Here is a 57,671-nt window from a genome sequence, read left to right as displayed (position 1 = left end):
AAAATATGAAATGATTTATTTGTTTTTGTTTTATGCGTATAATCGTTCTATAGTACTTGACGAAGAAACCGTTTTTCAACTAAAATTTAATTTATGGCTATTGTTTAATTGCTCAATAGCTATTTTTTTATTTCTCTAAATGAGGATGTTTTTAATTGCGGGTATCATCCCGATGCACGTATATATGCAGCTTCGCCAGCAGGCGGATTTTTTATTAAACATGGACTCAAAGTAGTGGTATTACATACACTAGGTGAACGTACCCATATTTGTATGATTAAGCGAGGAAATCGAAGGTGAACCAGTTGGAACATTTATTAGGTCAGGAGTGGGATATATCCCCTGCTGGAGGAGCTACGGGAGAAGCCTTTATTGCCGAGAAAGAAGGGCAGAAGCTCTTCCTTAAACGAAATTCATCGCCATTTTTAGCTGTTCTTTCAGCTGAGGGCATTGTTCCAAAGTTAATGTGGACAAAACGCCTGGAAAATGGGGATGTAATTACGGCCCAGCATTGGATGGAAGGCAGGGAGCTATCTCAGCAGGAAATGAACAATATAAGAGTCGCAAAGCTGCTTCAAAAAATTCATCAATCCAATCCTTTGTTAAGCATGCTCAAAAGGCTTGGGAAATCCCCTTTACGACCTGAAAGTATACTTACAGACATAGAAACCGGGTTAACTTCGGATGTTACGGATATTCCGATTATCAAGGAAGCCATCCATTTTTTACAGAACAATCTTCTGTTGATTGAATGCGACGAAAAAGTCGTCTGTCATTGTGATGTGAACCATAATAATTGGCTCATGACCGAAACCGACGGATTGTTCCTGATTGATTGGGACGGAGCGGTCATTGGCGATCCGGCCATTGACCTCGGCATACTCCTGTATTCATATGTCCCAAGGGAAGAATGGAATCAATGGCTTGCCCGCTATGGCAAGAAGCTTGACGCAGGCCTGGAGATGAGGATGAAATGGCACACGGTTTCACAACTTGTGCTTTCCATCCAATGGCATCATCGTAGAAAGCGGTACGAGGAAAGAAATGAACTACTGCAAAAACTTGAAGCATTATTGATGGTTGACTGATCAGAATTGATCTATATCATCCACCCACTGGGACAAGTCGTTCTGGTGGGTTGATATATGTGCATCCAAATCGGCGGTACCGATGCCTGTCTGACTGTATTCGTAAATCTCTGTCAGTATCGTTTTCACATTGCTGTCAATATCCATGTTGATCATTAAGGATTTGACGAGCCTTTCAACCTGTTCACATTCAGCAACGGATCCGCAGCAGTCTTTTTGATGATTGGTTAATATATCTTTTAATAGTGACATTTGATGTTCATGGGAAATCGGCATTTAATACCTCTCCTTTCTTAAATATGGATTCTAGGGATTTCCAGGTGGTTCTCGCCTGCCCTTCACTTATTTATGGTGTGTTTTGCGGAAAGTTTTATACATGAAAACTACAGAGACTGTCGCCTGGATGGCCGGCAGTTTTTTTATTTGTTCAGTGGGTGCATGCAGGCTTTTCCTGAAAAAATCAACTTGCAGGAATCCATCCACTCGTGTTATGGTTTGAACGATTATATTATAAATAGGGGTGTCATCATGCGTTTAAGAAATAAACCTTGGGCTGAAGACCGTTTGAATGATTTTCCACAATATGTAATTCATCAGCCAGTGAGCCATAAAGGTAAATGGCATGAAGTTTTTGGTAACGATAATCCGTTATATATTGAAGTGGGTACGGGGAAAGGCCGTTTCATTACAGAAATGGCAAAAGCCCATCCTGATGTGAATTTCATTGGAATTGAAGTATATAGAAGCGTCATTGTAGCTGCACTGGACTTGCTGATTGAAGCAGAAGTTCCGAATTTAAAGCTGTTGAATGTTGACGCAGCGAACTTAGGTGAATATTTTGCAAAAGGTGACGTGGATCGCGTCTACTTGAATTTCTCTGATCCATGGCCAAAATCACGCCATGCAAAACGTCGGTTAACGTATAAGACATTCCTCGAAGTATATGAAGGAATCCTGCCAGACAACGGCGAGATTCATTTCAAGACGGATAACCAAGGGTTATTCGAATCTTCCTTGAAGAGCATTTCCGAATACGGCATGCTCTTGAAATATGTAAGCCTTGATCTGCATAACAGCAGTTTTGAAGGGAATATCATGACTGAATATGAAGAAAAGTTCTCGAGTAAAGGCAACCGGATATACCGATTGGAAGCAATGTTCCAATAATCATCGTTCAGAAACCAGGTGCACAGCATCTGGTTTTTAGTTTGTTAAAATCAAAAAATGTTCATATCTCTCTTATGTAAAAGACAGGATTAATGCTGTTAATCATCAAGGATGTCAAGGAAACTCAAGAGAGATTATATTGAAATGTATCCACCATTATCGTCCTACTATGGATTTCCTGGATTTACGAGAACGAGATGGATTGTTATCAATTTCAATATCTGGAAGCGGGTGTTAAACTAAAGGAAGAGGAGGGGTAAAATGGAAACGATGCAAATAGGGGAAATTAAATTAACATGGTTGAATGGCGGTGTAACTCACTTGGATGGTGGCGCGATGTTCGGTGTTGTACCGAAACCGCTTTGGGCCAAGAAGTATCCTGTTAACGAAAATAACCAAATCGAGTTACGTACTGATCCGATTTTAGTGCAGGCAAATGGATTGAACATGCTTATAGATTCCGGTATTGGTAATGGAAAGATGAATGACAAGCAAAGACGGAATTTTGGGGTGACGGAGGAATCCAATCTTGTTGAAGATCTTGGCAGACTTGGGATTCAGCCAAATGATATCGATTACATTTTAATGACGCATCTACATTTCGACCATGCCTGCGGTTTAACGAAACGTAAAGGTGAAACTTGGGTTCCTGTTTTCGAGCGTGCAGAAATTATTACGACCCAAACTGAATGGAAAGAAATGCAAAACCCGAATATTCGTTCAAAAAGTACATATTGGGCAGAAAACTGGGAGGCGGTCGCTTCTCTTGTTCGTCCTTTTGAAGGGGAGCAAGAAATTACGGACGGCATTAAAATGGTCCATACTGGGGGTCATAGTGATGGACATGCAATCATCATCATTGAAGATGGCGGGGATAGATTGATCCACATGGCAGATATCATGCCGACGCACGCGCATGCGAATGTCCTCTGGGTCCTCGCTTATGACGACTATCCTATGACTTCCATCGAGGCGAAGGAAAAATGGATGAAATCCGGACTCGAAAATGGGTCCTGGTACAGCTTTTACCATGATGCCCACTATTGTGCCATCAAGTGGGATGTAACGGGTAAGGATATAATAGCCGAATTGAAACGGAAACGGTAAGCGGGAAAGCAAAAGGAGGACGTCATTTTGACTGCCCTCCTTTTTGTATCAATCATTTTGTGCATTAAGTTCCAATATCGTTCCTGTAGAGGCATCTGCAATAAATTCGAATTGCTCGCGTTGTCCCTCTGTGTTTCTAGTGATCCCGCCTTTGTACACTTCATAGTCCAAATCATTTTTTGTATAGTTTTCCGGCTTCATCAAGATCCATGAGCCATATATATTTCCATCCTTTTTGACTGTTTCCTTCACTTGGGCCAAGACTTTATCCGGAGAAGGTTTACTTGATTGATCCAATATTTGTTTTGTTGCATAGCCAGCGGCAAACCCGGCTGCAGTACCTAGTAAAAACGTTTTCCAATTCATTTATTTCTCCTCCATTGCATTTTTTAAAACCACTCCCACTAGTATACAGAAGAACACATTATTTGACTAATAATTTGAAATTTTAACCATTAACTGATAAATTAGAACTTTCTAGTGTAACATGAAGCTAAGTTCTGTAAAATAGTAAGTAACAATACAATACATAGGTTAGGGGTAAAAAAATGAATCATGAGACTTTAGAACTATTTAAAACGTTGACGGAATTACCAGGAGCCTCGGGAAATGAACATGCAGTTCGGAGTTTCATGAGGAGTGAGCTGGAAAAGTATTCGGATGAAGTCGTCCAAGACCGCCTTGGCGGAATATTTGGCTTAAAAAGAGGGAATGAAGAAGGGCCGACTGTCCTGGTTGCCGGGCATATGGATGAGGTGGGCTTCATGGTCACTTCCGTAACGGAAAATGGAATGATTCGTTTTCAGACCCTTGGAGGCTGGTGGAGTCAAGTGCTTTTGGCCCAAAGAGTCGAAATCATTACCGATAACGGCCCGGTCATTGGTGTAATCGGTTCGATTCCTCCTCATTTGCTTGATGATTCGCAACGCTCAAAACCGATGGATATCAAAAATATGCTGATTGATATCGGAGCGGATGATAAGGAAGACGTGAAGCGAATCGGTATTAAGCCCGGTCAGCAGATTGTACCGATTTGTCCATTCACGCCGATGGCCAATGAGAAAAAAATCCTTGCAAAAGCGTGGGATAATCGTTACGGGTGCGGACTTGCAATCGAATTGTTAAAAGATTTAAAAGATGAAACATTACCGAATATCTTATATTCCGGAGCAACCGTGCAGGAGGAAGTGGGATTACGGGGTGCGCAGACTGCAGCTCATATGATCAAACCGGATCTTTTCTTCGCTTTAGATGCAAGTCCGGCGAATGATATGTCCGGCAGTAAAAGCGAATTTGGCCAGCTAGGGAAAGGGGCACTACTCCGCATTTTTGATCGTTCGATGGTTACGCATCGCGGCATGAGGGAATTCATCCTTGATACGGCAGAATCGAATGATATTCCGTATCAATATTTCGTTTCCCAAGGAGGCACGGATGCAGGGCAGGTCCATATTGCAAATGAAGGAATTCCAAGCGGGGTGATTGGTATTTGCTCGCGCTATATTCATACACATGCATCCATGATTCATATTGATGATTATGCCGCTGCACGTGAACTGATTGGGAAATTGGTTCGTTCCTGCGATAAATCGACATTTGAGACTTTGATAAATAACGGTTGATGGAGGAAGCTGAAATGGAAAGGGATGCTGTCATGTATCCTTTTCCAGCAGCTTTTTTTTTACATAGAAGGAAGGTAAGTATATTGAAAATAGCAGTAGGCAGTAAAAATCCGGCGAAAGTAAAGGCAGTGCTTGATGTATATGTAGAAGCTGAAATCATTTCGCTTCAAGTGGAAAGCGGGGTCTCGGACCAGCCATTTTCAGATGAGGAAACGTTGGATGGGGCAATGACACGTGCCCGGAATTGCTTAATTCACAGTGATGCTGAAATCGGTATCGGACTTGAAGGCGGTGTCGTGAAAATGGAACAGGGCCTATTTCTGTGTAATTGGGGTGCGATGGCCACGAGAGACGGTAAGGTCTTTGTAGCTGGCGGAGCGAGAATCCCACTACCCAAAATTGTTGCTGAGAAGCTGCTGGGCGGTCAAGAGTTGGGCCCGGTGATGGACGCCTTCACAAAGCAAGAGAATATTAGCAAAAAGGAAGGGGCGATCGGCGTGTTTACAAATGAGCGAATCACCAGGGGGGAAATGTTCCTTCATATCATGAGGATGCTTGCCGGTCAACACGAGTATAAGCTGAAAATGAAAAAAGAGGATTTTTGAATCATGTCATGACCGAATGCATACTTCGGATCGGCGAATGCGGGTTCGAATCATGAAAAAAGAATACTGCCAAAACAGAGCAGGATCTGACAGGATTTTATTGAGCGGGGTTGCTAGTATAAATGACAAGGGGTGAGCGGAATGGGGTGGGTTGAATCAATCCAGAAGGCGATCGAGTATATCGAGGAGCACTTATTGGAGGATCTGACAATCGAGAGCATTTCCAGGCAAGCGAATGCATCAGCTTTTCATTTTCAAAGGACATTCACCATTTTAACGGATATTTCGATTGGTGAATATATCCGGCGTCGAAGATTGACATTAGCGGCCCAGGAGATTTCATCCACAAATGGCAAGGTCATTGATTTAGCCTACAAGTATGGCTATGACACTCCCGAGGCATTCTCAAAAGCTTTTCGAAGGCAGCATGGAGTATCTCCAAGTGAAGCCCGAAAGTATATGGGGAAGCTGAAATTCTATGAACGCCTGGTGATACAGGTGATTTTGAAAGGGGCAAAACCGATGAAATACAATATCCTCGAAAGAGATTCCTTTCAATTGATTGGAATCAAGCAAGAGTTTTCCTTGGTTAATGAAGAAAATTTGGTTGGGATTCCGATATTGTGGGATAAAGTGAATGCGGATGGAACCAGCGATAGGTTAGGGAAGTTGAATAATGGCCAAATAGATGGCTTGATTGGTGTATGTGTCGATAAGCGGGCAGTGGAAAAAAATGAAACAATGGATTATTGGATAGGTGCAGAGTATGCCGGAAAAGTGCCTGAAGAGTTTTCAACACTTACGATACCGGCTTCCAAATGGGTTGTATTTGAAGTTCACGGGCCAATGCCGGATGCCATTCAAAAAGCTTGGAAGCAAATTTTTTCCGAATGGTTCCCTACCAGCGGTTATGAACATGCCGGGACACCTGAATTGGAAGTATATGCGGATGATGACGCATCAAATCCTGATTATTACTCGGAAATTTGGATTCCCATTAGAAAGGGATAAGTTTTAACTCATAAAATATTGTTTTTCGCTTGTAGGGAGATTAGGTTCATCTCACTTTCCCTACAAGCTTTTTATTTGGGTATAGACCTTTCTCGTTATCAATCAATCCACATAGGGGGTCAAGCTCTTGGCCAGGAAGAATTACCGCCCATCTTCAAAAATATAAGAGAGCACCTTCATGGCTTGGTTCACGGATTCGACCGTGACACTCGCCTTTTCCGATAATTCCTTTAAGGCATGATGATGGGATTCTGAGCGAATCAAAATAAGCGGTTTACCCAGGGAAACGGCGGTGGTAGCGTCCATGGCAGTATTCCACTGTTTATATTTCTCGCCAAACAGTGCGACGACAAGATCAGCTTTTTTCATCATAAGACCTGTCCGTAAATTATTGATTTGGGAAGCGGCGGCATCCTTCAGAATAGGGTTCGGCTGTTCTCCGAGAATATCTTCACCAACATTATCGGAGCGTTCATGGTTTTCCATCGGACCGACAAATTCTAAGGGAAGCTTCAAGGCAGCGGCCTTATCTCTCAACTCACTTCTCCAATTCGAATGAATCTCCCCGGCAAGATACACGGTTAATTTCATAGTTTTCCTCCTCGGTATTTAAATTGCTTTCATTGTATCATGTTTTTTAGAAAATGGATGAATTCCATAAATAAGGATAATAGTATCCATAAGTGAGTACAAGAGAAGGCTGGAGGAATGACGATGGCTTTATCGAATGAAAAATTTCTTGTTTTCGTGTTAATTAGCAGTTTGCTTGTTGGTTGCTCAGGCATCGAGAGACAAACCGAAAAGGCGATGAAGGCTGCTGAAGTGGCTTTTCGTGACGATGAAAAACAGCCCAATATCGAGGCAGGGCTTATTCAGGTCTATCTGCCAAAGGATTTTAATGTAGTAGAAGAACATGAAAATAATTTGATTTTACAAAAAGGTGATAAGGCATATATATTATTTGTCAATCCAAATGAAAAGGAAGACAGCTCCGTATTATTTTTGGCAACAAAGTTGCAGGGGGATCAATATTTAGTGCTGCATTCTTTTCAAAATGATGAAAAATTCGGCTTTATCTCGATAAAAGAGGCATCGAAGGAAAAGTATGAGCTTGCGGTGGGGATTGGTGCGGTCAAGCTGACAACCGAAACGGATAAAGACCACTTAAAAACCGATGCGAAACAAATGATGCAAGTCGTTTCATCTGTGCCCCAAAAATAAAATGCACCCCGAAATTTCCGGCCATTCAACCGATCCATATTAATGGTTGATTAGGGGAGAGTCTGGTATGATGGGATTATATAAACTGTCATTTAGAGCAGGAGGAATATTCAAATGGAAAATTTACAAACTATTGAGCAATTTGATGCATTAAAAAATGAAGGCAAACATATTTTTCTTTTTTCAGCAGCATGGTGTGGAGATTGTCGTGTAATCGAACCGATAATCCCGGAGATTGAAACGAAATTTCCTGATTTTACGTTCATTCATGTGGACCGTGATGAATTCATCGATGTGTGTGCAGCTAATGATGTATTCGGTATACCAAGTTTCATCGCTTATGATAATGGCAAAGAGCTAGGTAGATTCGTGAGCAGGGACCGAAAAACAAAAGAACAAATTGAGGAATTCATTCAATCACTATAATCAATTTCCCCTTCTCGCAGGGGATTTTTCAATGAAGAGGAGGGTCAATCATGAAAATGGACAGCACGAAGCTGAAAAATATCTTGAAGGAACGTTTAAAAGATGTTAATCGCACTTTCAAATTCGATAGCAAGCAAGATACGTTACGTGTGGAAAATGTGAAGACCGGGAAGGGGATCACCATCGAGTTGCCTCCTGTACTTGCTAACTATGAAAACGTACAGGAAAAAGCCATCGATGAAATTACCTATTATGTGGAAGAGGCCCTGAATGTAATGGGGGAAGATCACAGCATGGAAGGCAAGGAGAAGTCCATTTTCCCAGTCATCCGCTCAACCTCCTTTCCTATGGAATCGGAAGACGGAAATCCATTTTTATTCGATGAGCATACGGCTGAAACCCGGATTTTCTATGCCCTTGATTTAGGGAAGACCTACCGCCTTATAGATGAAAAGATGCTTCAACGGGAAAATTGGCAGGGTGACAGGATCCGTGAAATTGCCCTTTTCAATGCCCGTTCCCTCTCAACTGAAATGAAGTCGGATATCGTTGCAGGTAATGCATTTTATTTTTTGAACACGAATGACGGATATGATGCCAGCAGAATCCTAAATGAATCCTGGCTCCGGGAAATGAAGGATAAGGTCGAGGGAACCATGGCCGTGGCCATTCCGCATCAGGATGTCATCATCATTGCCGATGTGAAGAATGATACGGGTTATGATATTCTTGCGCAAATGGCCATGAGCTTCTTTGCCAGCGGTCATGTACCGATAACGGCTCTATCTTTCCTTTATGAAGAAAATGAGCTGGAGCCCATCTTCATTTTGGGTAAAAACAAAAAGCGTGAACTATAATATCTTGCAAAACATAAGGACCGTGTCAGCATGGAGAACTCCAGCTTGGCAGCGGTCCTGTTTTTTATGGAGAAGTATATACAAGTTTAATAGAGTTGAACTAAAAGAAAGTGAAGCATTTTCCAACAAGGACCCTGAACTGAATGGTTTCGTGAAAAATAGCCTGGAAAGCATGAATGACAAAGATCTTAAGAAGGTTAGGAATTTCCGATTTTCTCAGGTTCAGAAGATTTTTCGTATTATGCAGAAAAGATTCCAGGCTGCTTCTTTTACATCGGCTGTAAACCGAAAGGGATGGAGAAGGCATAATTCAATCACCATCCTAAATTCGATATTGATGATGATGCCCTTTGATCGCTTCCAAATCAGTGGCGCAGGTTGTAAGCAGCTTTTATGAATGGGAATAGTACCATTGGTCTTTTTTTGCAAAAAAACGTTGGAACCCACAAAACACCGTTCAGTATTAACGAACGGTGTTTTATAGGCTTCGGCAGTTTGGATGCCACCGGAGGTTCCATGAAGGATAATGCAATGATTTGACCAGTCTCCACCCGGTTTGCATGTAAACTTAATCTCATTGTAAACGTGATTTAACAGCGGTGTTTTATTTTAATAGTAGACTAGAGGCTGAGGGTATTTCATAATGGATAGGTTTAAACTCATTCCACAAGGGGTTTAATAGGATAGGAGTTCTGCGGAATAGGTAGAGTTAGTAAAGAATACGATAAAAAAGCAGATACAAATCCCAATTTAGCTTAAATTTTCTCGATATTTTAAAAATAACTGGTAGAATTAGTTACATAACTACAGATGTAGAAAGAGTGATACGTTTGAAATGGCTAAATAAGATGAAAAAATGGTTCCAAGCAGAGGAAATTATTGAAATCGAAGAAATTATTATAGATGAACCGCTTGATGAAGAGACATTAAGAAATATGGATTTTTCGAAGCTACCGAAGTCAAAGAAAGAAGAAATAAAAGTTTACAATCAAACAGTGGAAAAAATGTCACAGACTCCAGATCCGGATACGAAAATCCTGTTTCAATATCCCAAAGGACAGTTCAAGTTTCCGCTCATTCCTGACCGGGAGCAGAAAAAAAGAAAGCCTAGGGAAAGAAACAGGGAAAATCACGAACCAGAGCAGGGGAATGTGACCAAAGAAACGAGAAGGCCTGTTAGGGATCCCGAAACAAAACGGAGAAGCTTAGATCGGGAGCAAAACTCGAAAATAGTCCCTTCAAATACTCCATTCCGCCCAACGGAAATCCCTTCACCCATTTATGGGTTCCGTCGTCCGGAAAAAAAGATAGTCCCTTCTGAAGGAATTGTCGAATATGAATTAGAAAGCAAATTGCCCGTCCTTAATAAAGAAGAACACGATATTGAGATTCCAGGATCCATCCCTGAAACCCCAAAAGCCTTTGAGGAATTGACGATAAAACCATCTGTTCTTGTACAAGAGCAAGCGGAAAAAAAAAGGGAAGGGGCGGAGATACCCGCTTTCTTTCGTAAGAAGTCCATTGAGGCACGACCTGAAGAAGCAGTAAGCGAGCCTGTTATAGATGAGCATGCGGAAGAAAAAGAGTCTTATGAACAGGACCCAATTGATTTTGGACGCGAAGTCGCTGTATCCATCATGGACAAGCCGGCTGAAGCTATATCGGTCCCGGTACAATCGACTCAACCACCTGTAAGTCACGGGATCCATCCAGAAAGTGATCCATCAGAGGCAAAACCGGAAAAACAGCCTAATCGTCCGAAAAAACATATCCCATTTAATGTGATGATGCTTAAGCAAGACCGGGAAAAAAATGAGTTCATGAATAAAATGCTGCCGGAAAAAAAAAGCCCTAATGCCGAAAGGGTAATCGTTTCACCTGATAAGCGATCTCTGATCAATGCTGATGAAACGGAGGCAGGACAAGCGAAACCATCCTCCATTCCTGAACGGAAACCGGAGGATGGCAAAGTTATGTCGAAGGAGGAGACTCCGGTCATTCAAGAACCCTCAACCTTAGTGGATACTGAATATGGCAACGTAACGGTCGCAGTACCTGACAAAACAGCTGAATCCAATATCGGTTCGACTCCTGTCTTTAAGCCTACATTTGAACAGGGACATCACATTTCTGAAAATAGGAATCAAGAAGCTGATAATATAGAGGCTTCAGCAGAAGGTTGGCAGAGCGATACCCCGGAAGTGTTTGGTTCCGTTGAAGCCGATGATAATCCATACTATGTGTTTCCGGATATCGAGTTGCTGACACCTCCCACTTATGCTGTGCATGATGATGAGTGGCTCGAAGAACAGACTTTATTACTTGATGAGACCTTGAAAAACTTCAATGTCCGTGCTAAGGTCGTCAATGTCACTCAAGGACCGGCAGTAACCCGATTCGAGGTGCATCCGGAACCCGGTGTGAAGGTGAATAAAGTGACGAACCTGATGGATGACATCAAATTAAGCCTTGCCGCTCAGGATATGCGGATGGAAGCGCCTATACCGGGTAAACATACAATTGGGATCGAGATTCCGAACAGGAAAAGCAAGCCGGTATTTTTGCGGGAGGTTTTGGAAAGTAATGAGTTTCAAGAGCATGAATCACCGCTTGCTGTGGCTTTGGGTCTAGATATATCCGGTCAGCCGATAATCACGGATTTGAGGAAGATGCCGCATGGATTGATAGCCGGGCAAACGGGATCGGGGAAAAGTGTCTGTATCAACACCATGCTGGTAAGCTTGCTGTATAAAGCGACGCCGCAGGAGTTGAAATTGCTGTTGATCGATCCCAAAATGGTCGAACTTGCCCCATATAATCGAATCCCGCATTTGGTCAGTCCAGTCATAACCGATGTAAAAGCGGCTACGGCCGCGCTTAAATGGGCGGTAGAGGAAATGGAACGGCGTTATGAATTGTTTGTACATGCCGGTGTACGTGATATCACCCGCTTTAATGACCAAGCGGAAAAAGCCGGTCAATTTTCAAGCAAGCTGCCTTATATCCTAGTGATCATCGATGAGCTTGCGGATCTAATGATGATGTCCCCGGCTGATGTAGAGGAAGCGATTTGCCGGATTGCTCAAAAGGCCCGGGCCTGTGGCATTCATTTGATTGTAGCCACTCAGAGACCGTCTGTCGATGTCATAACTGGATTGATCAAGGCAAATATCCCGACAAGGATCGCTTTTTCGGTTTCTTCACAAGTCGACTCCCGTACGATCATCGATAGCGGAGGTGCGGAAAAACTGTTGGGAAGAGGCGATATGTTATTTGCTGAAAACGGCTCTTCAAAAACGGTTCGCCTGCAAGGGACTTTTGTAAGTGATGAAGAAATCGATCAAGTTGTCAACCATGTCAAACTGGAGCAGCAGCCTAAATATCTGTTTGAACAGGAAGACTTGTTGAACAGGGCCCAGGTCACGGAAGAAGCGGATGAACTATTTTTCGAGGCATGTGAATTTGTCGTGAGCCAACAGGCTGCATCTGCATCGAGTGTCCAAAGGCGCTTCCGTGTCGGTTACAACCGTGCAGCGCGTTTAATAGAAATGATGGAGCAGCAAGGAGTCGTTTCTGAATCCAGGGGCTCAAGGCCCAGGGATGTTTTGATTACGGAAGAAGAACTGGAATTTTTACATGTTAATTAAGAGAACCTATTAAAAGGAAATTGTATATAATGTAAAAGGGTGAAAACCTTGTTATTATCACGTTAATTGAGGCAAAAGCCAATGATTTTATAAATTGGAACCTCCCTGACATGGATGAATGAATAAAAAAGTGATATAATAGTTTTTTGTTGATGAATGATTGAAAATATAAGCATGAAAAACTATGAAGAAATTGCGTTTCTAACAAGTCTCGTAATGAAAAAACAAATAAAAGATGACGTCATATACTGTCATACAGGTAGACGATTGGTGGAGGTTCGCTTTATGACTGCTTACCATTTTGTGGGAATTAAAGGGTCGGGTATGAGTGCTCTTGCACAAATACTGCATGATATGAATATTGAAGTGCAGGGTTCCGACTACGAAAAAGAATTTTTTACACAATTGGCATTAGAAAAAGCCGGGATTAAAATCCTTCCTTTTAACGAGGAAAATATTCAACCTGGAATGACCATCATTGCAGGAAATGCGTTTCCGGATAGTCATCCGGAAATCATGAAGGCAAAGGAACTTGGTTTGCCGATCATCCGTTATCACCGTTTCCTAGGTGATTTCATGAAAAACTTTATCAGCGTGGCGGTTACGGGAGCGCATGGTAAAACATCGACGACCGGCTTACTGGCCCATGTAATGGGCGGGCCTAAACCGACATCCTTTTTGATTGGGGATGGAACGGGTAAAGGAATCGTGAATTCTGATTACTTCGTGTTCGAAGCATGTGAATATCGCCGTCATTTCCTTTCATATTATCCGGATTATGCAATCATGACGAATATCGATTTTGACCATCCTGATTATTACGCCAATGTCGAAGACGTGTTCGAGGCTTTCCAAACGATGGCCCTTCAAGTCAACAAAGGCATTTTTGCGTGCGGGGATGATGAGCATTTACCACATATTCAGGCTAAAGTACCAGTTATTTTTTACGGATTTGCAGAAGGAAATGATTTCCAAGCGAAAAATGTTTCCGTCACTCCGGATGGCACCACTTTTGATGTGCACGTAAGGAACAATTACTATGATACATTCACTATTCCTACATTTGGAAAGCATAATGTGTTGAACGCACTTGGTGTCATTGCACTTTGTAAATATGAAAACTTGGATAAAGAAGCTGTGAAAGCCCAATTGCGGACTTTTGGCGGAGTTAAACGCAGGTTCTCCGAAAAGGAAATCGGAAGCCAGATCATCATTGATGATTATGCGCATCATCCGACTGAAATTTCGGCAACTGTTGACTCTGCTCGTCAAAAATATCCAGAGCGTGAGGTTGTTGCGGTATTCCAACCGCATACTTTCTCGAGAACGCAGGCATTCCTGGATGAATTTGCCGACAGTTTGAATTTGGCCGACAAAGTATACTTATGTGAAATTTTTGGATCTGCCCGTGAACATCAAGGGAAGTTGTCGATTGAGGACCTTCAAGATAAAATTCCAGGTGCCGAGCTGATAACGGAGAACACAACTGCAATATTGCAAAATCATGAAAACAGTGTCGTGTTATTCATGGGTGCGGGGGACATTCAGAAGTTCCAAGCAGCCTACGAGCATTCACTGCAGGTAAAATAAAAAAACGACCGATCCGTTAGCACGGGTCGGTCGTTTTTTTATTGGAATTTTTGTTATTTTAAATTTTCTGGATTTAAATTTTCCAGTTCGGGTAAAACGAAGCGCCCGTCCTTACGTATCAAGACGTCATCAAAATGTATTTCCCCGCCGCCATATTCAGGCCGCTGGATATTGACCAGGTCCCAGTGAATGTCTGAATGGTTTCCGTTAAAGGCATCATCATAGCATTGTCCGGGAGTGAAATGAAAACTTCCACCAATTTTTTCATCAAAGAGGATATCTTGCATCGGGTGTAGAATATAAGGATTTACACCAATTGCAAATTCACCGACATATCGTGCGCCTTCATCAGTATCAAAAATTTTGTTGATGCGATCCGTATCATTCGCAGCCGCTTCAACGATTTTTCCATCCTTGAATGTTAACTTCACGTTTTCAAAAGTAAAGCCCTGATAAGGGGACGGAGTATTATACGAAATCACTCCATTGATGGAATCTTTAACAGGAGCCGTATATACTTCACCGTCAGGAATGTTTAGCTCACCCGCACATTTGATGGCTTTAATGTCTTTGATGGAAAAGGTTAGATCCGTTCCGGGCCCGGTTAAGCGGACCTTATCCGTTTTATCCATCAATTCGACAAGACTGTCCATTGCTGCGCTCATTTTGCCATAGTCGAGGTTGCAGACTTCGAAATAAAAGTCTTCAAATGCTTCAGTGCTCATTTTGGCTAATTGGGCCATGGAATTTGTCGGGTAGCGAAGTACGACCCATTTTGTTTTTGGCACGCGGATATTTCTATGTACTTTACCGACTGTCTGTCCATGAATCGCCATCTTCTCTGGAGGGACATCGGATTGTTCATTGATATTATCCCCGGCACGAAGCCCGATATAGGCATCCATCTGTTTCATTACGTTTGCTTCAAACTCACCCATCATCTTGTACTGTTCTTCTTTGGCACCCATCAACAAGGCACGATCGACTTGGTGATCCTTTAAAAGGACGAATGGGTAACCACCAGCTGCATAGGCTTCATTCACAAGGGCGTTAACAAGCTCACGCTGCAATCCAAAGTTTTCGATCAAGATTCTTTCACCTTTTTGAAGCTTCACGGAATAATTGATTAAATTTTTAGCCAATGTTTCAATTCTGGGATCTTTCATAAAAATACCTCCATTGTTTAAATTCGACTTATCTTTCTATCATACCCGATTTCCAGCCATAAGTGTCACCCCATGAATTTCATGGAGGAACTGGATGCAGGCAACAATATTTCCAGATTAGGGTTTGATGGGGTATATTGAAAAAATAAATACGTTTATAATAATAGGGAAGGGGTAATTAATATCTAACAGCTACTAAATAAGTCGATTTTTTCGGAGGTGTTCCAATGGAGATTATTTTATACGTAAGTGCTGCTGTTGCAGCGATAGCCTTTTTGGTCCTTGTTATTTTCCTGACAAAGGTACTGACATCGCTTCAAACAACCCTGGACAGTGTGGCCCGGACGCTGACAGGACTAGAGAGCCAAATGCAGGGCATAACGCTCGAAACTACCCAGTTATTACATAAAACGAATACGTTGGCTGAAGATTTGCAGCAAAAGTCAGAAAACCTGAACACGGTGGTGGATGCTGTGAAGGATGTAGGTACATCCATCTCAAGCTTTAATTCTTCCATCCAAAAGGTTTCCCATAAAGTGCAGGCTGAGATTGATAATAATCAAGAACGAATCTCACAGATTGTACAATGGAGTAATGTAGCTTTAGAGATTAGGGATAAATGGAAGACTAGAAGCAAACAGGCTGCCCCAACCCCAACTGAAAGTGCGGAATTAGAAAGGGAAGCACTGGAAACCGATAACCTGCCTAAAAAAAGGTTTTTACGTTCTAGATCATAAAATCTAGTTATATAAAAAATGAACTGAAAATTGAAAGGGGAATGTATTATGACTCAAAAAGAATTTCAGACAAAGGACTATCAGAAATCATATGAGGACGAACGCGACTCGATCAATTCTAAGGACTTTATGATTGGCGCCTTGATCGGCGGGATGATCGGAGCGGCCACTGCTTTGTTCATGGCTCCCAAAACAGGCAAGGAACTAAGGAACGATTTCAATGAACAAGCTAAAAACATTTCAGAGAAAACGGAAAGATTAAGACAAACGGCGATGGAAAAAGGTACGGTTCTTGCTGATACTGCAAAAGAAAAAACAAGCTCCGTAACGGAAATCGTTTCAAATAAATCTTCAAATATCGTTAATAAAGTGAAAAGCCTAAAAACGGGAAAAGAAAACGGCGACTCTGCTGATGATACGACAAATTCGAGCAATAAGGATATAGATGTGACGGGAACTTCCGATTCTCCTATCGTATCTGTAGAAACGAATTTTGCTAACGGCAGCAACTCGGAAACTGATCCTGCCGATCCTACAAGCGGAAACAAGAATACGGCAAAATTAAAACTTGATGAAGCGAAAAAGGCATTTGATGAAACAGAGAATAAACTAACGAAATAAATTCTTGACCCTCCATTCTTTTAAAAGGGATGAAGTGACATAAAGTTACGTAGAATAAGGCGGTGAAGCGCTTCGATGGCTTCACCGCCTTTTTGATGGTAAAATTTATATGTACAAGGAAAGGAGATGCATTATGAAGATTACCAAAATTGAAACAGAAGAACAATTCAATCAGCTTTTAAAAGAGGATACTTTCCTACTTTTCAAGCATAGCGTAACATGCCCGGTCAGTGCTGAAGCATATGAACAATATGAAAAGTACATCTCAGAGAACGAACAACTTAAAACGGCCTATTTAGCCGTTCAGGAAGCTCGTCCACTATCCAATTATGTGGCAGAAACATTTGATATCAAACATCAATCACCTCAGGCCATCCTTTTTAAAAGTGGAAAACCGGCCTGGAATGAATCTCATTGGCGGATTACATATGATTCATTGAGCAAAGCCATTACAGAATGAATGGAAGGCCGGATCCCAGATAGGGGATCCGGCCTTTTATTATTCCATTGATTGGCGGGCCTAAGGATGTTAATCCTGGGGAAACCTATTCTAGGGAAGGCCCTTTCGTAAAGACTCTTTAAATATTTCTCCTTCGGACAAGTGGCAGAAGATTTAAACTTTTCTATGTTCTTGTGAAAAATGATCAATTAAATGATAGCTTTCCTGTTCTATTTCCAATATAATTCCTACAACGGATCGTGTTTCAATATTCTGTGTAATCGTTTTTCTGGCATGAGCGGCACCTAGTTTTAAGTATTTATAACTTTAATGCTTAAAAGCGTTTAATTATTAAAGAAAAATATAGTGACATTTATGGACACTTCATTTATAATTGATTTAATCATACATGAAATATTCTAAATTTTTCATTGATAAAACAATCGGGGTGGATGTTCGAGGGTCCGGATGGGATTTTTTAGTTTGAATCCGCTGAACCGATTTCTATTTTAAAAAACGAAGGGATGGATTTGTAATGAGCAACAAAGAGCTTGATGGACTTCGTAATCAACTGGATGATGTGAACCTTCAGTTATTACATCTTATTAATCAACGTGCTGAACTTGTACAGGAAATTGGTCGCGTTAAAGAAAAACAAGGTGTAAACCGTTACGATCCGGTCCGTGAAAGAACAATGCTGGATCTTATCGAAGCTAATCATCAAGGACCGCTTGATCTTGGTTCGATTAAACATATTTTCAAAGAAATCTTCAAATTGGGCTTGGAGCTTCAAAAAGACGATCAGAAGAAAACGCTTCTTGTATCTAGAAAACAAAAGGCTGAAGACACTATCATCGACATTAAGGGTGAATTGGTCGGTAATGGAATCCCGAGCTTCGTTTTCGGACCATGTGCCGTTGAATCTTATGAACAAACTGCTGCGGTGGCGGAAGTCATTAAAGCTAAAGGTTTGAAATTGATGCGCGGAGGTGCATTTAAGCCACGTACATCCCCATACGACTTCCAAGGACTTGGTTTGGAGGGCTTACAAATACTTAAACGTGTTGCTGACGAATACGGCTTGGCCGTCATCAGTGAAATCGTGAGCGCTAACGATATCGAAGCGGCGATCGATCATATTGATGTCATCCAAATCGGTGCACGCAACATGCAAAACTTCGACTTGCTAAAAGCGGCTGGTGCCGTGAATAAACCAGTTCTATTAAAACGCGGACTGGCTGCAACGATTGAAGAGTTCATTCATGCAGCGGAATATATCATGTCGCAGGGCAATGGCAACATAATCCTTTGTGAACGCGGTATCCGTACTTACGAAAAAGCAACAAGAAACACACTTGATATCTCTGCCGTACCGATTTTAAAACAAGAAACCCATTTACCGGTCATGGTTGATGTGACGCATTCCACTGGACGTCGCGACCTCTTGCTTCCGACGGCTAAAGCGGCGCTTGCAATCGGTGCTGACGGTGTAATGGCAGAAGTGCATCCAGACCCATCTGTTGCTTTATCGGATTCTGCACAGCAAATGGACTTCAAACAATTTGATGAATTCTACGATGAAATTAAACGTTTGAATTGGGTAACTGTATAAGCTGGAAAGTCTTTAAAATATCTACTTACGGCCCTTACCTCCTTGGCAAGGGCTATTTTTAATGGTAAAATACTTGTTTTTACAGAAAAAGCATCGAAATAGGCACTATTGGATTGCAGGAAAGATTCGACTATCGTATGATAAATAACAAGAATAAGAACTGTTCGGAAGATTGAGTCATACATAAAGTGATATCTATGTGAATTTTATACTTGAAAAGGGTATTGAATCTTTGACTGAGAAGAGAGTAGGACTGCATTTTTTGTTAGGCAGATCGTTCCTAAAATAATCTTCCTTATAGAGGAAAACGCATAAAAGAATTTTTCCCGAAATAATTCGGGTCTTTTATGGGGAAAATGAAAGAAATGGAGGAATGGATGAATGAATAATATAACCATTTATGATGTGGCGCGTGAGGCGAATGTTTCCATGGCCACCGTTTCCCGTGTAGTTAACGGGAATCCGAATGTAAAGCCTGCAACAAGGAAGAAAGTTTCGGATGTGATTGAGAAGTTAGGGTACCGTCCCAATGCAGTGGCAAGGGGTCTTGCCAGCAAGAAAACGACAACAGTCGGGGTCATAATTCCGGATATCTCGAGCATCTTTTTTGCCGAATTGGCACGAGGCATAGAAGATATAGCCACCATGTATAAATACAATATCATTCTAAGCAGTTCCGATGAGAATATAGATAAGGAATTCCATTTGTTGAATACGATGCTTGGAAAACAAGTGGATGGTATTGTATTCATGGGCGGTAACATTTCTGATGAGCATGTCAAAGAGTTTAAGAATTCACCCGTTCCAATCGTTCTGGCAGGTTCGGTGGATGAAAGCGGACAAGTTCCATCGGTTAATATTGATTATGAGGCGGCGGCATTCGACGCAGTGACCTTCTTTGCTAAAAAAGGCCACAAGCATATCGCTTTTGTAAGCGGAAATCCTTCCGCGCTGATTGATGAAAAGAAATTGACTGGTTATAAACGAGGGTTGAAAGAAGCTGGGCTTACTTTCGATGAAAGCTATATTGTTGAAGGCGATTATACATATGATTCAGGAATCGAATCTTTTGAAAAGTCACTGGAAGCTGAAGAGAAACCGACGGCATTCATCGCCAGTGCTGATGAAATGGCGCTTGGAATTGTCCATGCGGCACAGGACAAAGGGTATAATGTACCGGAAGACTTTGAAGTGATCAGCTTCGACAACACGAGATTGACATTGATGGTGCGACCGCAAATCACGACGATCGTTCAACCTTTATATGATATTGGTGCCGTTGCGATGAGGCTTCTGACAAAGTTGATGAATAAAGAAGAAGTGGAGGAAGGTCATGAAAAAGTGATCCTGCCACATCGGATTGAAAATCGTCAATCAACGAAATAAGCTGGTTTGGAGAGTGTCCTGGGGGCACTCTCTTTTGTTTCTTAAAAAAAAGATCGTTTTTCAACGATCTTTTGGTTGACTGTGGTCCTTGCCTGCTGATGTTTGCTTGGAAGACCGAATGGGATATAGAACCTTTTCAAGTGTCAGGGCATTTTTCTCGGTAATTTCAGGCTTCCTCGGAATGGGTTCGTATATATCCTCCATATCATCCCATTCTTTCGGTAGCGAAACTGGGGACTCAGGCTGCCAGCAATCAAGCCATTCTTTTGATAAGGGACCTGATATATCATTATCCGTCATTTCAAGCCAGACCCTCGACCAAGCCCTCGGGACGACGCGCCATATATCATATCCCCCGCCCCCTACTGCAATCCACCGTCCTTCGCAATACTTATGAGCCATTTCGTGGGCTAACTTTGGTATTTCTCTATAAATCTTCATGGTGGCCGATAAATGGGTGAGCGGATCGTAATAATGGGAATCCGCTCCGTTTTGCGTTAAAATGACATCCGGTTTGAAGAATTCAATGACCTCTTTAAAGGAAACTGTATAGCATTCGAGCCAGGAGCCATCTTCCGTGAATGCATCAACCGGGATGTTGAATGAATAGCCGTATCCTGTTCCTTGACCCCGTTCGTTAATATTGCCTGTGCCGGGAAATAAGTAGCGTCCCGTTTCATGAATGGATAGGGTGCATACATCCGGATCATCATAAAATGACCATTGGACTCCGTCGCCATGATGTGCATCAGTATCGACATATAAGACACGTGCCCCATATTTTTTTTGCAGGTATTTAATCGCGACCGAACTATCGTTATAAATGCAGAAGCCCGAGGCTTTCCCTCGGAAACCGTGATGCAGGCCCCCTCCAAGATTAAGTGCATGCAGGGACTGACCGGTCATGACGGCATCAACCGCAGTTAATGTACCGCCTACAAGCAAGGCGCTTGCTTCATGCATCCTGGGGAAGATTGGGGTATCTTCTGTTCCAAGCCCGTAATTCATGGCCTTTTCAGGGGGGAGCTTACCCTGCCCTGCTAATCTGACAGCGTTTACATAATGCGGATCATGGATCAATTCCAATTCTTCATCTGTAGCCATTCTTGGCTTGATAATTTGATCATCACTGATGGCATGGTGTTTTTTTAACAAATCCAACGTGAGTTTAAGCCGTTTTTGATTGAACGGATGTTCATCGTTGAATTTATAGGTAAGGAGTTCATCCGAATAGACAAAAAGGGATGTATCATTCATGGGAAATCCCCGGTAGACTAGGCCATAAAACGGTATAGCCTTCTTTCTTCAAATCCTCCACCACCATAAATGGATTCATCGTCTGCACTCGAATTACAAGAATCTTATAATCGGTCCCATCTTTTTCAGGATAAACAAGAGTGCTCAGGATATTGGAATTGCGCCTTTTGAAAATGCGGGCAATATCATGAAGGGTACCTGCCTTATCAGGGATTTTGATTTCGATTTGGGAACCGGGCTGGTTGACTCCGGTCAACTCAACGTATGAATGAAGCAAATCAGAACCGGTTATGATGCCTACTAATTTCCTTTCTTTTACGATTGGAAGGCAGCTGATATTGTTATCGCAAAAAATAGCCCCGATTTCTTCGACGAAATCTAGCGGGTGCCCTGTGATTATATCCGTTCTCATGATGGTTGATAATGCTTTTTGTAAATCATTTTCGTTTTCTGCGGTGCGGAATATAGAAGGGGCAGCATCCCGTATATCACGGTCGCTGACTAATCCGACAAGTTGAAAGCTGTCATCGACAATGGGTATATGGCGAATTCGTTTCTCCTTAATGATTAAGACAGCGCTATGGATTGTATCCGTTGGAGTAAGAGTGATAATATCCTCATTCATTATTTTTTCAACAATCATATTCCTTCCTCCTCTTATACGCCTCTTTAATACATGAACCGATTCATAAAACGCAATTGGTCGAATTTTTGGATGGATTCCGGCGGCACTCTTTTGCCAATCCGGGCCATCAGGCAGTTGGCCGGGTGGGAACTGATTTCAGGATCATCTGTTGCAAAGTAGACCAAGTCACCGGCACTCATCATTTTTTCCATGACCTTGCGATAGTCCCAAATATTCAGCCCTGTCCCTTTCAAGTCCCAATGCCAATAGTATTCAGTGGTGATGATGATGAAGTCTTCGACCGAATCGTCTTCCATGGAAAGGCTGATTAAGTTCTTCCCGACGGAGGCACCCCGGTATTTAGGGATGACCTCGATTGCACCAAGCTCTATCAGGTCCTCCATCTTGATTTCCGACCAGCGTTCCAAGGGATCGGGATATAAATAAGTTACATAACCAACGATGGTTTCCTTTTCACGGGCGATAAAGATCCTGCCTTCAGGCAAGTCAGCAATCTCTATTAAAGCTTTATGCTGCAAAGCAGGCGGGCGGAAGGCGACCAAGTCTTCGTGAAACTCATAAGCGGACATTTTTCCCCCGTTTAACGGCCCCTCGATGATGAGCGTCCCGCTTAATGTCTGCAGTTCCTTAGTATAAAAGGTCTTATTATATTCCATTCTTTCACCACCCTTGTAAAATAGTAATCTTATAACTCTCGCATTCAAGCATAAGGAGCATTGCTTTTAAAACTGGCCGAATGGAAAGCTTACATAAATTATACATAAAAAAAGTGGCATAATGCAGAAAGTTCAAGGCTTATATGAATCTTTTGTTACAGTGCTTCCCATATATCCGCTATCGATATGAACTCATAATAACTATAAGTGATTTTCAAAATTCATCAAGAAAGATTTTCCCTAATATGGAAGTGTTGAATATTTTAAAAATTGAGATAATTGTGTTTTTATACTATAATGAAAATATAGAGCCGAATAGAGGGGGAGTTTGCCATATGAATGTGAAAGCGTTGCCAGTAGTGGAAGGTAATTTTAATTTAAAGAATTACGATGAAAAATACAAGAAATTTGACTGGTCCGAGACGGAAAAGGAATTTTCCTGGTCTGAAACAGGTAAAGTGAATCTTGCATATGAAGCCATTGACCGCCATGTTGAAACATATAAAAAGAACAAAGTAGCCCTTTATTACAAAGACGATAAAAGAAATGAAAAGTATACTTTCAAGGAAATGAAAGATTATACGAACCAAGCTGCCAATGTGTTCAAGAACATTGCCAATGTGGAAAAAGGCGATCGCGTTTTCATCTTCATGCCACGCTCCCCGGAGCTTTATTTTGCATTGTTGGGTGCGATTAAAACGGGGGCGGTCGTAGGGCCGTTGTTCGAAGCCTTCATGGAAGGCGCGGTAAGGGATCGCCTTGAAGATAGTGAGGCAAGTGTGATAGTGACGACCCCTGAGCTTTTGCCGCGCGTCCCAGTAGATGAATTACCCCATTTAAAACATATTTTCCTAGTGGGGGAAAATATAAAAGAAGAAGGAAAGTATCATCACTTCAATAAAAAATTAAAAGAAGCGGACAAAAAATTCGAAATCGAATGGGTAGATCGGAATGACGGCCTGATTCTTCACTATACCTCAGGTTCCACAGGGAAGCCAAAAGGGGTGCTTCACGTTCATAATGCGATGATCCAGCATTATCAAACGGCAAGGTGGGTCCTTGATTTGCAGGAAGAGGACGTGTATTGGTGCACAGCGGATCCTGGATGGGTGACAGGGACGTCTTACGGTATCTTTGGACCTTGGCTGACAGGAACCTCCAATGTCATTGTAGGTGGGCGATTCAAGCCTGAATCCTGGTATAAAACCTTGGAAGACTTTGGTGTCACGGTTTGGTATAGTGCTCCGACAGCCTTTAGGATGCTGATGGGTGCAGGTGATGAAATCGTTAAACGGTTCGATTTGGGTTCTCTCCGCCATGTTTTAAGTGTCGGTGAACCGTTGAATCCGGAAGTGGTGCGCTGGGGAATGAAGGTATTCAATCACCGTATCCATGATACATGGTGGATGACGGAGACCGGGGCTCAGGTCATATGCAATTATCCTTGCCTGGAAATCAAACCGGGTTCGATGGGTAAACCGATTCCTGGTGTGAAAGCGGCAATAGTGGATGATCAAGGCATCGAGCTTCCACCGCACAGAATGGGGAACCTGGCCATCAAGAAAGGATGGCCTTCGATGATGAAGACTGTCTGGAATAATGAATCAAAATATGAATCTTACTTTATGCCAGGTGATTGGTATGTTTCCGGTGATTCCGCTTATATGGATGAAGATGGTTATTTCTGGTTCCAAGGCCGGGTTGATGATGTCATCATGACGGCAGGGGAAAGAGTCGGACCTTTCGAAGTGGAAAGCAAGTTGGTCGAGCACCCAGCCGTAGCTGAAGCGGGGGTCATCGGTAAGCCCGATCCAGTTCGGGGGGAAATTATCAAAGCATTTATAGCCCTCCGTGACGGATACGATGCAAACGATGAGCTGATTGAAGAAATTCGCCAATTCGTAAAGAATGGTCTCGCAGCACATGCGGCGCCGCGTGAAATTGAATTCAGGGATAAACTTCCTAAAACAAGAAGCGGGAAAATCATGCGCCGTGTCTTGAAAGCTTGGGAACTGGATCTCCCAACTGGTGATTTATCATCGATGGAGGATTGAAACGCTGGGCATTCTGATTTTAGATGAAAATTAAAAGGCATCCATGGTCAATTGCATGGATGCCTTTTTTTGAGTTCGGGAACATTAGTCGAATCAGTGTGGGAGATTATAATGAAACAGGCTGTCGGGAAATCCCCGACAGCCTGTTTAAAAAGAGTGTCATTCTTCCTCTTCTTCAGCTTTATCTGTGTCTTTATCTTTATCATTGACTGTATCTTTATCATTGACTGTATCTTTATCTTTGTCGGTCTCTGTATCTTCTTTGTCTATATTCCCTTTGTCTTGATCTTTGTCTTGATTTTGCTCTTTATCTATAACTTTATCTATATCTTTATCTTTATTTGTGTCTTTATCTTTATCTGGTTTACCGTTCTCTTCTTTTGAGTCTGGTTTTTTAACTTCTTGAGTTATTTTATCATTTCCGCGATCATCTTTATTTTTAGTCGAATCTTCTTTTGAACCTGTCTTTTTAGCGCCGCTTTCAACACGCTGAGAAGGGGCTGATTCTTTACCGACTATGTCTACGGCCGTTACATAATAGGAACCGCCTGAGCCGACTTTGTAAACAAGACTCTCACCAGCATTGATGCTCGCCACTTTTTTGCCGTCTTTATAGACACGATAGCCGACGACATCTCCTTCATGATGCAGGCCCCATGTAATTTTATCGTTACTGATCGTTATGGATAGGGGATCGGGTACTTTGCCATTATCATTCAATTTCGCTTTCGCCCCGACGACATTTCCTGATTTTTCGCCTCCGGGAATAACGGATCCCGGGTCAATCACATATTGCAATCCGATATCTGCGAACGAATCTGGATTGAGCATGAACCCGCCGCTCGTGAATTCGCCAGGCGTTTGCGGAAGGGCTGCGTAGCGTTTGCTGCCGACTGATACATATTGTCCATCTATGAAACTATCATCCGCCTTGGATGGAGCATATTTGGCGATGAATAAATCTGATTTTACAAGCCCTGCCTTTTGGCATGCACTTGAAGGCAGCAGTCCTGAAACGGCACAGAAGGAACGGCTGACAATTCCGCCAGGCATTTCAAACCGCTTATCGGGATCGACGAGTTTCGGGTCGACTTTATATGCGGCATTGATCAGATCTGCCCAATAATATATATTCCGTTTATTATATTCAAGACCATTGTAGGTCCCTTGCAAGGATTTCGGTGTATCATAACCCAGCCATGTACCGAATGATACATTCGGGTTGGTTGCGACGAACCATGCGTCCCAGTAGTTTTGGGAAGTTCCGGTCTTACCTGCCCAATCGCTTGAGAAAGCAAGTCGGTTCCTGACCGAAGCGGCCGTCCCGCTGTTTACGACATCGCGCATCATATCAAGCGTCAGGTAAGCGGCTTGTGGTGAGAAAACATCCACTGGTTTCACTTTATGCTGATAGATGACCTTGCCATCTTTCGAAACGATTTTATCGATCATATAAGCATCGATGAATTCCCCTGAATTGGCAAATGTGCCAAACGCATTGACGTTTTCTTCAACGGTTACACCTCTGTTCATGGCACCTAATGACATGGCAAGATTGGAGTAATCCCCTTTCGTCACGGTGGAGAATCCCATTTTCTCCAAATAGGAAGCGGGGCTCAGGTTGATTATTTTCTTGTAAAAGAGCGCTGCCGGAATATTATAGGAATTCTTTAGGGCCTCGCGGGCAGTCGATACTCCCGTATAGCTGCCGCCGCCATAGTTTCCTGGACTCCACGCTTTGCTGCCTGCCGGAATGGAAATGGGCACGTTGGCCGATATGCTTCCAGGTGAGATTTTGCCCAGATCGATGCCTGGACCATATATGAGCAAAGGCTTCATCGTTGATCCGTTTGATCGAAGTGATGCGGTTGCATGGTTCGTCTGTTCCCGCTTGAAATCACGGCCACCTACGAAACTGATGATTTTTCCTGTTTTATTTTCGATTAGAATAGCTCCGGCTTCAACGGGCTCGCCCGCTTTATCGTATCCGAAATTCGGATAGTTTTTCGTAACTTCCTGCATTTTATCATATATCTTTTTATTGACCGTCGTATAGATCTGATAGCCGTTTTGACGCAGCTTGCGATCGGCAAGTGCTACATATTGTTTTTTTAAATCTTTATCCTTTAAATCTTTCTCTTCATATCCATCTTCTTTTGCCAGACTGACAGAAAGGATTTCGATGGAGCGTTTTTCAATTTCATGGGTGAGCCAAGGATATTTCTCCGATGGCAACGCCTTTTTACCGATAAAGTCTTTTGTTATGTCGTATGCGCTTGCTTTATCATACTCTTCTTTTGTTATGTATCCATTACTATACATCCGTTTTAAAACGGTTTTCATCCGGTTGATGCCGGGTTCTTGATTTTCTTTCAGTTTTCCTTGCTGGGTATACGGTGTATAACCGAAAGGACTTTGCGGCAATCCAGCAATAAAGGCAGATTGGGGCAGTGTCAGATCTTTGGCCTCCACGCCGAAAATACCTTCAGCAGCGGACTCGACACCAGCGATGTTCCGACCGGAAGAATTTCGCCCCAGAGTGGAGACATTTAAGTATGTTTCCAAAATCTCTTCTTTTTCAAAGAACTTTTCGACCCGGAGTGCAAGCAGGATTTCTTTTGCTTTCCGATCAAATGATACTTCGTTGGTCAGGATTTGGTTTTTAATGAGCTGCTGTGTTAAAGTGCTTCCTCCCGATTGGACGGATGCATTCGTAAATTCCTGGTAAATGGCACGCAGGATAGCTTTCGGGACAACCCCGTCATGTTCATAAAAATACTCATCTTCTGTAGCGATGACTGCATTTTTAAGATACTCCGATACTTTATCGATGGACACTTCTTCACGCTCAAGGTCACTCTTAAGCTTGCCTAAGTATACGTCATCAGCAAAGTATACCTCAGAGGTCTCTTCGTAATTGTAGATGTCTTTTTTTAAATCTTCCTTTGAGCGTACCGGCTCATCTTTGACGAGGGCAGCAAAATAGCCAGCTCCAACGCCGCCGGCGAATGAGAATCCTAGAACCCCAACAATAATGAGGATCAACGTTAGGTTCCAAATGACTTGGTATGTAACCCTTGCATTTTTTTGTGTTTTTTCATTTTTAAAAAAACGGGTTATCTGTTTCCATGCTGTTTGAAATCTATCTTTTTGATTATTATTCATCGTATCATACCCCCTGAAATCACATATATTATAGCATATAACACGGAAAGGAAAGGCGAACTTTCATATTTTTCTAGAATCTGTAAGGGTGATGTTGACAATGAATCTTATGTATGATAAAAATTTATTAATAATAAAATTTATTAAAAAAGCGCGATGATAGGACCCAGTAGTCAAACTATCCCTGTTTTAGAGAGCCGGTGGTCAGTGGAAATCGGTACACATGGTGAGATGAATTACTTCCTGGAGCATTTACTGTGAAATGATTAGTAGCAGGAAACGGTTGACGACCGTTATTCGTCTCGAGCGGAGGGCGCATTATGTCCTCAAGTTGGGTGGTACCGCGAATTTATTCGTCCCTTCATATTATATGAAGGGGCGTTTTTGTATGCTTTTTGCGGGATTTTTTCGGATTGAAGGAGGAATTGTAAAATGGAATTGCTAAAGGAACTCGAGTGGAGAGGGATTATTTATCAACAAACGGATGAAGAGGGTTTTAAGGACCTTTTAGAAAAAGAGAAAATTTCTTTATACTGTGGTGTAGATCCAACCGCGGATAGTATGCACATCGGACATTTACTGCCATTCTTGACAATGCGCCGTTTCCAGCAGCACGGTCACCGTCCCCTTGTGCTTGTAGGAGGAGCGACTGGACTTATCGGTGATCCAAGCGGTAAAAAAGAGGAACGCCAGCTGCAAACGCTGGAAAAAGTCCTCTATAATGCCGACTGCCTTAAAGGACAGCTATCCCACATCTTTGAATTCGACGGTGAAAATGGTGCTGTCATGGTCAATAACTATGACTGGATAGGTAAAATCGACATGGTTACGTTCTTGCGTGATTACGGGAAATACATCGGCATTAACTACATGCTGGCAAAAGACACGGTTGCTTCCCGTTTGGAAACAGGGATTTCTTTTACGGAATTCGCGTATACAATTTTACAAGGGATCGACTTTAGCCATTTATACGATAATCATGACTGTAAGTTGCAAATTGGCGGAAGTGATCAGTGGGGCAATATTACGACCGGTCTTGAAATGATTCGTAAATCGCATGACGAGGAAGCAAAAGCGTTCGGCATGACGATTCCGCTTGTGACGAAAGCGGACGGAACGAAATTCGGTAAAACGGAAGGCGGGGCGATTTGGCTTGACCCGGAAAAGACGACTCCGTATGAATTTTACCAATTCTGGATCAATACAGCGGATGCTGATGTCGTGAAATACTTGAAATTCTTCACATTCCTATCACGTGAAGTAATTGAAGAGTTAGAGCAGTCCGTACAGTCCGAACCGCATTTGCGTAAAGCGCAAAAAGCCTTAGGGGAAGAAATGACCCGTTTGATTCATGGTCAGGAAGCTCTTGATCAAGCAATCAAAATCTCTGCCGCCCTATTCAGCGGTGAGGTGAAGAATTTAAGTGCAGCGGAAATCAAATTGGGCTTTAAAGATGTCCCTAGCTTCGAACGTGAAAGCAAAGAAGATATCGGCTTGGTCGATTTAATCGTTGAAGCGAAAATTTCGCCTTCAAAGCGTCAAGCCCGTGAAGATATTCAGAATGGGGCAATCTCCATAAATGGGGAGAAAGTGACTGATCTGCAATATGTAGTGACGGAAGCTGCCAAGATTGAAGGGGAGTTCATCCTCGTTCGACGCGGTAAGAAGAAATATACATTAGTGAAATGATTGTTCAAGGCCCGGCTGAATTACAGCCGGGCCTTATTTTGAAGTATTTAGTGCCAAAAAAACCCCCATCCAAGGATGGGGGTTTTGAAGTTATTAACGAGAGTAGAACTCAACGATAAGAGCTTCGTTAATTTCAGCAGGCAATTCAGAACGTTCTGGTAAACGAGTGAAAGTACCTTCTAATTTCTCAGCATCGAAAGTAAGGAAATCAGGTACGAAGTTAGTTGCTTCAACTGATTCTTTGATGATTGAGAAGTTGCGTGATTTTTCACGAACTGAGATTGTTTGTCCAAGAGTCACTTTGTAAGATGGAATGTCTACGCGGCTTCCGTCTACAGTGATGTGACCGTGGTTAACAAGTTGACGTGCTTGACGACGTGTACGAGCTAAACCAAGACGGTAAACTAGGTTGTCAAGACGTGATTCAAGAAGAACCATGAAGTTTTCACCATGTACACCTTTAAGTTTGCCAGCGCGGTCGAACATTGAACGGAATTGACGTTCAGTGATTCCGTACATGTGACGAAGTTTTTGTTTCTCTTGCAGTTGCATTCCGTATTCAGAAATTTTTCTGCGTTGGTTAGGACCATGTTGTCCTGGAGCATAAGGGCGTTTTTCTAATTCTTTACCAGTACCTGTTAGGGAAATTCCTAAACGACGGGATAGTTTCCAGCTTGGGCCAGTATAACGAGCCATAGGATGACTCCTCCTTTAAATGTTTTTATTTTGGTAAAATAAAAACCGTGTGAATGTACGATCATGACCATTTTGTTTTCATGTACCTTCGCCCTAGCAGCAGAGAGTTACGAGATACACCTCTGTATTGAGGAACAAAATGAGAACATAAAGGCTGTCACATAGGCTGCAATATTTTACACAAGGAGTATTGTATAATATTCTGCTCAATGAGTCAAGGATAGTTACGATTAAATAAGGGGAGAGAATCGCAGCGGGAAGATACAATACATTTAAATAACACTATTTTTGTATGCTTCATGGTTGGTTTCCCGGCATTCCTTGGGAGCCCTTATAGGTATCGTTCCCACCTAGTTCTTTTGCATCGTTTTTTGCGAATCGTATAAATAACTAAAAAATAGGCAGTTATCGGTGTTTCCCATTGGGCAGAAGGTCAATCGAATAGTGTGATAGAGGTTAAGGGCCAGGCGTTTTATATTGGGAGGAATTAAGGGAAGGACCGGATGCAAGTACATGGGATCCTGTAATGGAGAGGGGAGCAGGCAAGGATTGCCGCTCCCTTTAACTTTATAATTGCTTGGAAAGGATTTCTGCGAACTTCTCCAGTCCCTGCTGATCGATTTCGTCAAATCGGTCCGTGACCGGGCTGTCGATATCGAGGACCCCGAACAATTTGCCATCCTTCATGAGCGGTATGACAATTTCAGATCGCGATGCTGCGTCGCAGGCGATATGTCCAGGGAATTGATGGACATCCTCGATGCGCAGGGTTTTTTCAGTTGCCGCTGATGTCCCGCATACTCCTTTACCCATTGGGATGCGAACACAGGCTGGAAGTCCCTGGAAGGGTCCCAGTATTAATTGGCCTTCTTCGTATAAATAAAAGCCGACCCAGTTAATCTCATCAAGAAACTGATTAAGCAGAGCTGCCGCATTGCTTAAATTGGCTATCCAGTTCGTTTCATCCTCGATTAAGGCAAAAAGTTGTTTCTGGACAAGTTCATAGTTTTTTTCTTTTTTTCCTTGATACATTTCGACATTAAACAAAAGCGTTCACCTGTCTTCCGCATATTATTACAGCACTTTCTAATATGTTGCTTTATTGTTGGGAAATTGTCGAGAACTTACTAAAGGATTCAGGCTCTTCCGTGCAGAAATAGTCCATAAGACTTGTCTCAAAGAAAGCGAGGGATTGCCTAAATGAATCGCCAGACGCCAACGAAACAAGCCATTGTGGAAGCTGCACTGCATTTATTTCATTTAAAAGGCTATCATGCCACATCCATACGGGATATTGCGAACAAAGCGAAAGTGAACGCTGCAAATATTGCCTACTATTTTAAGAATAAGCAGGGATTGCTGGAATTCTGTTTCACTTCCTATTTAGAAGAGTATATCCTGGTCCTTGATACGAACATGACACTGCTGGACCTTAAAGGCCCCCAGCATTGCTTGATGAATCTAGTAATGGATATTCTCGATTTCCAGAGGGAAAACTTCCTGGCTGCACGGTTCATATATGGGGAATCTTCACTAGATTCCAATTTAAACCGGGAAATTCATTCGACTTATTTTACAAAGGAAAAGTCTTATTTTCAATATGTTTTGGAACAAGGGATTAAGAGCAGGAGTTTCCAGCAGGTCTCCATTCCCATGTATATGCTCCAGTTGAAGGGCCTGCTAACGGCTCCTGTCCTTCATACCCATTATGCGATGGATGTGCTTCATGTGTTCCCGCAGGAAGCCTATTACACGAATATTTATGCCAATGAAGTCGGACGTTTTCTGCAAGATACCCTTTTCATTGCCGAAGACCTACAGCCACTGTTAGCGGGCCGGCCTGAAGTGTATACATGAGTTACCCATTAAACTCTGCAATCAGCGCCTGATGGCCCTGACCCAAATCTTTAGCCTGATGGGCATCGGAACCATAAATAAGCGGAATGCCGAGATCGAAAGCACGCTTTGCAAACCTTTCTGGAGGATAAGGCTCACCGCATAGCGGCTTTACAAGGCCGGCTCCATTATAATCAAGTTCATACTTTTGTTCCTTGATCAAATCCAGCACCTTGTAAACGCGCTCGTCAAAACTTAATGCTGGCGGATATCGATGCTGGAATTTATGGACAAGCGTAATATGCCCGATCCGCTTAGGTTTATAAATGCCTAAATCAGCTTTTATCGATTTTTCCAGAGTATCGTAATATTTGGCATACACCGATTCGACTGAACCTAGTTCATTGGCAATCTCACCAAACCCATTTTCACTGAAATCGATGCAATGCCAATTGCTTTGATGCTTGATGAAGTGGACGGAAAGTATACTGTCATCAAGGAATTCTCCGATTTCGTCGAGGAATTCTTTTGTTTCTTTTTCATGACCCTCTATGAAGTCAACCTCTAGACCTCTTTTGATCAGGATTTTGTCTTTATAGCGTTCTTTCAGTACGCGGAGCTCCTGAAAGTAATCCAGGAGCAGGGCAGCGTCCATGCCGCTGTCTTTTTCAGGCGTAGGATCTTGAAAATCTCGTGGCAATGGAGCATGTTCCGTAAATGTGATTTCCTTTAATCCTAGCTCGATTCCCCGCGTAATATATTCATCGAATTTATCCGTAGAGCCGTGAGGGCAAAACGGAGTATGTACATGACCGTCAGCTTTCATAGTCCTTCCCTCCCAAAAAACAGGTATTTGTAGCAATTTTCTACAAAAAAATCATTTTTCTCATCAAAAATTATTGCTAACATGGTATCATAAAAGCATTAAATTTAACATTTTTAAAATTGATATATAAACGAGCAAGACTGTAGGGACTAGAACAGGGGGCTTACCATGGAGTACATACTTGGGGTAATTGTATTAATTTTGATTTTCATCATTTGGGGTTATTTTTTCAAAAAGAGATATTTTAAAGAGATCGATCGACTGGAATCCTGGAAAATAAGCATCATGCACCGCCCCGTGCTAGAAGAGCTTTCTAAAGTCAAACAATTGAACATGACAGGTGAAACAGAGGAAATGTTCGAAAACTGGCGCATTGAATGGGACGCTATCATTACGGACCATATGCCCGAAGTCGAAGAGCTTTTATTCGATGCAGAGGAGTCCATCGATAAATACCGTTTCAGCCGGTCAAAAGAGGTACAGCGCAAAATTACAGTCAAGCTGAATGAAATCGAGGAAATGATCAAAAAGATCCTATACGAATTGAATGAACTCGTAGGCAGTGAGGAAAAGAACCGATTGGAAATTGAGGATATTAAAGAATCCTACCGTCAATTGAAGAAATCCTTGCTTGCACACAGGCATAATTACGGGAAAGCGGCTGATAAGCTGGAAAATTCCTTGGATGAAGTATTGCAGATCCTTCAGAGGTATGAAGAAGAGACTGTGAACGGGAATTATTTGAATGCGAGGGAGCTCGTTCTTTCCATTAAGGAAAAATTGGCGATCTTGGCCGTTAAAATGGAGTTGCTCCCAAAATTATTGGTTGATAGTCAATCCGAGCTGCGCTCCCAGCTTCATGAATTGAAGGATGGCTATGAGGAGATGTCGGGACAGGGTTATCTGTTGAGTCATATCCAATTCGAGCAGGAAATATCAAGGCTTGAGGAAGAACTGAATCTTTATAAAGCACAATTGGAAAATGCCGAAACGGAAGCTGTGGATAAAGGCATTAAAGATATGCGCGAAAGCATTGAGGTGCTTTATGACCTTTTGGAGAAAGAAGTGCTTTCAAAACAGTATGTCTTGAAAAATGATGAAGTCCTCAGGAAAACGATAAGTGACCTTGAATATGAGAACGATAAACTTAAAGTTGAAACCATACATGTTCAACACACGTATCATCTAACGGAAAATGAGCTAGATGCACAACGGAAGATGGAAAAGCAGATTGCCCAGATTTCGAAACGCCATCAATTGCTCGTCTTGAAGATGGAGGATAATGTGATGGCAAGCTCGCTTATCAGCGAAGAGATGCAGGGGCTGGCAGTACAGCTGAAAGAATTACAGGAAAATCAAAAAGAATTCACCATTAAATTACAGGCTTTACGAAAAGATGAAATGGATGCCAGGGATTCACTGGCCGAATTGAAACGCAAAATGGTCGATACTGGCCGTTTAATTGCAAAAAGCAATATTCCAGGTCTTCCTGAAGAGTATAAAGCGGTGCTTCAGGATGCCAAAGAAAGCATGGATGACGTTCAGGGTAAACTTGAAGAAAAGCCGCTTGACATGGCCGCTGTTTATATTTATTTGGAAAAAGCTGTCCAACAGGTGAGTGCGGTCCACGAAAAAGCTGATGAATTGATTGAACATATGTATTTGGCCGAAAAAGTGATTCAATTCGGAAACCGTTATCGCAGCAGTCACGATACAGTTGCCGATAGTCTCAGGGAAGCGGAAGCCAAATTCCGAAGCTATGAATATCAAGCTGCATTGGAAACGGCAGCCACGGCCATTGAAAAGGTCGACCCAGGCAGTTTGCGAAAAATTGGGGCGAACATAGAAGAAGTTCTTTCCTGAAAACCCGCCATGGCGGGTTTTTTCTTTTATCGGATCCTGAATTAGTTTTCTGCCGAAATTGAAAAATGAGATCGATAGGGTTGGAAGTGAATCATTCTGCGGGAATTCAAAGAAGGCATGTCTCCTTTCGTTCATGGACCAGTGTTTTACATTCTCTTTCAAATCCAATTATGTTAATATTAGAAGTCGCAACAGCTACACTTGAAACGGCATTTAGAAGAGTGACCAACATAGATACAAAAACATGGAAGGTGAACCCATGATTTATTTTGACAATAGTGCAACAACAAAACCATATCCTGAAGTAATTGAATCATTCATGAAGGTTTCTTCGGACTATTTTGGAAACCCCTCTTCGCTGCATGGACTTGGGGTGCAATCCGAAAAATTACTTTCTGCTGCAAGAAAGCAAATCGCTGATTTATTAAAGGTGAAGAGCTCGGAAATATATTTCACTTCCGGGGGGACGGAAGGGAATAATCTTGCCATTAAAGGAACCGCCCTCTCTCAGAGAAATCGGGGAAAACACATAATCACGACGGCAATCGAACATCCTTCTGTAGAAGACGCATGCCAAGCATTGACGAAAATGGGTTATGAGATCACATATCTTCACGTTAACGAATTTGGGCAAATTGATTTAAACGATCTTAAGCATGCATTGAGGGAAGATACCATTTTAGTATCCGTCATGCATGTTAATAATGAAGTTGGCTCTATCCAGCCGATTGCTGAAATGGGAAAATTGTTAAAGCAATACCCACACGTGCTCTTTCATGTCGATAATGTGCAGGGGGCAGGCAAAGTTTCTTTATCAATACGTGATGCCAATGTGGATTTATGTACAATTTCCGGACACAAGGTGCACGGCTTGAAGGGGACGGGCATCCTTTATGTTCGTGAAGGCGTTCGGGTCGATCCGCTTTTCCACGGTGGCAATCAAGAAACGAAAATCAGGAGCGGCACCGAAAATGTTGCGGGAATCGTCGCCCTTTCGAAGGCTTTTCGTATTAGTATGAGCAATCAATTGCTGTGTCATGATAAGCTGCAGCAAATCAAAAATTATTTATATAAAGGTTTGAAGGAACTGGACGGGGTGTTGATTAACAGTCCTGAAAAAGGTGCACCCCATATTGTGAATTTTTCCGTACCGGGACTCAAATCAGAGGTATTGCTGCATGCGCTTGAATCGGAAGGGATATATGTTTCGACGACTAGTGCCTGTTCTTCGAAAAAAAGGACGGTAAGCAAAACGGTGGATGCGATGTTCCATAACCAAGCCCGTTCCGAAAGTGTGATCCGAATCAGTACTACCTATAGCAATGAGATGGAAGAAGCGAAGCAAGTTCTGGCGGCGATACAGAAAATAGTCGCTAATTTAGAAAAAATAATGAGGGTTGCAAAATGAAATTTGATCATATAATTATCCGTTATGGAGAAATCTCCACGAAAAAAAGAAACCGTAAAGGCTTTGTAGACAAAATGAAGGCGCATATCCGCTGGAGTTTAAAGGATATTGAAGGAGTAGTGCTAACAGCCAACAGGGAGCGGATGTACGTTCTCCTGAACGGTGTGGACCATAAGCCTGTCATTGACCGATTGAAAGGCATTTTTGGGATCCAGTCTTTAAGTCCTGCGATAAAAATTGAACGCGACTTAGAAGTGATGAAAACGGCAGCGTTGTATTACCTTAATCATACTCTTGAGGAGGTAAATACATTCAAAATCACGACAAAACGCGCAGATAAGGATTTCCCATATAATACCGATGAAATTAACAGGGCACTCGGCGGGCATTTGCTTCGGAATACAGAAAATTTAAAAGTGGATGTAAAGAACCCTGATTTGAACCTGCTGGTAGAAGTGAGACGCGAAGCCGTTTATTTGACGGGTGAAATCATCCAGGGGGCAGGCGGTCTTCCATTCGGTTCAAGCGGAAAGGCAATGCTGATGCTTTCAGGCGGGATTGATAGCCCTGTTGCAGGATTCCTTTCGATGAAACGCGGGTTGGACGTAGAAGCGATTCATTTTTACAGCCCGCCTTTCACAAGTGAGCGTTCACGTCAAAAGGTCATTGATCTGGCGGGCAAGCTTGCTGAAATAAGTGGAAGCATGAAAGTGCATATCGTTCCATTTACTGAAATTCAATTATTGATTCAAAAACAGATCCCGGAAAACTACTCAATGACAACAACTCGACGTTTAATGATGCGGGTCGCCGATCAAATCCGTGAAAAGGAAGAAGCCATGGCACTGATCACCGGTGAAAGCCTTGGACAGGTTGCAAGCCAGACGATGAGCAGCATGTTTGCCATCAATGAGGTGACGAATACACCGATCCTGCGTCCGCTGATTACGATGGATAAAACGGAAATCATTAAAATCGCAAGAGAGCTTGATACTTTTGAAATATCCAATCTGCCTTACGAAGATTGTTGTACGGTCTTTACGCCGGCAAGCCCAAAAACGAAACCGAAACGTGAAAAAGTCAATTATTATGAGAGCTTCGTTGACTTTGAATCATTGATTGAAAAAGCGGTCTCCGAAACAGAAATATTGACGGTTAAACCGGGTCAGACATTCGATAGGGAAGAAGCGATGGAAGACTTGTTTTAATATCCTGTAATTACCAATGATATTGTGCGAATGAAGCCATGTGTTTTAACACACTCTATAATCACAAGGAGGTGAAAAACTCATGGCAAACAACAACAGCTCAAACGAATTATTGGTACCTGGAGTGGAACAAGCTCTAGAACAAATGAAATATGAAATCGCTTCAGAATTCGGTGTACAACTTGGTGCCGATACAACATCTCGCGCTAACGGATCAGTTGGTGGGGAAATCACAAAACGCCTTGTTCAAATGGCTGAACAACAATTAGGCGGAGGTTTCAACAGATAATTTAATAATATGGCTACAGAGAGCGGGTTCTAAAACCCGCTCTCTTTATTTATTTGTAAAAATACATGGATATATTAGAGAAGTATCTTGTATAATGAGTAGGTACTAAGAGTTCATAAATGGAGGGGAAAAAAATGAAACGTAAAGATTTATTAGCTCCGGAACATTACAACTTAGTGAGTGAAATGGAACGTTTTGCAAAAGATCCGGAAAAAGTTGCTGTACTTTGGGAGAACGAAACCGGAGATAAAAAACAACTTACATATGAGAATTTATTAAATAGTGCAAATAAAATTGGAAATGCCTTCAAGAAAAAAGGGCTGGGTAAAGGTGATACGGTCCTTATCATAATCCCTCGTTTAGTAGAAGCTTATCAAGTGTATTTAGCCGCATTGAAAATTGGCATGATTGTCATCCCTTGTTCTGAAATGCTTCGTGCGAAGGACTTGCAGTATCGAGTCAACCACGGTGATGTTAAAGGAATCGTCAGTTTTCATGAATATACTCATGAATTGAATGAAATAGAGGGAGCGGAAAGCCTTCTGAAGTTTTCAATCGGAAAACGAATGGAAAATTGGCTGGATTTGAATGAGCTTGCCGATGATGAATCCGATCAGCTGCCAATGGCCGACACGAAGAGTGAGGATATGGCGTTCTTATCGTATACTTCCGGAACGACAGGTAATCCAAAAGGGGTTGTCCATACACATGGATGGGCTTATGCCCATTTAAAAACGTCTGCTGCAAACTGGCTGGGCATCAGCGAAGGGGATGTGGTTTGGGCAACGGCAGGCCCAGGGTGGCAAAAGTGGATCTGGAGTCCGTTCCTGGCTGTATTGGGAACGGGTGCAACAGGTCTTGCCTATCATGGGAAGTTCGAGGCGAAAAAATATCTTCAGCTGCTTCAGGGATACAAAGTGAATGCGTTATGCTGCACACCAACCGAGTATCGGTTGATGGCAAAGGTGGATAACCTTGATGACTATGATTTATCCCATCTTCATAGTGCAGTATCAGCGGGAGAGCCTTTAAATCAAAAAGTGTTCGAGGTCTTTAAAAACCATTTCCATATTGAAGTGCGCGATGGATATGGACAAACCGAAAATACCCTTTTGGTAGGTGTAACAAAAGGCATGGATATTAAATTGGGCTCCATGGGCAAACCGACTCCGGGCAACCATGTGGAAATCATTGATGATTCCGGTAAACCCTGTTCTCCTGGTATAGTCGGGGATATTGCCGTACATATCGATACACCTGCTCTTTTTAAAGAATATTTTAAAGATCCCGAGCGGACATCGAAGCAATTCCGTGGGGACTATTATATCACCGGCGATCAGGCGAAAATGGATGAAGATGGTTATTTCTGGTTTGAGGGTCGAACTGATGATATCATCATCAGTTCGGGATATACCATTGGACCGTTTGAAGTGGAAGATGCACTCGTTAAGCATCCATATGTGAAAGAGTGTGCCGTTATAGCAAGTCCTGATGAAATAAGGGGAAATGTGGTCAAGGCGTATGTTGTCTTGATGGATGATATCGATCCGGACAGCCAAGATTTGATCAAAACGCTTCAATCGCACGTAAAAGAATTGACTGCTCCATATAAATATCCAAGGAAAATCGAATTTTTAGATGAGCTTCCCAAAACGACATCGGGTAAAATCAAACGGGTGGATTTACGGAAAAGGGAAGAAGCACTACTTAATAATTAACGAAAGCATTTCCGTCAGCCCCCGGCTGACGTTTTTTTATTAACAGAGGCTTGCATAATCATAAATATGGGAATCCGTGAATTGAGATGGTACACTTACTGCATATCTGAAGGGAAAGAATCATTTAATAAGGAGTGTAGAGCGGGATGGGAACGTTATGGTTCAATGGGGCGATTTATACGATGATTAAAGAAAAAGATCAAGTGGAGGCACTCTTCACTGAAAAGGGGGTAATTGTTGATACCGGCAGCATTGACTATTTAGAACGTAAATATGCCGGCAATATTTCCAGGGAAATCGACTTAAAAGGACAAACGATGCTGCCAGGGTTAGTGGATAGTCACCTTCATTTGGTCGGGCATGGTGAAAGACTGCTTCGTCTAGACCTCTCTTTGATGGATAGCAGGGAGTCCATCATGAATGCCTTGAAGGAAAAGTGCTCAAAGACCCCTGCTGGAAAGTGGATTGTTGCCGAAGGGTGGAATGAAAATGAATGGCCCAGTCCTGAATTGATTTTACGGGATGAGCTTGACGCGATATCGACAGAACATCCCATCGTATTGAAAAGGATCTGCCGCCATGCCTTGGTGGTCAATTCCTGCGCCCTTTTGGAAGCGGGTATTAAAGAAGATATAAAAGAACCGTCAGGCGGGGTGATCTGCCGCTATCCAGAAGGTCGTTTAAATGGTTTATTTAAAGAAAACCAGGCGCAGAACCTGATTTTAGACAGCCTTCCTGGCATTGACCAAGAGTATATCGAAAACGCACTCATAGAGGCCATAGAAGACGCATATAAGCTAGGTTTGACTGGCGGACATACTGAAGACCTCCATTACTATAATGGCTTCCTTCCGACATATCAGGCGTTTAAATCGGTAATCGAGGACAGGGAAATGGCCTTTCGCGCCAATTTACTCGTCCATCACGAAGCGTTAGAAGAAATGCTGAAAGCAGGCGGCAGCTATCAAGAAGGTACGCGATATATCAAGTTCGACAGCATGAAGATATTTACCGACGGCTCCTTAGGCGGACGCACAGCCCTGTTAAGCGAACCCTATGCAGATCAAAGGGATACGAACGGTGTCGCGATATTCACTGAGCATGAGCTTCAGGAATGGGTGAAAAAAGCAAGGGATGCCGGAATGCCGATTGCTGTCCATGCCATTGGCGATCTCGCTTTTGAATACGTCTTGAATGCAATTGAAGCCATCCCCCCAAAAGAGGGACAGAGGGACCGGCTCATCCATGCGCAGATCGTCCGGCCGGAGCTGCTGGAGCGGGCGGCAAAACTGCAGGTCATATTTGATATCCAACCAGGTTTCGTCACGTCCGATTTTCCGTGGGTGGAAGAAAAGGTTCCAGCCAATCTATTGGATTCCTCCTATGCCTGGAAAACCTATTTGAATATGGGCATCATTTGTGCAGGAGGGTCAGATGCGCCTATAGAGCCATTAAATCCAATTTTGGGCATCCATGCTGCTGTCACAAGGACGAAAATCAACAGTGAGGACAGTACCGTATATGGCTTGGATGAAAGGCTCTCCGTTCATGATGCCTTCGCACTTTATACAAAAGGGAGTGCTGCAGCTATCGGCCAGGAAAAACGCCGCGGTCAGATCATCAAAGGGTACGATGCAGATTTTACCGTGTTTAATCTGGATGTCTTTGCTGTTGTGCCGGATGATCTCCTGAAAGTTGAGGCGGTCATGACGGTCATAGATGACAGAATCATGTATGATAAAAAATAACAGTTGCAAAAAAAGAAATGGATACGCAAAATAGTTAGAATTCGATAAAGGAATTAATGGAAAGAAGGCAGGTTATGAAAGTGGATGAACAAAAAGAAGGGGCGATCTATGCAGCCCTTTCTTATATGATGTGGGGAGTCGTGCCAATTTACTGGAAGTTCCTTCAGGGAGTCGGAGCTACAGAAATCTTGGCTCAGAGGGTATTATGGTCTTTCGTCTTCATGCTGGTTTTATTGATGTTCATGAAAAAACGACAAGCGTTTCTTGATTATGTCAAAAACATATTGGGAAATCCCAAACTCTTTGCGGCGTTACTAACGGCCTCACTGCTCGTTACAGCTAATTGGGGAGTGTTCATCTGGGCCGTTAACTCAGGACGGATCCTTGACACGAGCCTTGGATATTATATCAATCCGCTAGTCAGTGTACTATTGGGAGTGATAGTTTTAAAAGAAAAATTGAGCGGGGCACAGATCATGTCGTTCCTGCTTGCAGGAATCGGGGTCTTGATCCTAGGCATTCATTTCGGTACGATCCCGTGGGTCTCTCTTGTTTTGGCCATGACCTTTGGATTATACGGCCTGGCAAAAAAAATGATCAAAGCCGAATCGGCGATCGGGCTGACGCTCGAAACGATGATGGTAACGCCTCTTGCCCTGGGTTACCTGATATACTTGATGAACCAATCAGAAATGCAATTCTTTACAGCAGGAAGCACAAGCTTGCTGTTGGTGGGCGGTGGGATTGTTACGGCCTTGCCTCTTTTATATTTTGCAAAGGGGGCGGAGAAGATCCCGTTATCGATGCTTGGGATTTTTCAGTATATCGCTCCGACCTTATCCTTACTGATCGGGGTATTCGTCTATCACGAAAGTTTTACAAAAGCGCATCTTTTAGCCTTTTTGTTCATATGGTCAGCCTTGGCTGTTTATACACTATCCATTACGAAATGGGGTCAGGCAAGTGCACGCAGGTTTAAAGGCAAAGGGAACATCGGTGCGTGAATAAGAAAAAATGCTTGGTGGTTCCATCCCCAAGCATTTTTTTTGCCTATATTTAAAGAAACCGGTTTTACGGCAGGAGAATTGCTTGAGTCATGAAAGATAAATCCTCGGACCTATTTCAGAAACAATCAAATCAGATAGGCTGACAAGACCGTGAACGGGCTTTGCACGGGAGATAGTTGGTTGGAATTGTCTATAGTAGGAACTATCCAGGCTAATGATATGCTTTGTCAGGAATGCTGAGATGGCGGCATTCGGCTTTCTATTGCTATTTAGTTCATCGATGATACCCTGTGCATTGGTAATCCCGATCCTGTGGCCATAAAAGAGGTCTTCTCCTAATAATATTGCATTCTCACCTTGCCATTCAGGTGTTTCCTCATCGTGATCAGGGTTTTTGAAGTAAAGGCAATCCCCTGGTAAATAATCCGTTCCTTGATGAACATGAAGAGCCATATTCTTCGGAGGGCGCCAGTCATATAGAAATAGGCTTGAAAAAAGATAGTCGAAATTCCTAGGGCCGATTAAATCCAAAATGGCCTTTAAAAAAGTGACGACTATCGCTGTACCGCATTCGAAAGCGTAAAGCGTTCCATTCAAGAAAATGTCCAGGAGTGCAACATGAGGGGCAATCCCTGGCTGAAGGGTAAAAGTGCCATCCTTTGAAAGGCGCCAATATTGTTTATTGGATGCCGATTCCTCAAGTGTGGAAAATTCTGCATCACTTTTATCCAACGCAAAAGCTGCCTCGATGACTCGGTGCCTCAGTTGTATATCGAAATTAAGGTATCCAAAGCTCCGATATTCAAAAATGTTAGAATCTTCCGCTAGCAATTGGAGAATTTCAAGCGATTTAGCAGATGCTATACCTGGTTGGATGTGACTGACATCTAATAATTTGTGATTAATCTTTATCATGATCATATCCACCTTTTGCTTTTGAAATTAAGGGCTTATAAAACCAGTACACAAAAAATGTCCACAGGTTATGCTCATTATATGAATACCTGCAAGGAAATGACTCTTTGAACGTGTCAGGCACGTAAACGAGAATGATTGGAATGGCATGATGTTTTGCTAGATATCCTTTAACGCAAGGGAAACCTTTCCAATTAATGAGAAGAAGCAAATTAGTATTCCTTTTTCCCCATGAATTGATATAATGGGAGAGAAAAGTTCATATGTGCGAGAAATGTAGGGGGGCCAGTACTGCTGGCTGAGATTGCGTCCTTTAGATGCTGACTCTTTGAACCTGATCTGGATGATGCCAGCGGAGGGAACATATTATTACTGACTTTCTGTTTTGTATGTTAAGCGTCCGAATTCATCTTCGGGCGTTTTTTGTTTTTTTACCGGTATTGGAATGGACCCTGGCGCCTCATTATGGTTTCGGCATATGGATCTTATATGATGTGTAGGAGGATAATAGTTTGAATAAATTCTTACCACTGTTAACTTCGTTGTTCCTTTTGGCTGGATGTGGGGCAGGCGGAACTAATGAAAAAGAAGAATCATCTAAAAAAGAAGGCAATAAAGAATTAAAAAAGGTATCGGTCGTGCTTGATTGGACACCGAATACAAACCATACAGGATTGTATGTAGCCAAGGAAAAAGGGTATTTCAAAGAACAAGGTCTGGATGTGGAAATTATCATGCCAGGCGAAGCTGGAGCTGATAAACTTGTGGCTTCAGGGAAATCTGAATTTGGCGTGAGCTACCAGGAGGGCATTACGCAGGCCCGCGTGCAAGGCGTTCCGATTGTTTCGCTAGCTGCTGTCATCCAGCATAATACCTCTGGATTCGCTTCACCTGCGGCAAAAAACATTAAAACTCCCAAGGATTTTGAAGGGAAAACGTATGGTGGCTGGGGGTCTCCAGTTGAAAAGGCCATTATTGATTCACTTATGAAAAAAGAAAATGCCGATGTAAATAAAGTGGATATAGTGAATACAGGGGACACAGATTTTTTCACTTCGGTTAAAAGGGATATAGATTTCGCCTGGATTTATTATGGGTGGACAGGTATCGAGGCTGAGTTGCGGAATGAAAAGCTTAATATGGTTTACTTAACCGAATACTCTGATAAGCTGGATTACTATACGCCTGTTTTGACAACAAATGAAAAGATGATAAAAGAGGATCCTGAGACTGTTAAAGCATTCGTTCATGCAGCTTCGAAAGGGTACCAGTTTGCAATTAAGAATCCTGATGATGCAGCGGACATATTAATTAAGTCTGCACCTGATCTAGATCCAAAACTAGTGAAGAAAAGCCAGGAGTGGCTTGCAGATAAGTATCAGGATGATGCTCCGCGTTGGGGTGAACAAAAGCTTGAAATCTGGAAGAATTATAGTGATTGGATGAAGGAAAATAAGCTTCTTGAAGGTGATTTCAATCCTGAAAAGGCATTTACCAATGAATTTTTACCAAAATAGGAGGAAATACAATGGCCAATTCATTAATTAGTATACAAATCATTCCTAAAGGGGAAAATGTCATCCCCATGGTCGATGAAGCAATCAAGATCATTGATGAATCAGGTGTCAAGTATGAGGTTCACCCGCTAGAAACAACAATGGAGGGTGAGCTATCCGAGCTTTTTGCCGTGATAGAAAAAATGAATGTAAGAATGATTGAATTAGGCTCGCCGAATGTCATTTCCCAAGTGAAGATACTATATCAGCCAAGCGGGATTACGATGGATACGTTAACGGAGAAATATCGGGCATGATCAAAAGGGGAATTTGGAAGAAGGGGGCTCCCTTCTTTCTTTTATTATGTTTGCTGATAGTATGGGAGTCAATGACAGTCTTATTAAAGGTTGAAAAATGGCTGCTTCCCGCTCCATCAGCCATTTTCATTGAAGGAATTGAGTCGTCCCGTAATCTTTTTGGACACCTTATATCAACAACTGAGCTTGCGTTATCGGGTTTTCTTATTGGAAGCTGTATCGGTTTATTGATTGCTGCAATCTTACACCTATTTCCAGGTGTGAAGGACGCGGTTTATCCTCTGCTCATACTCTCGCAAAATATACCAATCATAGTTTTGGCACCGCTTTTAGTGATCTGGTTTGGCTTTGGCATGCTGCCTAAGTTAATTGTGATTTCACTCGTATGTTTTTTTCCGGTTGCGGTTGCTTCATTGGACGGTTTTCGCCAGACACCTTACGAACTTAAGCATTATTTCAAGATGATGGGAGCGGGGAAAAACCAGTTATTTTGGAAGCTGGAACTTCCCCACTCGATCCCGTTCATTTTCTCAGGCCTAAAAATTTCGGCCACCTATAGTATAATGGGTGCGGTTATTTCGGAATGGCTTGGGGCTAAATCGGGGATTGGTGTTTATATGACGCTCGCTTCCTCCGCGTTTCGGACAGATCGGGTGTTTGTTGCCATTTTCATCATTATGGGAATGAGCCTTCTCTTTTTTGGAATCATCACATTCCTGGAGAAATATTTAGTTTCATGGAAGAGAAAGGAGGGTGAAAGGGATGATGCTGGAAATTAAAGATGTCTCCTTTGCTTTCGATGGTAAACAGAATATTTTAGAGAATATGAATTTCCATGTAGATGATGGGGAATTTGTCACAATCCTAGGACCATCTGGCAGCGGTAAAAGTACGTTGTTCCACTTGATAGGCGGTATTTTGAAGCCGGATCAGGGCATCATTTCGTTGGATGGTAAAAAGATAAATGGCTTTAAGGGCCATATAAGCTATATGCCGCAGCAGCCATCCCTTTTACCTTGGAGAACGGTGTTGGATAATGTTTTGCTTGGAAGTGAGCTTGCTGGGATAAGAGACAAAGAAATGGCAAAAGCCCTTTTGTTGAAAGCTGGATTAGAAGAGTATGTGAAGGCATATCCGCATGAATTATCTGGGGGCATGAAGCAAAGGGCCGCTTTCATTCGAAGCATCTTAAGTCGACAGGACTTGATGTGCCTGGACGAACCCTTTTCTGCTCTGGATGAACTGACAAGATTGGAAATGCAAAAATGGCTGTTGTCTGTTTGGGAACAAAATCGGAGATCTGTGCTTTTTGTTACCCACAGCATAGATGAAGCGGTTTTCCTTTCAGATAGAATTTATGTGTTATCAGCAAAACCGGCTGCTGTCATCAAAGAAGTGAAAGTTCCATTTCCAAGGCCAAGAAGTGAGGAACAATTTCTAAGTGATGAATTTTTAAATTTGAAGAGAGAATTATATGCCGCACTAAAGCCAACCCTTTCTTAAGTCAGGAGGAAATTGAAAATGAAGATCATCGACAGCCATATCCATTTGGATAGGTATGATGAAAGTGAACAGAAGCAGATTCTCTCTGATATGGAAAAGGTGCATTTGGAATCATTGGTGACAGTTTCCATGAATTTAACCTCTTCCATAAACAATGACCAGCTTTCACTCAAAGATTCACGAATTAAGCCTGCCTTCGGCTTTCATCCCGAGCAGCCCCTCCCGAGTAAAGAGGAAGTGAACGAATTATTGTATTGGATGCGGGAACATCGTCATAATATGGTTGCTGTAGGTGAGATCGGACTCCCGTATTACTTAAGGCAGGAAAATCCCAATATGGATACGTCAGGTTATGTAGAGATACTGGAAAGGTTGCTGGCTTTTGCTAAAGAGGTTGAAAAGCCGGTTATCCTTCATGCCGTCTATGGCGATGCCCCCATCGTTTGCGACCTTTTGGATAAGCATCAAATCACAAAGGCACACTTTCATTGGTTTAAAGGTGATATCAGGACAGTCGAAAGAATGGCCGAAAAGGGGTACCGCATTTCGATTACACCTGATGTTTGTTATGAGAGGGAAATACAGGAATTGGTTTTTGCATACCCACTTAAGCTGATGATGATTGAAACGGATGGCCCATGGCCGTTTGAAGGGGTTTTCAAAGGGAAATGGACGCACCCGGGCATGATGCATGAAAGTGTTCGTCAAATTGCTTCGATTAAAGGATTGCCAATTGAGGATGTCTATGAAATCCTTTATCAAAATACGAAAGATTTTTACCATATATAAAAGGTACCGGACATATCCGGTACCTTTATTAGTTAGTTCAAAGAAAGGTCCTTTTCACCTTTTCCCAAAAGGAATTATCCTTAAGCTTAACGGTCTTGATGACTTTACCGCTTAACCGGACCTTGACCTTTTCAACATGATTGATGCTTAATGCTTCATTGTCCATTCCGATGATCGGGTAGCTTGGCCCGTTTTGTTCAAGGTGGACGGTCAACGTCCTATTGCCGCTTAGGATGAATGAAGAACCTAGGGTCCGATAGGAATTATTATTGATGGATGCGAGCTCGCTCACTTGAAAACAAGGGAGAAGCGGATCCACAACGGCCCCGTTTACCGATTTATTATAGGCGGTGCTTCCGGTCGGGGTCGCAATGATGATTCCGTCGCCGCGAAAAGTTTCAAAATGGAGTTGATCAATGAAAATATCCATGATGAACGTTTTGGTTATGGAAGTCCGGATACTGAGTTCATTGAGGGCATAAAAGGAGGGCTGATCGTCCAACTGGATATCGATGGTTGGATATTTACGCACCTCGATTTGCTCTCTTGTCATGGCATCGATCATTTTATCCGTGTCTTCCAAGTGGAAATCGCAATACATATTCAAGTTACCTGTGGTGGAAATGCCTGCATATAAACAATCATCCCTGAACCCGGTTTTACGGGCTGCCTGCAGGAATGTGCCGTCATCACCTATGCTTACGATGATGTTGGCCTTTGTGAAATCTTGGATGACTTCATATGAATGCTGTTTCGCTAAGTCCGATAAGTATTCGATCTTGTTAAGTATTTCTGTATTCGGTGCATGGAAAAAATAAATATTCCTGCGAGTGTTCATCATGTTCCCCCCTAGTATGATTGGTGATGAAAGGGCTTTCTTTTTCCTGTTCAGGTAAATGCAGATCGTGCAAAATGCACCAATGCATTTCCAATTAGAGGATTATTTGCTACAATTTTATATGTCTAGTTTATCATGGAATGAAACATTAATGTATGCAGTTCGTATGATAAGAAGGATACATATATTTAAGGGGGAAAACAGATGAATGGAAAACGTTGGGCGGCACTTGGAATTGCAGCCGTTTTATTTTTTGTCTCTATTGCTGTAGGGACGGCTACAACTCTATTTACAGCGGATACGGAAAATATCATTGATGAATTATTTGCTTCTGAAAGTGCATTTAACGAGGAAGTCATAGAAGGCGATGATTTTTCTAATGTTATTGCAGTATTCGATGTAGAGGGAACGATTCAAGATACAGGAGAAGCTTCATTACTAAGTTCAGCAACATATAATCACCGTGCCTTCATGGATAAGCTGAAGATGGCAGAGGAAAATGATGATATCAAAGGAATCATACTAAGGGTGAATTCTCCTGGCGGCGGTGTCGTAGAAAGTGCTGAGATCTATGATAAGATCCTTGATATTAAAAAAGTGAACAAACCTGTCTATGTTTCAATGGGATCAATGGCGGCTTCCGGAGGATATTATATTTCTGCGCCAGCCGATAAGATTTACGCCAGCCCAGAAACGATGACGGGTTCACTAGGTGTCATCATGCATGGGTATAATTACGAGAAGCTGGCCAAGAAGTATGGCGTTGAGTTCGAAACCATCAAAAGCGGACCACACAAAGATATTATGAGCCCAACTCGGGAAATGACTGGAGAAGAACGTGAAATACTGCAAAATATGATTAATAATTCTTATGATCAATTTGTAAAAGTCATTGCCGACGGACGAGGTATGACAGAGAATGAAGTACGCAAAATTGCTGATGGCCGCATTTATGATGGGCGTCAGGCTAAAGAAAACCATTTAATAGATGATTTCGGCCATTTGGATGATGTAATTGCCGCGATGAAAACTGATATCGGTAAAAAAGATGCTCAAGTTATCCGCTATACCGATGAGGCAGGTTTCGGTTCATTATTCAGTATGGGAGCGCAAAAAATGTTGGGGAATGATGTGGAAACGGCCGTCTTGACAAAAATCCTTTCCTCTTCAAATTCTCCACGCTTAATGTATTTGTATGCGGAATAGGGGGGCTGAAGGATGACGGAACGAAATGAAAACAATGAACAAATCGCTGCATCCAATGTACTGGCAGATCAAGAGGTTCCCGTTCAGCAGGAATTTACGCCAGCCAAGCAGGCCGTGGATGATGGCGGAGTCAAGAGAGTGCATTTTGCTGGATTTTGGATGAGATTTTGGGCCTATTTAGCTGATTTGTTGGTTATCGGAAGTTTGAATCGGATTTTGATTCATCCCATCTTCAAGTTTTATGAAGGGACAGATGATCTTTGGTTTTCCGCAGAAGGCTTACTAACAGGGATCGTATTCTTCTTATACTTTGTTTTGATGACCAAATTCTTGAACCAAACCCTTGGTAAGATGATTTTTGGACTGAAAGTCGTTACATTGAGGGAAGAGACAAAAACCATTTCTTGGGGTACGATATTGTTCAGGGAGCTGATTGGCCGATATATTTCAAAAGTTACTTGGATTGGCTATCTCCTGGCAGGCTTATTACCGAAGAAACAGGCTTTGCATGATGTCTTTGCAGACACAGGTGTTATTTTGATCAGAAGATGATATTTTCCATTCATGAATCTGTAAGAGCGTGTTTTTCGCTTTTGCAGGTTTATTTTTTTTTGCATTTGCCGATAATGATAGGCTGAAGGGGTGTGGGTGCATGATGTGGGTTTTGCTGATTATAGGTATCCTCATTTTGGTGCTGCTTATTCTTATTTTCACAAAAGTAAGAGTATACATTGACTACAAACGTGTCCAAACGAATGACAAAATACATATTAAATTATCAGCTTGGTATGGACTTATTCACTATACATTCAAAGTCCCGGTCATTAAAAAGGATGATGACTCGGCAGCTATAGTAGTAAAGGAAGAGCAAGAAATGAACGGAAAAACCGAAAAGGAAGAAAAGAAAAAAATCACACCCGAAGATTTGCGTGACGGATTCGCTGACATGAAGGAGTTGCTTCAGCATATGGTCGGATTTCATAAGGTCGTCCGTCAGTTCACAGGGAAAATCCAAGTTAAAAAATTCAGCTGGCATAGTATTGTCGGTACTAAAAACGCTGCACATACCGGTGTTTTAACAGGTGCATGCTGGGCGCTTAAAGGCTCAATCATCGGTTTGCTGACAACCTATTTCAACTTCCGGATCATGCCCGCATATTCCATTACACCTGACTTTCAAAGATGGCAGGCCAATACGTCGATTTCCTGCATATTACAATTTAGAATCGGGCAGGCTATGGTGACTGGAATAAAACTGCTTCGTTATTGGAAAGGCGGAAAACCGCATTTCAGGTCCAGGAAATTAGCGAAGCTATCAGGTGATTCCAATAAACAATCGTTCTAGAGTGGAGGAATTTAAATGTCAGATCATCCGATTCAAGGTTTAATGAAAGAAGCGATGGAAAATCTGAAAGAAATGGTCGATGTGAACACGATCATAGGTGATCCGGTGGAGACTCCGGATGGAAGTGTCATTTTAACCGTATCCAAAGTTGGTTTTGGTTTTGCAGCCGGTGGCAGCGAATTTGTAATGGATGGAAACCATCAAGCACATCAAGGTGATTCCAAGCAGCCTTTTGGCGGCGGTAGCGGCGGTGGGGTTTCCATAACACCAATTGCCTTTTTGATTGTCGGTTCCCACGGGGTGAAAATGATTCATCTTGATGAAGGTACGCATCTTCTCGAAAAAATGATGGATTTAGCTCCTCAAGTCGTCGATAAGATTCAGTCCATGCTATCCAAAAAAGAAAGTAGTAATCAAAGGCAAGGCAGCAGTAGCAGTCAAACAAACGTAAAGAGGTACCAAGAACCTAAACAGGATTTAGATTTCTAACTGCGACTCGGCATCCGCCGAGTTTTCTTTTTGCTGTAATATGCTTACACCACTTAATGCTTGATTTTCCACACATGTGAACCGCCAATTCACTTTTCCTAATTCAATTAATTGCAAAATTCCGGTAAAACAAATATTATTATGCTTGTACATATAGCAGAAAGAGGAGGAATTTTTAATGGCTTCAGTTACATTTAAAAACAACCCGGTCACTTTAGTGGGATCAGAACTAAAAGTTGGGGACAAAGCACCTGATTTTACGGTATTGGCTAATGACTTATCACCGGTTACATTAAGCGACTCCAAAGGTTCTGTCCGCATCATCAGTGTAGTTCCATCTGTCGATACAGGTGTATGTGATGCACAGACACGTAAATTCAATGAAGAAGCGGCAAAATTGGATAATGTAAAAGTTCTGACGATCAGTAACGATCTTCCTTTCGCGCAAAAACGCTGGTGTGCTGCTAGTGGCCTGGACAATGTTCAAGTTCTTTCCGATCACCGTGACCTTTCTTTCGGTGAAGCCTATGGTGTCGTCATGCAAGAACTTCGACTATTGGCACGCTCGGTGTTCGTTGTAAACAGCAATGATGAAATCACATATGTAGAATATGTTAGTGAAGGTACCAACCATCCAAATTACGAGGGTGCAATCGAAGCGGCTAAAGCAGCAAAATAAGATGTGAATTCTTAGAAACCGGACGCAATGTGTCCGGTTTTTTGTTTTAATGTTTAAAAGGAGAATATAGTTCATTGGTTATTAAATTCTAACCAACCAAGTGAAATCACAAAGATAATCCAAAGAACAGTTAATATCCCGTACAGGAAAATAAAAACAAAAAATCCCCACTATAGAATCTTTTTTAGTATCCTCCAAATAATACTTCCCCCTAGTCATCCACACTCGAAATTAACGTATTTACCATTTATTTACCGATTTTTAAAAACTTTTAAAAAAGAGTGGCTCGATTCTAAATATACGGACTTTCAAAAGAATGTTAAGCAGGACGTACGACTTGTATCTCTTTCTTGTTACCTATAAAATAAGGACAGAAGCAAACAGGAGGAATTAATAAGTGAAGTCTACCCCAGTTGAACAATTATTTTATGAATTTGATGAAACAGCCCAAATATTGCAAAGTGAATTATCATGTACGTATCTGGATGCCCTAGGTGAAACGGGTGAGAACTTCTTCCAGGGGAAAGTCCTGCAGGAGGAAATCAGTGAAGTATCGAAGAAAAGGTTAGTTAAGCATTATGGAGATTTTTCACCAGAGAAATATGAGAAGGAAGCAATTCGTAAAGCGTACCAGCTTGCTATTTTAAAAGGCATGCAGGAGAGCGTCCAACCGAATCATCATATGACCCCGGATGCAGTCGGCATGTTTGTCAGCTATTTAGTCGGTAAATTCACCAAGGATCAAAAAGAATTGGTCATGCTAGATCCAGCTGTCGGAACGGGGAATTTACTATTTGCGATCTTGAATCAACTTACTGATAAAAGTATCGCATCATATGGTGTCGAGATTGATGAAACCTTGATCAGGCTTGCTTATGCAGGTGCCAACCTGCAAGAACATCCGCTGCAATTTTTCAATCAGGACAGCTTGGAGCCACTTTTCATCGATCCTTCCGATGTTGTGGTCAGTGATTTGCCGATTGGTTATTATCCGAATGATGTGCGTGCAGCTGAATATGAATTGAAGGCAGATAATAGACATTCATATGCACACCATTTGTTTATTGAGCAAAGTGTTAAACATGTGAAGGATGGCGGACACCTTTTCTTCATTGTCCCTAATAACCTGTTCGTCTCGGAGGAAGCGCCGAAACTCAATGATTTCCTGAAGAAGTATACACATATCCAAGGGATGGTGCAACTGCCGCTTTCCATGTTTAAGAGTGAAGCGGCTGCGAAAAGCATCCTGATCCTTCAAAAGAAAAAAGAGGGTATCGAAGCTCCGAAGAAGGCACTGCTCGTACAACTTCCGAAGTTATCGGATTTCGAAGCGACAAGCTCTGTCATGCAGCAGATGGATGATTGGTTTAAAGAGGAAAAGTAGTCAATGAAAGCTGATGCCACAGGCATTGGCTTTCATTTTTTTTATTCCTAATTTTTGGTTTTTATTTGGTTGTATCCGCTCGCCATGATAAAATTGTACAATACACTACATGTTTCGTTGAGATGATCATTGGAAGAACTAGCTTAGAGTAAAGGAGCAGGATGGATGTCAAAAATCATGGCTATTAATGCTGGCAGCTCTTCATTGAAGTTTCAACTTTTTGAGATGCCAAGTGAAAACGTAATTACAAAGGGTCTTGTAGAAAGGATTGGCTTGAAAAATTCCACATTCACTTTGAGCGTCGAAGGCAAAAAGGTATCTGAAACGGTGCATATACCCAACTATGAAGTGGCAGTAGGGCTTTTATTGAAAAAGCTGATTTACCATCGCATCATTGAATCCTTTGAAGAGATAGATGGCGTAGGGCATCGGGTTGTGCATGGTGGTGAGGTGTTCAGTGACTCCGTCTTGATTACGGTGGAAGTAATAGAGGAAATCGAAAAGCTTTCCGAGTTGGCACCCCTTCATAATCCCGCCAATATCACGGGAATCAAAGCCTTCAGGCAAATACTTGATGTTCCTGCTGTTGCCGTATTCGATACTGCCTTTCATCAAACGATGGCTGCAGATTCATATTTGTACAGCTTACCCTTTGAATATTATGAAAACTATGGAATAAGGAAATATGGGTTTCATGGTACTTCACATAAATATGTGTCGCAGCGGGCTGCAGCAATGATTGGCCGCCCAATCGAACAGCTTCGCTTGTTATCCTGCCATTTAGGGAATGGTGCAAGCATTACGGCCATAAAGGGCGGTAAATCGATTGATACATCAATGGGATTTACACCATTGGCCGGTGTTACAATGGGGACGCGTTCAGGCAACATCGACCCTGCGCTGATTCCATATATCATGGAGAAGACGGGAAAAACGGCTGATGAAGTGCTGGATGTCCTGAATAAGAAAAGCGGCATTCTAGCCCTTTCTGGGTTTTCCAGCGACCTGCGCGATATACAAGTGGAAGCGGATAAAGGCAATGATCGGGCTGTACTCGCACTTGAAGTTTTTGCAGATCGGATTCACAAGTACATAGGTTCCTATTCGGCTAAAATGGGAGGTGTGGACGGCATCATTTTTACAGCGGGCATCGGTGAAAACAGTCAAGCCATTAGGGGGCGAATCTTGGAGGGACTTGAATTCATGGGGGTATATTGGGATAAGGATCTCAACCGTACCTCGGGTAAGGAAGCCTTCATCAATACACCTTATTCCCCCGTTAAAGTGATGGTCATTCCCACTAATGAAGAAATCATGATTGTCAGGGATACCATGAGATTGGCTTTTAGCGAAAACATGACTTCATGATTTTTTATAAAGATCCCTTATCTATTGGTAAGGGATCTTTTCCATGAAAGCATTGATTCAAATGGTTTCACCCTCAACCGCACCTTCTTGCCCCTCATCATCTTTCTTGAAAAGCCATCCTCTATGGTATACTTAAGGGAGAATCCACCAATTCTGTACATAGGAGGCTTGATGCATGGAATTCACGAATCGGGAAATTAAAATTTGGAATGAAATTAGTGAATGGCAGGAAAATCTTTATCAATATGAGCGAAAAGATTTGTCAGCATTGTATGATAAATGGTTAGAGCAGGGTTTTGACCTGCTTCCAGATAACGTCCAACAACAGTTTTTTGAAAAGCTTGATACTTGGCTTTTTCATTTGCATGCCATGGTTCAGAGCTCACAAATCCAAATAGATGCAAGAGAGCGGATTTTAGCATCTGCGCGCTTGTTTAAGGAAGATATCGAAACGCTGGATGACTTGAATCACTTATCGATCGATCAGTTGAATTACATAGCGAACCAGCATATCGCAAAGCATCGGTTGTATTCATTTGCACAAGGCGGTGTAAGCGGATCAGGTAGCCTGCTCCTGTTAGGGAGTGATATTCCGGCCATGACGGTCATCAATGTCAGGATCGTACAGCTGATTGCGATGTCTTATGGTGTTGAGGTGAATACGCCTTTTGAAATGATGATGGCCCTTAAGGTATTCAATGCAGGAGCGATGCCAAAAAGACTTCAAGGGATGGCCTGGGAAGAATTGATCCGGGAAGTCCAGAACGCGGAAGATGACTATTTTTATTTAGGAATCGAAGAACTTACAAATCCGACCTGGATGGAACAGCCGTTGAAGCAGCTGTTGAAAGCCGTATCCATAACTGTCTTTCGAAAAAAATTGGTTCGGGGCATTCCATTCATCAGCATGGCCATCGGGGCTGGGGCCAATTATCAAATGACCCGGAATGTCAGTGAATTTGCGCAGAAGTTCTATCAATATCGGTATTTACAGATGAAGAAGGCTGAAGAAGAATGAGTGTCAGGGATCATAAAGAAGGCTTCACGGAGGCAATTCGATGCATGGTGATAACCGTTAGTGATACGCGTAATGAAGAAACGGATAAAAGCGGGGCACTGATGGTGGAATTATTGAAATCGAATGGGCATGAAGTGACGGAATATGAAATTGTAAAGGATGAAAGGGAAGCGATTCAAGCTGCGGTCACAGTTGGCAGCCAAAGCAGCAAGGTGGATGTCATATTAACAAACGGTGGCACTGGCATCGCCAATAGGGATGTAACGATCGAGGCGGTTCAAGAATTGATGACAAAGGAAATTCCGGGTTTTGGCGAGATTTTCCGAATGCTCAGCTTTCAAGAGGATATCGGTTCTGCAGCCATTCTATCGAGGGCGATTGCTGGGGTCGTGAACAACAAAGCGGTTTTTTCCACCCCGGGTTCAACGGGGGCGGTTCGGCTTGCGATGAATAAATTGATTCTCCCGGAATTGGGACATGTCGTTGGTGAGCTTCGGAAGGATTTATAAGAGGGATGCAAAAAAACCACAGTTCTAAACTGTGGTTTTTTTGCATGGAATAGGCCTTAATTATGCATCTTTTCACTAACGCCTTGATTGGTGCGATACCAAAGCCATAAATCATTGATGATGGAAGCAAGTTCCGCAATTTCGGAATTGAGCTGGCATGATTTGGTGAAATTACTTTCATCGGAGAGCTGAAACTGTTTTCGGTTAATGGTGGATTCCAGTTCCTTGATGCGGTCCGGTATGCTCCCCCGGATATTCTCCCATTGTACGAGTATTTGCTGTTGCTCGCCTTTTGTATATTCATCCCACTCCAGATTCAAATCAGGAATGGGGATGCCAAGCCGTTCATCATAGGTAAATAGTTCTCTCATATTCCCACCACTTTTCGATTTTTCATACTCTTAGTTTACTATATTCTTGCGAAAGCATCCAATGTATGAATTCCCTGAAATTATTAACGGATTATTTAGCTAAATCTTTAAAATACCCCTTGTATTCCGTTTATAAAGATGATAAAGTACTAATCATAGATTGAATAAAAATAACATTGAGTGAATTTTTATTCACACGAAAGGGACGATTAAAATGGGAAAAAATCAAAAAGTTGTTTTAGCATATTCCGGAGGTTTGGATACTTCCGTTGCAATTAAATGGTTACAAGATCAAGGATACGAAGTTGTAGCATGCTGCTTGGATGTCGGTGAAGGGAAAGATTTGGACTTCATTAAAGAAAAAGCAATCACTGTTGGTGCGGTCAGTTCATATGTGATTGATGCGAAAGACGAATTCGCTGATGAATTCGCATTAACGGCTCTTCAGGCACATACTTTATATGAAGGGAAATATCCATTGGTTTCAGCTCTATCACGCCCGCTGATCGCTAAGAAATTAGTGGAAGTGGCTGAAGCGGAAAACGCTGTAGCCGTTGCGCACGGTTGTACGGGAAAAGGAAATGACCAAGTGCGTTTCGAAGTATCCATCTCGGCATTGAATCCTGATTTAGAAGTTCTTGCACCTGTTCGTGATTGGAAATGGTCTCGTGAAGAGGAGATTGAATATGCAGCTAAAAATGGCATTCCTGTTCCAATCGGCTTGGCAAGTCCATTCTCGATCGACCAAAACCTTTGGGGAAGAAGTAACGAATGCGGAATCCTGGAAGACCCATGGGCAGCTCCACCAGAAGAGGCTTATGATCTGACAACAAGCCTTGAAAATACGCCAGATACTGCTGACATCATTGAAATTGGTTTTGAACAAGGTGTACCGGTTACATTGAATGACAAAAACTATAAATTGGCTGACTTGATTGTTGAATTGAATCAGATTGCCGGTAAACACGGAGTTGGACGTATCGACCACGTGGAAAATAGATTAGTAGGAATCAAATCTCGTGAAGTATACGAAGCTCCAGGTGCTATGACATTAATTGCTGCACATAAAGAGCTTG

At 42.3% G+C, this 57,671-nt stretch carries 56 protein-coding genes, 1 pseudogene, 1 riboswitch and 1 other annotated feature (2 of these 59 only partly in view); of the genes and pseudogenes, 43 read left to right on the top strand and 14 right to left on the bottom strand.

The window, feature by feature from the left end; translation table 11 throughout:
- Together ACFX4X_RS02800 and ACFX4X_RS02795 are read left to right on the top strand one after the other, a co-directional pair.
- Positions 1 to 14 carry the 3' end of a hypothetical protein gene (locus tag ACFX4X_RS02800; RefSeq protein ID WP_284149540.1) on the top strand. Its footprint begins 109 nt before the window's first position, so the window shows 14 of its 123 coding nt (coding positions 110–123); the start codon falls outside the window, past its left edge; the stop codon is at positions 12 to 14.
- A 291-nt stretch (positions 15 to 305) separates the two neighbouring features.
- Positions 306 to 1,088 (top strand): phosphotransferase family protein, encoded by a 783-nt coding sequence (locus ACFX4X_RS02795; RefSeq protein WP_284470002.1) that lies wholly within the window; start codon positions 306 to 308, stop codon positions 1,086 to 1,088.
- Here ACFX4X_RS02795 and ACFX4X_RS02790 read toward each other — a convergent pair whose 3' ends face one another.
- Complete coding sequence (locus ACFX4X_RS02790) at positions 1,089 to 1,364, bottom strand: YtzH-like family protein (protein WP_089363608.1); 276 nt, start codon at positions 1,362 to 1,364, stop codon at positions 1,089 to 1,091.
- Positions 1,365 to 1,616: 252 nt separating this feature from the next.
- Between ACFX4X_RS02790 and trmB the strand changes: the two genes are divergently transcribed.
- Positions 1,617 to 2,255 carry a tRNA (guanosine(46)-N7)-methyltransferase TrmB gene (gene trmB / locus ACFX4X_RS02785; RefSeq protein WP_061464427.1) on the top strand — a complete coding sequence of 213 codons (639 nt, stop codon included), beginning with the start codon at positions 1,617 to 1,619 and terminating at the stop codon, positions 2,253 to 2,255.
- 261 nt (positions 2,256 to 2,516) lie between these two features.
- On the top strand, positions 2,517 to 3,362 hold the full coding sequence (locus tag ACFX4X_RS02780) for a YtnP family quorum-quenching lactonase (protein WP_284470003.1): 846 nt from the start codon (positions 2,517 to 2,519) through the stop codon (positions 3,360 to 3,362).
- Between the two features lie 48 nt (positions 3,363 to 3,410).
- Here the strand turns inward: ACFX4X_RS02780 and ACFX4X_RS02775 are convergent, their stop codons facing one another.
- A complete protein-coding gene (locus ACFX4X_RS02775; protein ID WP_125160196.1) occupies positions 3,411 to 3,728 on the bottom strand; it encodes a PepSY domain-containing protein in 318 nt (105 codons plus the stop codon).
- 182 nt (positions 3,729 to 3,910) lie between these two features.
- Here ACFX4X_RS02775 and ACFX4X_RS02770 point away from each other — a divergent pair, with 182 nt between their 5' ends.
- From ACFX4X_RS02770 to ACFX4X_RS02760, 3 genes are all read left to right on the top strand, one after another.
- A complete protein-coding gene (locus tag ACFX4X_RS02770) occupies positions 3,911 to 4,984 on the top strand; it encodes a M42 family metallopeptidase (RefSeq protein WP_061464424.1) in 1,074 nt (357 codons plus the stop codon).
- 32 nt (positions 4,985 to 5,016) lie between these two features.
- Positions 5,017 to 5,589 carry a DUF84 family protein gene (locus tag ACFX4X_RS02765; RefSeq protein WP_377381406.1) on the top strand — a complete coding sequence of 191 codons (573 nt, stop codon included), beginning with the start codon at positions 5,017 to 5,019 and terminating at the stop codon, positions 5,587 to 5,589.
- A 141-nt stretch (positions 5,590 to 5,730) separates the two neighbouring features.
- Positions 5,731 to 6,600: an AraC family transcriptional regulator gene (locus ACFX4X_RS02760; RefSeq protein WP_377381371.1), complete on the top strand. Its 870-nt coding sequence runs from the start codon at positions 5,731 to 5,733 to the stop codon at positions 6,598 to 6,600.
- Between the two features lie 141 nt (positions 6,601 to 6,741).
- Here the strand turns inward: ACFX4X_RS02760 and ACFX4X_RS02755 are convergent, their stop codons facing one another.
- Complete coding sequence (locus tag ACFX4X_RS02755; RefSeq protein ID WP_089363612.1) at positions 6,742 to 7,191, bottom strand: YtoQ family protein; 450 nt, start codon at positions 7,189 to 7,191, stop codon at positions 6,742 to 6,744.
- 123 nt (positions 7,192 to 7,314) lie between these two features.
- Between ACFX4X_RS02755 and ACFX4X_RS02750 the strand changes: the two genes are divergently transcribed.
- From ACFX4X_RS02750 to murC, 6 genes and pseudogenes are all read left to right on the top strand, one after another.
- Entirely contained in the window at positions 7,315 to 7,821 is a 507-nt protein-coding gene (locus tag ACFX4X_RS02750) for a hypothetical protein (RefSeq protein ID WP_089363613.1), read from the top strand.
- Between the two features lie 114 nt (positions 7,822 to 7,935).
- Positions 7,936 to 8,247, top strand: coding sequence for a thioredoxin family protein (locus ACFX4X_RS02745; RefSeq protein WP_377381367.1), 312 nt, complete (start codon positions 7,936 to 7,938; stop codon positions 8,245 to 8,247).
- Positions 8,248 to 8,297: 50 nt separating this feature from the next.
- Positions 8,298 to 9,104 carry a DUF1444 domain-containing protein gene (locus ACFX4X_RS02740; protein WP_317776934.1) on the top strand — a complete coding sequence of 269 codons (807 nt, stop codon included), beginning with the start codon at positions 8,298 to 8,300 and terminating at the stop codon, positions 9,102 to 9,104.
- A gap of 201 nt (positions 9,105 to 9,305) precedes the next feature.
- Positions 9,306 to 9,511, top strand: a pseudogene (locus tag ACFX4X_RS02735) (amidohydrolase); the annotation flags it as partial.
- A gap of 423 nt (positions 9,512 to 9,934) precedes the next feature.
- Positions 9,935 to 12,751 (top strand): DNA translocase FtsK, encoded by a 2,817-nt coding sequence (locus ACFX4X_RS02730; RefSeq protein ID WP_377381364.1) that lies wholly within the window; start codon positions 9,935 to 9,937, stop codon positions 12,749 to 12,751.
- A gap of 285 nt (positions 12,752 to 13,036) precedes the next feature.
- Positions 13,037 to 14,341: a UDP-N-acetylmuramate--L-alanine ligase gene (gene murC, locus ACFX4X_RS02725; protein ID WP_061464415.1), complete on the top strand. Its 1,305-nt coding sequence runs from the start codon at positions 13,037 to 13,039 to the stop codon at positions 14,339 to 14,341.
- 53 nt (positions 14,342 to 14,394) lie between these two features.
- On the opposite strand, the gene ACFX4X_RS02720 is transcribed toward murC, so the two are convergent.
- The gene (locus ACFX4X_RS02720; protein ID WP_377381359.1) at positions 14,395 to 15,507 is read right to left on the bottom strand and encodes an aminopeptidase; all 1,113 of its coding nucleotides are present in this window, start codon (positions 15,505 to 15,507) and stop codon (positions 14,395 to 14,397) included.
- A gap of 227 nt (positions 15,508 to 15,734) precedes the next feature.
- Here ACFX4X_RS02720 and ACFX4X_RS02715 point away from each other — a divergent pair, with 227 nt between their 5' ends.
- The 5 genes from ACFX4X_RS02715 (at position 15,735) to ccpA (ending at position 20,302) form a co-directional block, all read left to right on the top strand.
- Positions 15,735 to 16,244 (top strand): DUF948 domain-containing protein, encoded by a 510-nt coding sequence (locus ACFX4X_RS02715; RefSeq protein WP_061464413.1) that lies wholly within the window; start codon positions 15,735 to 15,737, stop codon positions 16,242 to 16,244.
- A gap of 48 nt (positions 16,245 to 16,292) precedes the next feature.
- Positions 16,293 to 16,865 (top strand): YtxH domain-containing protein, encoded by a 573-nt coding sequence (locus ACFX4X_RS02710; protein WP_377381356.1) that lies wholly within the window; start codon positions 16,293 to 16,295, stop codon positions 16,863 to 16,865.
- 133 nt (positions 16,866 to 16,998) lie between these two features.
- Positions 16,999 to 17,325 carry a bacillithiol system redox-active protein YtxJ gene (gene ytxJ, locus ACFX4X_RS02705; RefSeq protein ID WP_284470008.1) on the top strand — a complete coding sequence of 109 codons (327 nt, stop codon included), beginning with the start codon at positions 16,999 to 17,001 and terminating at the stop codon, positions 17,323 to 17,325.
- Between the two features lie 514 nt (positions 17,326 to 17,839).
- Positions 17,840 to 18,916 carry a bifunctional 3-deoxy-7-phosphoheptulonate synthase/chorismate mutase gene (locus ACFX4X_RS02700; RefSeq protein WP_061464410.1) on the top strand — a complete coding sequence of 359 codons (1,077 nt, stop codon included), beginning with the start codon at positions 17,840 to 17,842 and terminating at the stop codon, positions 18,914 to 18,916.
- 381 nt (positions 18,917 to 19,297) lie between these two features.
- Complete coding sequence (ccpA, locus tag ACFX4X_RS02695) at positions 19,298 to 20,302, top strand: catabolite control protein A (protein WP_061464409.1); 1,005 nt, start codon at positions 19,298 to 19,300, stop codon at positions 20,300 to 20,302.
- Positions 20,303 to 20,362: 60 nt separating this feature from the next.
- On the opposite strand, the gene ACFX4X_RS02690 is transcribed toward ccpA, so the two are convergent.
- From ACFX4X_RS02690 to ACFX4X_RS02680, 3 genes are read right to left on the bottom strand one after another with little or no spacing between them, the layout of a single operon-like run.
- Positions 20,363 to 21,559, bottom strand: coding sequence for an acetoin utilization protein AcuC (locus ACFX4X_RS02690; RefSeq protein ID WP_377381350.1), 1,197 nt, complete (start codon positions 21,557 to 21,559; stop codon positions 20,363 to 20,365).
- Positions 21,552 to 22,202 (bottom strand): acetoin utilization AcuB family protein, encoded by a 651-nt coding sequence (locus ACFX4X_RS02685; protein ID WP_284470010.1) that lies wholly within the window; start codon positions 22,200 to 22,202, stop codon positions 21,552 to 21,554. Before ACFX4X_RS02685 ends, ACFX4X_RS02690 begins: the two co-directional genes overlap by 8 nt.
- Before the next feature lie 26 nt (positions 22,203 to 22,228).
- On the bottom strand, positions 22,229 to 22,861 hold the full coding sequence (locus tag ACFX4X_RS02680; protein ID WP_318682403.1) for a GNAT family N-acetyltransferase: 633 nt from the start codon (positions 22,859 to 22,861) through the stop codon (positions 22,229 to 22,231).
- Between the two features lie 335 nt (positions 22,862 to 23,196).
- On the opposite strand from ACFX4X_RS02680, the gene acsA reads away from it, so the two are divergent.
- On the top strand, positions 23,197 to 24,915 hold the full coding sequence (gene acsA, locus ACFX4X_RS02675) for an acetate--CoA ligase (RefSeq protein WP_125160182.1): 1,719 nt from the start codon (positions 23,197 to 23,199) through the stop codon (positions 24,913 to 24,915).
- A 159-nt stretch (positions 24,916 to 25,074) separates the two neighbouring features.
- Here the strand turns inward: acsA and ACFX4X_RS02670 are convergent, their stop codons facing one another.
- Positions 25,075 to 28,080, bottom strand: coding sequence for a transglycosylase domain-containing protein (locus ACFX4X_RS02670; RefSeq protein ID WP_377381345.1), 3,006 nt, complete (start codon positions 28,078 to 28,080; stop codon positions 25,075 to 25,077).
- A gap of 147 nt (positions 28,081 to 28,227) precedes the next feature.
- Positions 28,228 to 28,444: a binding site (T-box leader), on the top strand.
- 68 nt (positions 28,445 to 28,512) lie between these two features.
- Between ACFX4X_RS02670 and tyrS the strand changes: the two genes are divergently transcribed.
- Complete coding sequence (tyrS, locus tag ACFX4X_RS02665) at positions 28,513 to 29,769, top strand: tyrosine--tRNA ligase (protein WP_061464404.1); 1,257 nt, start codon at positions 28,513 to 28,515, stop codon at positions 29,767 to 29,769.
- Positions 29,770 to 29,862: 93 nt separating this feature from the next.
- On the opposite strand, the gene rpsD is transcribed toward tyrS, so the two are convergent.
- Together rpsD and ACFX4X_RS02655 are read right to left on the bottom strand one after the other, a co-directional pair.
- On the bottom strand, positions 29,863 to 30,465 hold the full coding sequence (rpsD, locus tag ACFX4X_RS02660; protein WP_061464403.1) for a 30S ribosomal protein S4: 603 nt from the start codon (positions 30,463 to 30,465) through the stop codon (positions 29,863 to 29,865).
- 567 nt (positions 30,466 to 31,032) lie between these two features.
- Positions 31,033 to 31,512 (bottom strand): GAF domain-containing protein, encoded by a 480-nt coding sequence (locus tag ACFX4X_RS02655; protein ID WP_089363623.1) that lies wholly within the window; start codon positions 31,510 to 31,512, stop codon positions 31,033 to 31,035.
- A 153-nt stretch (positions 31,513 to 31,665) separates the two neighbouring features.
- Here ACFX4X_RS02655 and refZ point away from each other — a divergent pair, with 153 nt between their 5' ends.
- Complete coding sequence (refZ, locus tag ACFX4X_RS02650; protein WP_061464401.1) at positions 31,666 to 32,322, top strand: forespore capture DNA-binding protein RefZ; 657 nt, start codon at positions 31,666 to 31,668, stop codon at positions 32,320 to 32,322.
- A 1-nt stretch (position 32,323) separates the two neighbouring features.
- Here refZ and hisJ read toward each other — a convergent pair whose 3' ends face one another.
- A complete protein-coding gene (gene hisJ / locus ACFX4X_RS02645) occupies positions 32,324 to 33,127 on the bottom strand; it encodes a histidinol-phosphatase HisJ (protein WP_284470014.1) in 804 nt (267 codons plus the stop codon).
- 168 nt (positions 33,128 to 33,295) lie between these two features.
- Between hisJ and ezrA the strand changes: the two genes are divergently transcribed.
- From ezrA to rarD, 7 genes are all read left to right on the top strand, one after another.
- Positions 33,296 to 34,990 (top strand): septation ring formation regulator EzrA, encoded by a 1,695-nt coding sequence (ezrA, locus tag ACFX4X_RS02640; protein WP_289319899.1) that lies wholly within the window; start codon positions 33,296 to 33,298, stop codon positions 34,988 to 34,990.
- 259 nt (positions 34,991 to 35,249) lie between these two features.
- Positions 35,250 to 36,398: a cysteine desulfurase family protein gene (locus ACFX4X_RS02635; RefSeq protein ID WP_377381338.1), complete on the top strand. Its 1,149-nt coding sequence runs from the start codon at positions 35,250 to 35,252 to the stop codon at positions 36,396 to 36,398.
- Complete coding sequence (thiI, locus tag ACFX4X_RS02630; RefSeq protein WP_061464397.1) at positions 36,395 to 37,606, top strand: tRNA uracil 4-sulfurtransferase ThiI; 1,212 nt, start codon at positions 36,395 to 36,397, stop codon at positions 37,604 to 37,606. Before ACFX4X_RS02635 ends, thiI begins: the two co-directional genes overlap by 4 nt.
- A gap of 82 nt (positions 37,607 to 37,688) precedes the next feature.
- The gene (locus ACFX4X_RS02625; protein WP_125160175.1) at positions 37,689 to 37,895 is read left to right on the top strand and encodes an alpha/beta-type small acid-soluble spore protein; all 207 of its coding nucleotides are present in this window, start codon (positions 37,689 to 37,691) and stop codon (positions 37,893 to 37,895) included.
- 134 nt (positions 37,896 to 38,029) lie between these two features.
- Positions 38,030 to 39,613, top strand: coding sequence for an acyl-CoA synthetase MbcS (gene mbcS, locus ACFX4X_RS02620; RefSeq protein WP_377381335.1), 1,584 nt, complete (start codon positions 38,030 to 38,032; stop codon positions 39,611 to 39,613).
- 146 nt (positions 39,614 to 39,759) lie between these two features.
- Positions 39,760 to 41,361, top strand: a complete 1,602-nt coding sequence (locus ACFX4X_RS02615) for an amidohydrolase (RefSeq protein WP_377381332.1) — start codon at positions 39,760 to 39,762, stop codon at positions 41,359 to 41,361.
- Between the two features lie 74 nt (positions 41,362 to 41,435).
- Positions 41,436 to 42,365 (top strand): EamA family transporter RarD, encoded by a 930-nt coding sequence (gene rarD / locus ACFX4X_RS02610; RefSeq protein ID WP_061464394.1) that lies wholly within the window; start codon positions 41,436 to 41,438, stop codon positions 42,363 to 42,365.
- A gap of 90 nt (positions 42,366 to 42,455) precedes the next feature.
- Here rarD and ACFX4X_RS02605 read toward each other — a convergent pair whose 3' ends face one another.
- Complete coding sequence (locus ACFX4X_RS02605; protein WP_377381328.1) at positions 42,456 to 43,283, bottom strand: protein-glutamine gamma-glutamyltransferase; 828 nt, start codon at positions 43,281 to 43,283, stop codon at positions 42,456 to 42,458.
- Between the two features lie 268 nt (positions 43,284 to 43,551).
- Positions 43,552 to 43,661, top strand: a riboswitch (TPP riboswitch).
- 134 nt (positions 43,662 to 43,795) lie between these two features.
- Between ACFX4X_RS02605 and ACFX4X_RS02600 the strand changes: the two genes are divergently transcribed.
- Genes ACFX4X_RS02600 through ACFX4X_RS02580 form a run of 5 tightly spaced genes read left to right on the top strand, consistent with a single transcriptional unit; the run spans position 43,796 to position 47,388 of the window.
- The gene (locus ACFX4X_RS02600; protein WP_089363630.1) at positions 43,796 to 44,800 is read left to right on the top strand and encodes an ABC transporter substrate-binding protein; all 1,005 of its coding nucleotides are present in this window, start codon (positions 43,796 to 43,798) and stop codon (positions 44,798 to 44,800) included.
- Positions 44,801 to 44,811: 11 nt separating this feature from the next.
- On the top strand, positions 44,812 to 45,096 hold the full coding sequence (locus ACFX4X_RS02595) for a thiamine-binding protein (protein WP_125160171.1): 285 nt from the start codon (positions 44,812 to 44,814) through the stop codon (positions 45,094 to 45,096).
- The gene (locus ACFX4X_RS02590; protein ID WP_061464390.1) at positions 45,093 to 45,875 is read left to right on the top strand and encodes an ABC transporter permease; all 783 of its coding nucleotides are present in this window, start codon (positions 45,093 to 45,095) and stop codon (positions 45,873 to 45,875) included. Before ACFX4X_RS02595 ends, ACFX4X_RS02590 begins: the two co-directional genes overlap by 4 nt.
- Positions 45,859 to 46,599, top strand: coding sequence for an ABC transporter ATP-binding protein (locus tag ACFX4X_RS02585; protein ID WP_377381323.1), 741 nt, complete (start codon positions 45,859 to 45,861; stop codon positions 46,597 to 46,599). Before ACFX4X_RS02590 ends, ACFX4X_RS02585 begins: the two co-directional genes overlap by 17 nt.
- 18 nt (positions 46,600 to 46,617) lie before the next feature.
- Positions 46,618 to 47,388 (top strand): TatD family hydrolase, encoded by a 771-nt coding sequence (locus ACFX4X_RS02580; RefSeq protein WP_284470018.1) that lies wholly within the window; start codon positions 46,618 to 46,620, stop codon positions 47,386 to 47,388.
- A gap of 37 nt (positions 47,389 to 47,425) precedes the next feature.
- On the opposite strand, the gene ACFX4X_RS02575 is transcribed toward ACFX4X_RS02580, so the two are convergent.
- Entirely contained in the window at positions 47,426 to 48,226 is an 801-nt protein-coding gene (locus ACFX4X_RS02575) for an NAD kinase (protein WP_377381319.1), read from the bottom strand.
- Between the two features lie 204 nt (positions 48,227 to 48,430).
- On the opposite strand from ACFX4X_RS02575, the gene sppA reads away from it, so the two are divergent.
- The 9 genes from sppA (at position 48,431) to ACFX4X_RS02530 (ending at position 56,224) form a co-directional block, all read left to right on the top strand.
- Entirely contained in the window at positions 48,431 to 49,432 is a 1,002-nt protein-coding gene (gene sppA / locus ACFX4X_RS02570) for a signal peptide peptidase SppA (protein WP_377381316.1), read from the top strand.
- 12 nt (positions 49,433 to 49,444) lie between these two features.
- On the top strand, positions 49,445 to 49,984 hold the full coding sequence (locus ACFX4X_RS02565; protein WP_284470019.1) for an RDD family protein: 540 nt from the start codon (positions 49,445 to 49,447) through the stop codon (positions 49,982 to 49,984).
- Between the two features lie 100 nt (positions 49,985 to 50,084).
- Entirely contained in the window at positions 50,085 to 50,777 is a 693-nt protein-coding gene (locus ACFX4X_RS02560; RefSeq protein ID WP_377381313.1) for a DUF2953 domain-containing protein, read from the top strand.
- Positions 50,778 to 50,792: 15 nt separating this feature from the next.
- Complete coding sequence (gene ytfJ / locus ACFX4X_RS02555; RefSeq protein WP_061464384.1) at positions 50,793 to 51,266, top strand: GerW family sporulation protein; 474 nt, start codon at positions 50,793 to 50,795, stop codon at positions 51,264 to 51,266.
- 178 nt (positions 51,267 to 51,444) lie between these two features.
- On the top strand, positions 51,445 to 51,945 hold the full coding sequence (gene tpx, locus ACFX4X_RS02550) for a thiol peroxidase (protein WP_061464383.1): 501 nt from the start codon (positions 51,445 to 51,447) through the stop codon (positions 51,943 to 51,945).
- Between the two features lie 397 nt (positions 51,946 to 52,342).
- Entirely contained in the window at positions 52,343 to 53,329 is a 987-nt protein-coding gene (locus tag ACFX4X_RS02545; protein ID WP_377381308.1) for a class I SAM-dependent methyltransferase, read from the top strand.
- A 165-nt stretch (positions 53,330 to 53,494) separates the two neighbouring features.
- Positions 53,495 to 54,697 (top strand): acetate kinase, encoded by a 1,203-nt coding sequence (locus ACFX4X_RS02540; protein ID WP_061464381.1) that lies wholly within the window; start codon positions 53,495 to 53,497, stop codon positions 54,695 to 54,697.
- A gap of 175 nt (positions 54,698 to 54,872) precedes the next feature.
- Positions 54,873 to 55,715 carry an EcsC family protein gene (locus ACFX4X_RS02535; RefSeq protein WP_284470024.1) on the top strand — a complete coding sequence of 281 codons (843 nt, stop codon included), beginning with the start codon at positions 54,873 to 54,875 and terminating at the stop codon, positions 55,713 to 55,715.
- Positions 55,712 to 56,224, top strand: coding sequence for a MogA/MoaB family molybdenum cofactor biosynthesis protein (locus ACFX4X_RS02530; RefSeq protein ID WP_089361748.1), 513 nt, complete (start codon positions 55,712 to 55,714; stop codon positions 56,222 to 56,224). Before ACFX4X_RS02535 ends, ACFX4X_RS02530 begins: the two co-directional genes overlap by 4 nt.
- A 56-nt stretch (positions 56,225 to 56,280) precedes the next feature.
- Here the strand turns inward: ACFX4X_RS02530 and ACFX4X_RS02525 are convergent, their stop codons facing one another.
- Positions 56,281 to 56,595 carry a hypothetical protein gene (locus tag ACFX4X_RS02525; RefSeq protein WP_061464378.1) on the bottom strand — a complete coding sequence of 105 codons (315 nt, stop codon included), beginning with the start codon at positions 56,593 to 56,595 and terminating at the stop codon, positions 56,281 to 56,283.
- A 214-nt stretch (positions 56,596 to 56,809) separates the two neighbouring features.
- Here ACFX4X_RS02525 and ACFX4X_RS02520 point away from each other — a divergent pair, with 214 nt between their 5' ends.
- Positions 56,810 to 57,671, top strand: the 5' portion of a protein-coding gene (locus tag ACFX4X_RS02520) for an argininosuccinate synthase (RefSeq protein WP_061464377.1). Its footprint extends 347 nt past the window's final position; only the first 862 of its 1,209 coding nucleotides appear in the window; its start codon is at positions 56,810 to 56,812; its stop codon lies beyond the right edge, outside the window.

It is taken from the genome of Peribacillus sp. YIM B13481, assembly GCF_042787985.1.
Lineage (GTDB): Bacteria > Bacillota > Bacilli > Bacillales > DSM-1321 > Peribacillus > Peribacillus simplex_A.
This window is presented reverse-complemented; position numbering and strand designations above follow the sequence as displayed.

Coding starts and splice junctions, on each gene's coding strand:
- ACFX4X_RS02790 (WP_089363608.1), bottom strand. CDS start 1,364: ATGCCGATTTCCCATGAACATCAAATGTCACTATTAAAAGATATATTA.
- trmB (WP_061464427.1), top strand. CDS start 1,617: ATGCGTTTAAGAAATAAACCTTGGGCTGAAGACCGTTTGAATGATTTT.
- ACFX4X_RS02780 (WP_284470003.1), top strand. CDS start 2,517: ATGGAAACGATGCAAATAGGGGAAATTAAATTAACATGGTTGAATGGC.
- ACFX4X_RS02775 (WP_125160196.1), bottom strand. CDS start 3,728: ATGAATTGGAAAACGTTTTTACTAGGTACTGCAGCCGGGTTTGCCGCT.
- ACFX4X_RS02770 (WP_061464424.1), top strand. CDS start 3,911: ATGAATCATGAGACTTTAGAACTATTTAAAACGTTGACGGAATTACCA.
- ACFX4X_RS02765 (WP_377381406.1), top strand. CDS start 5,017: ATGTATCCTTTTCCAGCAGCTTTTTTTTTACATAGAAGGAAGGTAAGT.
- ACFX4X_RS02760 (WP_377381371.1), top strand. CDS start 5,731: ATGGGGTGGGTTGAATCAATCCAGAAGGCGATCGAGTATATCGAGGAG.
- ACFX4X_RS02755 (WP_089363612.1), bottom strand. CDS start 7,191: ATGAAATTAACCGTGTATCTTGCCGGGGAGATTCATTCGAATTGGAGA.
- ACFX4X_RS02750 (WP_089363613.1), top strand. CDS start 7,315: ATGGCTTTATCGAATGAAAAATTTCTTGTTTTCGTGTTAATTAGCAGT.
- ACFX4X_RS02745 (WP_377381367.1), top strand. CDS start 7,936: ATGGAAAATTTACAAACTATTGAGCAATTTGATGCATTAAAAAATGAA.
- ACFX4X_RS02740 (WP_317776934.1), top strand. CDS start 8,298: ATGAAAATGGACAGCACGAAGCTGAAAAATATCTTGAAGGAACGTTTA.
- murC (WP_061464415.1), top strand. CDS start 13,037: ATGACTGCTTACCATTTTGTGGGAATTAAAGGGTCGGGTATGAGTGCT.
- ACFX4X_RS02720 (WP_377381359.1), bottom strand. CDS start 15,507: ATGAAAGATCCCAGAATTGAAACATTGGCTAAAAATTTAATCAATTAT.
- ACFX4X_RS02715 (WP_061464413.1), top strand. CDS start 15,735: ATGGAGATTATTTTATACGTAAGTGCTGCTGTTGCAGCGATAGCCTTT.
- ACFX4X_RS02710 (WP_377381356.1), top strand. CDS start 16,293: ATGACTCAAAAAGAATTTCAGACAAAGGACTATCAGAAATCATATGAG.
- ytxJ (WP_284470008.1), top strand. CDS start 16,999: ATGAAGATTACCAAAATTGAAACAGAAGAACAATTCAATCAGCTTTTA.
- ACFX4X_RS02700 (WP_061464410.1), top strand. CDS start 17,840: ATGAGCAACAAAGAGCTTGATGGACTTCGTAATCAACTGGATGATGTG.
- ccpA (WP_061464409.1), top strand. CDS start 19,298: ATGAATAATATAACCATTTATGATGTGGCGCGTGAGGCGAATGTTTCC.
- ACFX4X_RS02690 (WP_377381350.1), bottom strand. CDS start 21,559: ATGAATGATACATCCCTTTTTGTCTATTCGGATGAACTCCTTACCTAT.
- ACFX4X_RS02685 (WP_284470010.1), bottom strand. CDS start 22,202: ATGATTGTTGAAAAAATAATGAATGAGGATATTATCACTCTTACTCCA.
- ACFX4X_RS02680 (WP_318682403.1), bottom strand. CDS start 22,861: ATGGAATATAATAAGACCTTTTATACTAAGGAACTGCAGACATTAAGC.
- acsA (WP_125160182.1), top strand. CDS start 23,197: ATGAATGTGAAAGCGTTGCCAGTAGTGGAAGGTAATTTTAATTTAAAG.
- ACFX4X_RS02670 (WP_377381345.1), bottom strand. CDS start 28,080: ATGAATAATAATCAAAAAGATAGATTTCAAACAGCATGGAAACAGATA.
- tyrS (WP_061464404.1), top strand. CDS start 28,513: ATGGAATTGCTAAAGGAACTCGAGTGGAGAGGGATTATTTATCAACAA.
- rpsD (WP_061464403.1), bottom strand. CDS start 30,465: ATGGCTCGTTATACTGGCCCAAGCTGGAAACTATCCCGTCGTTTAGGA.
- refZ (WP_061464401.1), top strand. CDS start 31,666: ATGAATCGCCAGACGCCAACGAAACAAGCCATTGTGGAAGCTGCACTG.
- hisJ (WP_284470014.1), bottom strand. CDS start 33,127: ATGAAAGCTGACGGTCATGTACATACTCCGTTTTGCCCTCACGGCTCT.
- ezrA (WP_289319899.1), top strand. CDS start 33,296: ATGGAGTACATACTTGGGGTAATTGTATTAATTTTGATTTTCATCATT.
- ACFX4X_RS02635 (WP_377381338.1), top strand. CDS start 35,250: ATGATTTATTTTGACAATAGTGCAACAACAAAACCATATCCTGAAGTA.
- thiI (WP_061464397.1), top strand. CDS start 36,395: ATGAAATTTGATCATATAATTATCCGTTATGGAGAAATCTCCACGAAA.
- ACFX4X_RS02625 (WP_125160175.1), top strand. CDS start 37,689: ATGGCAAACAACAACAGCTCAAACGAATTATTGGTACCTGGAGTGGAA.
- mbcS (WP_377381335.1), top strand. CDS start 38,030: ATGAAACGTAAAGATTTATTAGCTCCGGAACATTACAACTTAGTGAGT.
- ACFX4X_RS02615 (WP_377381332.1), top strand. CDS start 39,760: ATGGGAACGTTATGGTTCAATGGGGCGATTTATACGATGATTAAAGAA.
- rarD (WP_061464394.1), top strand. CDS start 41,436: ATGAAAGTGGATGAACAAAAAGAAGGGGCGATCTATGCAGCCCTTTCT.
- ACFX4X_RS02605 (WP_377381328.1), bottom strand. CDS start 43,283: ATGATAAAGATTAATCACAAATTATTAGATGTCAGTCACATCCAACCA.
- ACFX4X_RS02595 (WP_125160171.1), top strand. CDS start 44,812: ATGGCCAATTCATTAATTAGTATACAAATCATTCCTAAAGGGGAAAAT.
- ACFX4X_RS02590 (WP_061464390.1), top strand. CDS start 45,093: ATGATCAAAAGGGGAATTTGGAAGAAGGGGGCTCCCTTCTTTCTTTTA.
- ACFX4X_RS02585 (WP_377381323.1), top strand. CDS start 45,859: ATGATGCTGGAAATTAAAGATGTCTCCTTTGCTTTCGATGGTAAACAG.
- ACFX4X_RS02580 (WP_284470018.1), top strand. CDS start 46,618: ATGAAGATCATCGACAGCCATATCCATTTGGATAGGTATGATGAAAGT.
- ACFX4X_RS02575 (WP_377381319.1), bottom strand. CDS start 48,226: ATGAACACTCGCAGGAATATTTATTTTTTCCATGCACCGAATACAGAA.
- sppA (WP_377381316.1), top strand. CDS start 48,431: ATGAATGGAAAACGTTGGGCGGCACTTGGAATTGCAGCCGTTTTATTT.
- ACFX4X_RS02565 (WP_284470019.1), top strand. CDS start 49,445: ATGACGGAACGAAATGAAAACAATGAACAAATCGCTGCATCCAATGTA.
- ACFX4X_RS02560 (WP_377381313.1), top strand. CDS start 50,085: ATGATGTGGGTTTTGCTGATTATAGGTATCCTCATTTTGGTGCTGCTT.
- ytfJ (WP_061464384.1), top strand. CDS start 50,793: ATGTCAGATCATCCGATTCAAGGTTTAATGAAAGAAGCGATGGAAAAT.
- tpx (WP_061464383.1), top strand. CDS start 51,445: ATGGCTTCAGTTACATTTAAAAACAACCCGGTCACTTTAGTGGGATCA.
- ACFX4X_RS02540 (WP_061464381.1), top strand. CDS start 53,495: ATGTCAAAAATCATGGCTATTAATGCTGGCAGCTCTTCATTGAAGTTT.
- ACFX4X_RS02535 (WP_284470024.1), top strand. CDS start 54,873: ATGGAATTCACGAATCGGGAAATTAAAATTTGGAATGAAATTAGTGAA.
- ACFX4X_RS02530 (WP_089361748.1), top strand. CDS start 55,712: ATGAGTGTCAGGGATCATAAAGAAGGCTTCACGGAGGCAATTCGATGC.
- ACFX4X_RS02525 (WP_061464378.1), bottom strand. CDS start 56,595: ATGAGAGAACTATTTACCTATGATGAACGGCTTGGCATCCCCATTCCT.